The 56,852-nt window shown below is 55.2% G+C and carries 52 protein-coding genes and 1 tRNA gene (1 of these 53 only partly in view); 18 read left to right on the plus strand and 35 right to left on the minus strand.

What is annotated here, in order from left to right:
• Nucleotides 1-342 carry the 5' end (the start) of an NAD-dependent succinate-semialdehyde dehydrogenase gene (locus Thiosp_RS10855; RefSeq protein ID WP_323697049.1) on the minus strand. 1,023 nt of this gene lie to the left of the window's left edge, so only the first 342 of its 1,365 coding nucleotides appear in the window; it begins with the start codon at nucleotides 340-342; its stop codon lies off the left edge, out of view.
• A gap of 64 nt (nucleotides 343-406) precedes the next feature.
• Here Thiosp_RS10855 and Thiosp_RS10860 point away from each other — a divergent pair, with 64 nt between their 5' ends.
• Together Thiosp_RS10860 and Thiosp_RS10865 are read left to right on the plus strand one after the other, a co-directional pair.
• A complete protein-coding gene (locus tag Thiosp_RS10860; protein ID WP_201068669.1) occupies nucleotides 407-736 on the plus strand; it encodes a hypothetical protein in 330 nt (109 codons plus the stop codon).
• A 36-nt stretch (nucleotides 737-772) separates the two neighbouring features.
• Nucleotides 773-1,816 (plus strand): TIGR02452 family protein, encoded by a 1,044-nt coding sequence (locus tag Thiosp_RS10865; protein ID WP_201068670.1) that lies wholly within the window; start codon nucleotides 773-775, stop codon nucleotides 1,814-1,816.
• A 289-nt stretch (nucleotides 1,817-2,105) separates the two neighbouring features.
• Here Thiosp_RS10865 and Thiosp_RS10870 read toward each other — a convergent pair whose 3' ends face one another.
• The 6 genes from Thiosp_RS10870 to Thiosp_RS10895 form a co-directional block, all read right to left on the minus strand.
• Nucleotides 2,106-2,822 (minus strand): SOS response-associated peptidase, encoded by a 717-nt coding sequence (locus Thiosp_RS10870; protein ID WP_201068671.1) that lies wholly within the window; start codon nucleotides 2,820-2,822, stop codon nucleotides 2,106-2,108.
• A 10-nt stretch (nucleotides 2,823-2,832) separates the two neighbouring features.
• Nucleotides 2,833-5,040, minus strand: coding sequence for an SF1B family DNA helicase RecD2 (gene recD2, locus Thiosp_RS10875; protein WP_201068672.1), 2,208 nt, complete (start codon nucleotides 5,038-5,040; stop codon nucleotides 2,833-2,835).
• A gap of 91 nt (nucleotides 5,041-5,131) precedes the next feature.
• Nucleotides 5,132-5,599, minus strand: a complete 468-nt coding sequence (gene lexA / locus Thiosp_RS10880; RefSeq protein ID WP_201068673.1) for a transcriptional repressor LexA — start codon at nucleotides 5,597-5,599, stop codon at nucleotides 5,132-5,134.
• A gap of 132 nt (nucleotides 5,600-5,731) precedes the next feature.
• Nucleotides 5,732-6,193 (minus strand): putative hemolysin, encoded by a 462-nt coding sequence (locus tag Thiosp_RS10885; protein WP_201068674.1) that lies wholly within the window; start codon nucleotides 6,191-6,193, stop codon nucleotides 5,732-5,734.
• A gap of 477 nt (nucleotides 6,194-6,670) precedes the next feature.
• Nucleotides 6,671-6,746, minus strand: a tRNA-Thr gene (locus tag Thiosp_RS10890).
• A gap of 132 nt (nucleotides 6,747-6,878) precedes the next feature.
• Nucleotides 6,879-7,700, minus strand: a complete 822-nt coding sequence (locus Thiosp_RS10895) for a cytochrome C assembly family protein (RefSeq protein ID WP_201068675.1) — start codon at nucleotides 7,698-7,700, stop codon at nucleotides 6,879-6,881.
• Nucleotides 7,701-7,847: 147 nt separating this feature from the next.
• Between Thiosp_RS10895 and ffh the strand changes: the two genes are divergently transcribed.
• Nucleotides 7,848-9,278, plus strand: a complete 1,431-nt coding sequence (gene ffh, locus Thiosp_RS10900) for a signal recognition particle protein (RefSeq protein WP_201068676.1) — start codon at nucleotides 7,848-7,850, stop codon at nucleotides 9,276-9,278.
• Between the two features lie 168 nt (nucleotides 9,279-9,446).
• On the opposite strand, the gene purU is transcribed toward ffh, so the two are convergent.
• Nucleotides 9,447-10,301: a formyltetrahydrofolate deformylase gene (purU, locus tag Thiosp_RS10905; RefSeq protein ID WP_201068677.1), complete on the minus strand. Its 855-nt coding sequence runs from the start codon at nucleotides 10,299-10,301 to the stop codon at nucleotides 9,447-9,449.
• Nucleotides 10,302-10,504: 203 nt separating this feature from the next.
• Here purU and Thiosp_RS10910 point away from each other — a divergent pair, with 203 nt between their 5' ends.
• Nucleotides 10,505-11,212, plus strand: coding sequence for a hypothetical protein (locus Thiosp_RS10910; RefSeq protein ID WP_201068678.1), 708 nt, complete (start codon nucleotides 10,505-10,507; stop codon nucleotides 11,210-11,212).
• A 145-nt stretch (nucleotides 11,213-11,357) separates the two neighbouring features.
• On the opposite strand, the gene Thiosp_RS10915 is transcribed toward Thiosp_RS10910, so the two are convergent.
• On the minus strand, nucleotides 11,358-12,842 hold the full coding sequence (locus Thiosp_RS10915; protein ID WP_201068679.1) for a mannose-1-phosphate guanylyltransferase/mannose-6-phosphate isomerase: 1,485 nt from the start codon (nucleotides 12,840-12,842) through the stop codon (nucleotides 11,358-11,360).
• 196 nt (nucleotides 12,843-13,038) lie between these two features.
• Here Thiosp_RS10915 and Thiosp_RS10920 point away from each other — a divergent pair, with 196 nt between their 5' ends.
• From Thiosp_RS10920 to Thiosp_RS10930, 3 genes are all read left to right on the plus strand, one after another.
• Entirely contained in the window at nucleotides 13,039-13,839 is an 801-nt protein-coding gene (locus tag Thiosp_RS10920) for an MliC family protein (RefSeq protein ID WP_201068680.1), read from the plus strand.
• A gap of 119 nt (nucleotides 13,840-13,958) precedes the next feature.
• Nucleotides 13,959-14,888: a DUF6279 family lipoprotein gene (locus Thiosp_RS10925; protein ID WP_201068681.1), complete on the plus strand. Its 930-nt coding sequence runs from the start codon at nucleotides 13,959-13,961 to the stop codon at nucleotides 14,886-14,888.
• Nucleotides 14,889-14,943: 55 nt separating this feature from the next.
• Nucleotides 14,944-15,420 carry a hypothetical protein gene (locus Thiosp_RS10930; protein WP_201068682.1) on the plus strand — a complete coding sequence of 159 codons (477 nt, stop codon included), beginning with the start codon at nucleotides 14,944-14,946 and terminating at the stop codon, nucleotides 15,418-15,420.
• Between the two features lie 57 nt (nucleotides 15,421-15,477).
• Here Thiosp_RS10930 and Thiosp_RS10935 read toward each other — a convergent pair whose 3' ends face one another.
• From Thiosp_RS10935 to Thiosp_RS10960, 6 genes are all read right to left on the minus strand, one after another.
• Nucleotides 15,478-16,806: an MFS transporter gene (locus Thiosp_RS10935; RefSeq protein WP_201068683.1), complete on the minus strand. Its 1,329-nt coding sequence runs from the start codon at nucleotides 16,804-16,806 to the stop codon at nucleotides 15,478-15,480.
• Nucleotides 16,807-16,923: 117 nt separating this feature from the next.
• Nucleotides 16,924-18,270, minus strand: coding sequence for a Coenzyme F420 hydrogenase/dehydrogenase, beta subunit C-terminal domain (locus tag Thiosp_RS10940; RefSeq protein ID WP_201068684.1), 1,347 nt, complete (start codon nucleotides 18,268-18,270; stop codon nucleotides 16,924-16,926).
• A gap of 12 nt (nucleotides 18,271-18,282) precedes the next feature.
• Nucleotides 18,283-19,848 carry a fumarate hydratase gene (locus Thiosp_RS10945; protein WP_201068685.1) on the minus strand — a complete coding sequence of 522 codons (1,566 nt, stop codon included), beginning with the start codon at nucleotides 19,846-19,848 and terminating at the stop codon, nucleotides 18,283-18,285.
• A gap of 976 nt (nucleotides 19,849-20,824) precedes the next feature.
• Nucleotides 20,825-21,064 carry a hypothetical protein gene (locus Thiosp_RS10950; RefSeq protein WP_242518896.1) on the minus strand — a complete coding sequence of 80 codons (240 nt, stop codon included), beginning with the start codon at nucleotides 21,062-21,064 and terminating at the stop codon, nucleotides 20,825-20,827.
• A complete protein-coding gene (locus Thiosp_RS10955; protein WP_323696488.1) occupies nucleotides 21,057-22,427 on the minus strand; it encodes an IS4 family transposase in 1,371 nt (456 codons plus the stop codon). Before Thiosp_RS10955 ends, Thiosp_RS10950 begins: the two co-directional genes overlap by 8 nt.
• The gene (locus Thiosp_RS10960) at nucleotides 22,424-23,305 is read right to left on the minus strand and encodes a DUF4338 domain-containing protein (protein ID WP_323696489.1); all 882 of its coding nucleotides are present in this window, start codon (nucleotides 23,303-23,305) and stop codon (nucleotides 22,424-22,426) included. Before Thiosp_RS10960 ends, Thiosp_RS10955 begins: the two co-directional genes overlap by 4 nt.
• Before the next feature lie 623 nt (nucleotides 23,306-23,928).
• On the opposite strand from Thiosp_RS10960, the gene Thiosp_RS10965 reads away from it, so the two are divergent.
• A protein-coding gene (locus tag Thiosp_RS10965) for an IS630 family transposase (RefSeq protein ID WP_323696744.1) occupies nucleotides 23,929-25,064 on the plus strand; the annotation gives its coding sequence in 2 pieces (ribosomal slippage) (nucleotides 23,929-24,355 and nucleotides 24,355-25,064; 1,137 coding nt in all).
• 695 nt (nucleotides 25,065-25,759) lie between these two features.
• Here the strand turns inward: Thiosp_RS10965 and Thiosp_RS10970 are convergent.
• Nucleotides 25,760-26,986 (minus strand): 3'-5' exonuclease, encoded by a 1,227-nt coding sequence (locus Thiosp_RS10970; protein WP_323697050.1) that lies wholly within the window; start codon nucleotides 26,984-26,986, stop codon nucleotides 25,760-25,762.
• A 187-nt stretch (nucleotides 26,987-27,173) separates the two neighbouring features.
• On the opposite strand from Thiosp_RS10970, the gene Thiosp_RS10975 reads away from it, so the two are divergent.
• The 4 genes from Thiosp_RS10975 to Thiosp_RS10990 all read left to right on the plus strand — a co-directional run bounded on the left by Thiosp_RS10975 (nucleotide 27,174) and on the right by Thiosp_RS10990 (nucleotide 30,948).
• Nucleotides 27,174-27,740, plus strand: coding sequence for a hypothetical protein (locus tag Thiosp_RS10975; RefSeq protein WP_323696520.1), 567 nt, complete (start codon nucleotides 27,174-27,176; stop codon nucleotides 27,738-27,740).
• A gap of 93 nt (nucleotides 27,741-27,833) precedes the next feature.
• Complete coding sequence (locus tag Thiosp_RS10980; RefSeq protein ID WP_323696457.1) at nucleotides 27,834-29,291, plus strand: DDE-type integrase/transposase/recombinase; 1,458 nt, start codon at nucleotides 27,834-27,836, stop codon at nucleotides 29,289-29,291.
• Nucleotides 29,288-30,139, plus strand: coding sequence for an ExeA family protein (locus Thiosp_RS10985; RefSeq protein ID WP_323696456.1), 852 nt, complete (start codon nucleotides 29,288-29,290; stop codon nucleotides 30,137-30,139). Before Thiosp_RS10980 ends, Thiosp_RS10985 begins: the two co-directional genes overlap by 4 nt.
• Entirely contained in the window at nucleotides 30,139-30,948 is an 810-nt protein-coding gene (locus tag Thiosp_RS10990; RefSeq protein ID WP_323696455.1) for a DNA-primase RepB domain-containing protein, read from the plus strand. The genes Thiosp_RS10985 and Thiosp_RS10990 overlap by 1 nt, the downstream gene beginning before the upstream one ends.
• A 39-nt stretch (nucleotides 30,949-30,987) precedes the next feature.
• Here the strand turns inward: Thiosp_RS10990 and Thiosp_RS10995 are convergent, their stop codons facing one another.
• Nucleotides 30,988-31,635: a UvrD-helicase domain-containing protein gene (locus tag Thiosp_RS10995; protein WP_323697051.1), complete on the minus strand. Its 648-nt coding sequence runs from the start codon at nucleotides 31,633-31,635 to the stop codon at nucleotides 30,988-30,990.
• Between the two features lie 1,029 nt (nucleotides 31,636-32,664).
• Between Thiosp_RS10995 and Thiosp_RS11000 the strand changes: the two genes are divergently transcribed.
• The gene (locus Thiosp_RS11000) at nucleotides 32,665-33,042 is read left to right on the plus strand and encodes a helix-turn-helix domain-containing protein (RefSeq protein WP_323697052.1); all 378 of its coding nucleotides are present in this window, start codon (nucleotides 32,665-32,667) and stop codon (nucleotides 33,040-33,042) included.
• Nucleotides 33,043-33,171: 129 nt separating this feature from the next.
• On the opposite strand, the gene Thiosp_RS11005 is transcribed toward Thiosp_RS11000, so the two are convergent.
• The 9 genes from Thiosp_RS11005 to Thiosp_RS24700 form a co-directional block, all read right to left on the minus strand.
• A complete protein-coding gene (locus Thiosp_RS11005) occupies nucleotides 33,172-33,594 on the minus strand; it encodes a hypothetical protein (protein ID WP_323697053.1) in 423 nt (140 codons plus the stop codon).
• Between the two features lie 80 nt (nucleotides 33,595-33,674).
• Complete coding sequence (locus tag Thiosp_RS11010; protein ID WP_323697054.1) at nucleotides 33,675-34,097, minus strand: IS1096 element passenger TnpR family protein; 423 nt, start codon at nucleotides 34,095-34,097, stop codon at nucleotides 33,675-33,677.
• 70 nt (nucleotides 34,098-34,167) lie between these two features.
• Complete coding sequence (locus Thiosp_RS11015; RefSeq protein WP_323697055.1) at nucleotides 34,168-34,569, minus strand: hypothetical protein; 402 nt, start codon at nucleotides 34,567-34,569, stop codon at nucleotides 34,168-34,170.
• Nucleotides 34,570-35,057: 488 nt separating this feature from the next.
• On the minus strand, nucleotides 35,058-36,251 hold the full coding sequence (locus tag Thiosp_RS11020; protein WP_323697056.1) for a hypothetical protein: 1,194 nt from the start codon (nucleotides 36,249-36,251) through the stop codon (nucleotides 35,058-35,060).
• A 430-nt stretch (nucleotides 36,252-36,681) separates the two neighbouring features.
• A complete protein-coding gene (locus tag Thiosp_RS11025; RefSeq protein ID WP_323697057.1) occupies nucleotides 36,682-37,515 on the minus strand; it encodes a hypothetical protein in 834 nt (277 codons plus the stop codon).
• Between the two features lie 455 nt (nucleotides 37,516-37,970).
• The gene (locus Thiosp_RS11030; RefSeq protein ID WP_323697058.1) at nucleotides 37,971-38,201 is read right to left on the minus strand and encodes a hypothetical protein; all 231 of its coding nucleotides are present in this window, start codon (nucleotides 38,199-38,201) and stop codon (nucleotides 37,971-37,973) included.
• 7 nt (nucleotides 38,202-38,208) lie between these two features.
• Nucleotides 38,209-38,934 (minus strand): lysozyme inhibitor LprI family protein, encoded by a 726-nt coding sequence (locus Thiosp_RS11035; protein WP_323697059.1) that lies wholly within the window; start codon nucleotides 38,932-38,934, stop codon nucleotides 38,209-38,211.
• Between the two features lie 84 nt (nucleotides 38,935-39,018).
• On the minus strand, nucleotides 39,019-39,408 hold the full coding sequence (locus Thiosp_RS11040; RefSeq protein WP_323697060.1) for a hypothetical protein: 390 nt from the start codon (nucleotides 39,406-39,408) through the stop codon (nucleotides 39,019-39,021).
• Nucleotides 39,409-40,035: 627 nt separating this feature from the next.
• Entirely contained in the window at nucleotides 40,036-40,386 is a 351-nt protein-coding gene (locus tag Thiosp_RS24700; protein ID WP_407702781.1) for an SH3 domain-containing protein, read from the minus strand.
• Between the two features lie 603 nt (nucleotides 40,387-40,989).
• Between Thiosp_RS24700 and Thiosp_RS11045 the strand changes: the two genes are divergently transcribed.
• A complete protein-coding gene (locus Thiosp_RS11045) occupies nucleotides 40,990-42,156 on the plus strand; it encodes an IS4 family transposase (RefSeq protein WP_323697061.1) in 1,167 nt (388 codons plus the stop codon).
• A 550-nt stretch (nucleotides 42,157-42,706) separates the two neighbouring features.
• Here the strand turns inward: Thiosp_RS11045 and Thiosp_RS11050 are convergent.
• From Thiosp_RS11050 to Thiosp_RS11060, 4 genes are all read right to left on the minus strand, one after another.
• Nucleotides 42,707-43,825 (minus strand): carboxypeptidase-like regulatory domain-containing protein, encoded by a 1,119-nt coding sequence (locus Thiosp_RS11050; RefSeq protein WP_201068555.1) that lies wholly within the window; start codon nucleotides 43,823-43,825, stop codon nucleotides 42,707-42,709.
• 321 nt (nucleotides 43,826-44,146) lie between these two features.
• Entirely contained in the window at nucleotides 44,147-44,482 is a 336-nt protein-coding gene (locus Thiosp_RS11055) for an SWIM zinc finger family protein (protein WP_201068554.1), read from the minus strand.
• A 406-nt stretch (nucleotides 44,483-44,888) separates the two neighbouring features.
• The gene (locus Thiosp_RS24705) at nucleotides 44,889-45,080 is read right to left on the minus strand and encodes a DUF4124 domain-containing protein (RefSeq protein WP_201068553.1); all 192 of its coding nucleotides are present in this window, start codon (nucleotides 45,078-45,080) and stop codon (nucleotides 44,889-44,891) included.
• Between the two features lie 828 nt (nucleotides 45,081-45,908).
• The gene (locus Thiosp_RS11060; protein WP_201068552.1) at nucleotides 45,909-46,634 is read right to left on the minus strand and encodes a hypothetical protein; all 726 of its coding nucleotides are present in this window, start codon (nucleotides 46,632-46,634) and stop codon (nucleotides 45,909-45,911) included.
• A 598-nt stretch (nucleotides 46,635-47,232) separates the two neighbouring features.
• Here Thiosp_RS11060 and Thiosp_RS24710 point away from each other — a divergent pair.
• A complete protein-coding gene (locus Thiosp_RS24710; protein ID WP_407702782.1) occupies nucleotides 47,233-47,607 on the plus strand; it encodes a helix-turn-helix domain-containing protein in 375 nt (124 codons plus the stop codon).
• Nucleotides 47,535-48,560, plus strand: coding sequence for a site-specific integrase (locus Thiosp_RS11065; RefSeq protein ID WP_407702790.1), 1,026 nt, complete (start codon nucleotides 47,535-47,537; stop codon nucleotides 48,558-48,560). The genes Thiosp_RS24710 and Thiosp_RS11065 overlap by 73 nt, the downstream gene beginning before the upstream one ends.
• Before the next feature lie 4 nt (nucleotides 48,561-48,564).
• Here Thiosp_RS11065 and Thiosp_RS11070 read toward each other — a convergent pair whose 3' ends face one another.
• From Thiosp_RS11070 to Thiosp_RS11090, 5 genes are all read right to left on the minus strand, one after another.
• Nucleotides 48,565-49,794 (minus strand): DUF1015 domain-containing protein, encoded by a 1,230-nt coding sequence (locus Thiosp_RS11070; RefSeq protein ID WP_201068550.1) that lies wholly within the window; start codon nucleotides 49,792-49,794, stop codon nucleotides 48,565-48,567.
• 13 nt (nucleotides 49,795-49,807) lie between these two features.
• The gene (locus tag Thiosp_RS11075; RefSeq protein WP_201068549.1) at nucleotides 49,808-50,833 is read right to left on the minus strand and encodes an amino acid ABC transporter substrate-binding protein; all 1,026 of its coding nucleotides are present in this window, start codon (nucleotides 50,831-50,833) and stop codon (nucleotides 49,808-49,810) included.
• A gap of 156 nt (nucleotides 50,834-50,989) precedes the next feature.
• On the minus strand, nucleotides 50,990-51,445 hold the full coding sequence (locus Thiosp_RS11080; protein WP_323697062.1) for a DUF2782 domain-containing protein: 456 nt from the start codon (nucleotides 51,443-51,445) through the stop codon (nucleotides 50,990-50,992).
• A complete protein-coding gene (locus Thiosp_RS11085; protein ID WP_201068547.1) occupies nucleotides 51,445-53,964 on the minus strand; it encodes an ABC transporter permease in 2,520 nt (839 codons plus the stop codon). The genes Thiosp_RS11080 and Thiosp_RS11085 overlap by 1 nt, the downstream gene beginning before the upstream one ends.
• Entirely contained in the window at nucleotides 53,964-54,671 is a 708-nt protein-coding gene (locus Thiosp_RS11090) for an ABC transporter ATP-binding protein (RefSeq protein WP_201068546.1), read from the minus strand. Before Thiosp_RS11090 ends, Thiosp_RS11085 begins: the two co-directional genes overlap by 1 nt.
• 53 nt (nucleotides 54,672-54,724) lie before the next feature.
• Here Thiosp_RS11090 and Thiosp_RS11095 point away from each other — a divergent pair, with 53 nt between their 5' ends.
• Nucleotides 54,725-55,564, plus strand: a complete 840-nt coding sequence (locus Thiosp_RS11095; RefSeq protein WP_242518879.1) for an arylesterase — start codon at nucleotides 54,725-54,727, stop codon at nucleotides 55,562-55,564.
• On the plus strand, nucleotides 55,548-56,753 hold the full coding sequence (locus tag Thiosp_RS11100) for an exo-beta-N-acetylmuramidase NamZ family protein (protein WP_201068545.1): 1,206 nt from the start codon (nucleotides 55,548-55,550) through the stop codon (nucleotides 56,751-56,753). Before Thiosp_RS11095 ends, Thiosp_RS11100 begins: the two co-directional genes overlap by 17 nt.
• Nucleotides 56,754-56,852: the final 99 nt, after the last annotated feature.

Genomic DNA, 56,852 nt, shown 5'->3' on the forward strand with positions numbered 1-56,852 from the left:
GCTGCGGGTTGCATCGGTGTCGATCAATTCATCGGCCAGCATGCGCTCGGCGTGCTCGGCATAGTAGTCGCAAACCCAGGCGCATTTGTCGATCTCCGCTAATGCCTCGGCGCGCAGCTTGCCCATCTCGGTGGTGATCAGGGTCGCCAGGGTCTCTTGCTGAGTCCGCAGCCGCTCACCCACTGAGACGAGCAGTCGAGTTCGCTCAGCGAGGGGTGTTTCGGCCCAAAGCACGCTCGCTCCCTGCGCGGCGGCCAGAGCCTGCTCAATCCGCCGTGAATCGAAGGCGGAGACCTGCCCGATGCAAGCCTCGGTGGTGGGATTGATGGATGTGAACATCATTGATGGATCGGCTGAAAGATGTGACAGTGAGCCAAAGCCAAGCGCCAGCGAACGTTAAGCCCCAATGGATTATCCCGCATTTCTGAACAGCCTGAACGCGGCGACCTGTCCCATCACCGAGCACCCCTGCCTGGCCGCGCTCTGGTTCGATGCCAAGGGCGATTGGAACCGCGCCCACGAGATCGTCCAATCCCTGCCAGATGGCCCACCTGAAACTGGTGCTGCGCGGATTCACGCCTACCTGCACCGCAAGGAAGGGGATCTGTGGAATTCCCGCTACTGGCATCGGCGGGCCGGCAGTGACTTTCCCGATCACCTCAGCGTGCAAGAGGAATGGGCGCAGCTTGTCAGGGATACTCTGGACCAGTTAACTGGTCGAGGCGACGGATGCTGACGGCTCCAAGCGACTGATCCCGGGAAATGCTCCGACATGCAGCTGAACCATCTACCCTGCTTGGATTCACTCGACCACGCCGAGGCGCGCCGACGCGAGCTGCAAATCCCCCGCGAGCGGGCCGCCGCGCTCGGTCAGTCGGCCGTCGATGCCATCTTGCAGGGGGATTACACCAACGCCCAGGGCCAGCGCGTTGTCTGGCAGCCAGCCATCGTGCAGGCGATGGCCTTGCGACGTTCCATCCCGCCAGATGAACTCTTGCCGACAGCGGATCGCTGCGCTGCTGAATCCACGCGCGTCCAAGTCGTCAACGAGACCACCCTGGCCGCCGCCGAGCGCCTGACCCGTGCCGGTGCTACCTCGGTGCTGGCGCTCAACTTCGCCAATGGGGTTCATCCCGGCGGCGGCTTCCTGCACGGTGCCCGCGCACAGGAAGAAGTCCTGTGTCGTTCCAGTGCGCTCTATGCCACCCTGGAGGGCGATCCGATGTACGCCGCCCATCAGCAACGCCCGTTGCCCGACTCCACCGACTGGGCCATCTACTCCCCGCTGGTGCCGGTGTTCCGCCGCGATGACGGCACGCCCTTGGATGCGCCCTGGCTGTTGTCTTTTCTGACCTGCGCCGCACCCTATGCACCGCGGGTCGGCCAGCCGCGCTCGGGCGATCTGTTGCACCAACGCATCCATCGGGTGCTGGCCATCGCCCATGCCATGGGCCATGACGCCCTGGTGCTCGGTGCCTGGGGCTGCGGTGCGTTCGGTAATGATCCGCGTCGCACCGCTGAGTCCTTCCGCACCCACTTGGAGCAGACATTTCCCCGCGCGTTCGATGACGTCGTTTTCGCCATCACCGACTGGTCGCCTGAACGCGCCACCCTGGGGCCCTTTCGCGAGGTCTTCGGCCAGCCGGCCAGAGGCACGCGCGCGGCCCGGCTCATAGCAGGTGCACCAAGATGGCTCGCCTCACTTCGACGCGGAAACTCAGGTTTTCCCCAGCAACAATCGGCAAGTACCCAAGAGCCTATTGAAAATTCTCCTTATCCACCACGCCTGTGGATAACCTTGTGGGTAAGGCTGTGAGATGGCTTCTAAACCCTTGTCCCGGCGCGCGTCGTTTCCGATTGGTCAGAATTGTTTCAGTCTGTAAGTCACTGTTTTTAATTTCTCTTGCTGCCCATTCCAACAAGGTGCAAGGGGTTGAAGCCCGAAATGGGGCGCAGAGCGTGTGTCATTCTGGCCTGTTCATAAACTCCGGCCCGTTTGTCAAGTCCTCATGTGCCATTCGGGGCGATCGGTTTGCAAAGCTGTGATCTGAGGCCGGGAATATCGGCGCGGGCGGCATGGTGCGAAACGAACCGAATCCCTGGCATCAGCGGATGGAATCGGTCTGTCCAATCGTCGCGGAGATCAGCGGGCCTGTCGGCACCAAACATTCCGGTGCATCGAAGCGCGGCTGGCCAACCGACCGGGTGACGGGATAGCCGATCATCTCCTCCCCTGGAAAGGGTTGCAGCAACCCCGTCAGTTGCGTCTTGCTCTGATTGTCAGGGTTCAACCATTCAGCCCAGTGCGCGCGATCAAGGATGACCGGCATGCGGTCATGGACGGCGGCGATAGTGGCGTTGGCCTGGGTGACAATGATGGTCGCGCTCTCAACGCACTCGCCTGAGCCTGGATCAGTCCACTGCTCCCACAGCCCGGCCAAGGTCATCGGCTGCTCATCCCGGCGCCGAAAGGCAAAGGGCTGCTTGCCGTTGGGCGTGCTCTTCCATTCGTAGAAGGCATCGGCTGGAATCAAACAGCGCCGATGTTTGAATGCCGCACGAAAGGACGGCTTCTCCGCCACCGTCTCGGCACGGGCGTTGAAGGTTTTGTATCCAAGCTTGCGATCCTTGGCCCAGCTCGGCAGCAGACCCCAATGTAAAGAGGCGAGTTCTCGCTGCCCGTCCGCTTGGACGCGACAGGCGAGAATCCGGCTGCCCGGCGCGAGGTTGTAACGCGCCGGCGGTATTTCGGTCGGCGGTTGCGCCTCCAGCCAGTCCGCCGTCGCCTGCACATCGAAACATTGCGCAAAACGTCCGCACATCGGCCTGTCCTCAACGCGCCTCGCTCGCTTCAACCAACCGCTGCCGCAGCCGCGTCAGCCGCTGCCCGCCGGTCTGTCTGACGGCCATGCCCAGCGCCTTTGGTTGGGCGATCAGCACCACCAACCGCTTGCCGCGGGTTACCCCGGTATAGAGCAGATTGCGCTGCAACAGCATGTAATGCTGGGTCGCCAGGGGAATGACCACCGCCGGATACTCCGAGCCCTGCGCCTTATGCACACTGGTGGCATAGGCCAGCGCCAGCTCATCAAGCTCCCCGAACTCATAGACCACCTGGCGTTCATCGAAGGCGATGCGCACCTCGCTTTCCTCGACGTCGATGGCCAGAATCCGGCCGATATCGCCGTTGAAGACCTCCTTGTCATAATTATTGACGTTCTGAATCACCTTATCGCCCGGGGCGAAGGTCCAGCCGAAGCGCTCAATGCGCGGCTTTGCGTCGGGGTTGAGGCGCTGCTGCAGCAGCACATTCAGCGCCCGCGCACCCAGTCCGCCGCGGTTCATGGGGGTAAGCACTTGCACATCGCGAATCGGGTCCAGCCCGAAGCGCGCGGGGATGCGCTCGCAGAGGGTTTTCACCAATCGCTCCTGGATCTGTTCCGGGGTTTCGCTGCGGATCACATACCAGTCGCTGTCACTCGGCGGTGGGTTGGGGACCTGAGGCAGCTGCCCGGCATTGATGCGGTGGGCATTGACGATAATCTGCGAGGTCTGTGCCTGGCGGAAGATCTCTGTCAGGCGCACCGTCGGCATAACCCCGGAGCCAATCGCATCGGCCAGCACCGCGCCCGGTCCGACCGAGGGCAACTGGTCAACATCTCCGACCAAGAGCAATGCGGCCGAGGAGGGCAGGGCACTGAGCAACTTGTGCATCAGGCTGACATCGACCATGGAGGTCTCGTCGCAGACCAGCAGATCGGTGTCCAGCGGATTGTCGGCATTGTGCTTGAAGTCCAGCGTCTTGGGATCGAACTCCAGCACGCGGTGAATCGTTTTGGCCTCCTGGCCGGTGGATTCCGACAGCCGCTTGGCCGCGCGACCGGTCGGCGCGCACAGGGTCGCTTTGACACCCTTGGCGCGCAGAATCCGCAGAATGGAATTGACCACCGTGGTCTTGCCCACGCCGGGACCGCCGGTCAGGAGGGTGCATTTGCCGGTGACAGCCTGGATCACCGCCTGGCGCTGGGACGCGGCCAGATGGAGACCGGTCTGACGTTCCACCCAGGGCAGGGCGCATTCGGTGTCGATCAGCCCCCAGGGCGGCATCCCATCGCGCAGGCGCCATAGGGATTCCGCCACCCCGCATTCACTGCGGTGCAGGGCGGGGAGAAAGACCAGGGTGCGTTCCTCAATGGTTTCAGCGACCAACTGCCCGGCGGCCAGTTCCAGATCAATCGCCGCTTCGATGCCCTCGGGGGCGATCTCCAACAGTTTGGCGGACTGTGCGGACAGGACCTCGCGCCAAGCGGCGCAATGGCCATCGCTGGCGATCTCCTGCAAGACATGGCGCACACCGGCGCGGGCGCGCAGCGGTGAGTCGCGGGGTATCCCCAAGCGCTCAGCCAGCTGATCGGCGGTCTTAAAGCCAATGCCGCGAATATCCAGCGCCAGCCGGTAGGGATTGCCGCGCACCCGCTCGATGGCCGCTTCACCATAGGTCTTGAAGATGCGCACCGCCCGAGCGGTGCCGACGCCATGGGACTGGAGGAACACCATAATCTCCCGGATGACCTTCTGCTCGGCCCAGGCGCGGGTGACCCGTTCCTGGCGCTTCTTGCCAATGCCGGGCAGTTCGCGCAGGCGATCAGGGGATTGTTCGATGATGTCGAAGACGCGTTCGCCAAAGGCATCGACCAGCCGCTTGGCGAAATGCGGCCCGATGCCTTTGACCAGCCCGGAACCAAGATAGCGCTCGATGCCTTCGCGGGTGCCGGGCGGAACGACGCGCAACTCATTGGCCTTGAACTGCCGGCCATGGCGCGCATCAATCGTCCATTGCCCACGCGCGTCGATGTGCTCGCCGGGAGCGACTTGGGCGGCGTTGCCGATGACGGTGACCAACTCGCGCTCGCCACGGACTTTCACGCGCAGGACGCAAAAGCCGCTCTCGGGACTATGGAAGGTGACGCGCTCGACAGGGCCGGCGATGGTCTCGAGCTGGGAGTTGGCGTGGTATGAGGCTGCGGGCGCGTCGGTCATCGGCGCATAGTAGCAAGGGTGACCCGGTGATCGGATGCCCAGCGCTCTATGAAACCGACTCCAGGCGATTAAAGGTCACCGGTCCAGCGAATCAGGCGGCCAGTCGCATCACCCCGGTAACAATGCCAAGAATCTCGATCTCTTCATGACGGATGTAGATCGGGGCCATGTCCGGATGCGCTGGCTGCAGCCGAATCCCGTCGGCTTCGATGTAGAAGCGCTTCAAGGTCACCTGATCGCCGTTGATCTTGGCAACCACGGTTTCACCGTTCTCCGCGCTCTGGCGTTGCTCGACGATGATGATGTCGCCATCTTGGATGTGATCATCGGTCATTGAATGCCCACGCACCCGCAGAGCGTAACTGGCTTTCCGTGCCATGTGCGAGGGGACCTTTACCGTTTCCTGGTCTTCGATGGCTTCGATCGGCAGGCCGGCGGCGATGGTGCCGAGCAGGGGGAGGGTGACGCCGGCTTCGATTTCCAGATCGATTGGTTCGAGATCGGCGCTCCAGGGCGGCGCGGTGCGGCGGCGGGGGATCAGGTAGGCGAGTTGGGCCATGCAGTCACTGCCTCAGTCGATTCGAAGGGGTACGGCGAAAGCGTACCCCTTTCCAGTCGCCGGCGCGAGGCGCTCTCGTTTGAAGTCGCCATGGTCAAGCAATGACGAAGCGGCTTCAGCAACGCGAATCGCTTATGGAGCTGTCGATTTCGGACAGAGGCCGCTGAAATAGGCCGCCAAATCGCAAAGACCACCTTGATGCGTCTTGCAGGTCTTGGCGGTCATGCTCACCTCACCGCCAGTGATGGCGCAATAGATTTCGGCCGCATTGTCATAGCCGGTGACCTTTAACCCGCCGGCAGGACACTCGCCACGCAACAGCGCCCATTCCTCGCACTGGCGATTCTCCTCAAAAACACAGATCCCGTATTCGTCGCCGTTCGGTCGCTGGCGGATGGAGAGTTCACCGCCTTGCTTGTGGCAATTCACCGATGCCGGGTTGGCAAGTTGGGTTGATGCGCTGTTGTCGGCCATCAGGGTGGTGGCCATCAGGGCGAAGACCAGCGTGATCGAACCAGTTAACGCGATAGAATGATGCATCATCTTTCGGAAATCAAAGGGGGTGAGTCGAAGATTACCAGCCAGGTCTCTCACACTCGCAAGGCTTGGCTGCTGTCCAATGCCGAACAGTTGTCTTGAGGATAATCCGTTTTTGCCAAGTGCGCATATCAAACGCGCGGCGCTTGACCTTCATTTTTGTTCCGTTGCGCAAGTGCTGTGAATTCGGCACTACGAAGGAGAGTGCTAGCGAAAGACAACGGGCCAGGGCTTTCCCCGTCCAAACAGCTGCACTGATGAGGTTACGTTGGGCTCCTCGGCAACCTCGGGGCGAAATTCCGCAGGACCGGGGTAACGGAAAATGGGCCTTGGGGTAACAGAAATCGAGGAGAGCTTGGCTGCGGCAGTCGGCGGCGAAGAGGAATATCGTTGGACGAGAGTGAGAGGGAGTTCGCGGCGGCTAACGCATCTTAACGCCGCTGAACGCCTGCAAAATGTTACCCCCAGCGTTACCCAGGGCACCATAAAAACTTGATCAGCTTAGCAGCAACGATGCTAAGCTGCTGTACTAATTGGAGCCGATGAGCGGATTTGAACCGCTGACCTACTGATTACGAATCAGTTGCTCTACCAACTGAGCTACATCGGCTTTAAGGGCACATTATAAACTAGCATGCGGGGTTTTTCAGGTTCTTGAGGCAGAGGTTGCGCGCGGTCCGGACGGGTTGAAGTGGGCTGGGCTCGCTTGGCACTCGGCTAGTGTTGGTGGGCTCTCTGGCCATCAAGCGCCGGCGGTGCGGTTGAGGATGATCTCGAGCACCATTTTGCTGCCAAAGTAGGCGAGCAGCAGGATGATGAAGCCGCTGAGCGTCCAGGTGATGGCTTTGCGGCCGCGCCAGCCCCAGAGTTTGCGTCCGAGCAGCAGGCCGCCGAAGACCATCCAGGCGAAGACCGACAGGACGGTCTTGTGCACCAGGTGCTGGGCGAACATGTTCTCGAGGAAGGCGAAGCCGCTGACCAGTGCCAGTGTCAGCAGGACGAAGCCGACGGTGATCATCTCGAACAGCAAGGCTTCCATGGTCATCAGCGGCGGCAGGGAGCGGATGAAGCCGTTGGGCTGGCGTTTGCGCAGATAGTGATCCTGCACCGCAAGCAGAATGGCCTGCACGCTGGCAATCGTCAGCATGCTGTAGGCGAGCATGGACAGCAGGACATGCAGTTTAAGCACCCAGCTGGCGTTGTCGCCCATGAAGCCGACGTGGGGGTAAACCGCATCCATCAGGACGGTCAGTGCCGCGACTGGCAGGAGCACAATGCCGAGGTTCTCGACCGGTTTGTTGATGCTTGGCACCAGTAGCGAGCCGATCACTGTCCAGGACGCGAGCGAGAGCGCATTGAAAAACGCAAGATTCAAGCCCGCGGGGCTGAAGATGGTTTGGTAAAGTATCGCGGTATGCAGAAGCAGACCCGCGAACGCGGCGCCCAGTGCGAGAGACCTGGGAGGCAGGCTCGCGCGGTCGCGCATGAACAAACGATAGGCAATCAGAGCGGCGGCTGCGAGATACAGGCCAACGCTCAACGAGGCTAGGAGTGGTTGCTTCATCGTCTCATCATCTCACAAAGCCTGCTGACGGGGAACGCGCTCGGGCTGCGATCCGGCTTTTACGCCCCAGTTGCTCTTTCCCGGTCAGCAGATCATTACAAATTGCATTGATGGAGGTTTGCCGCGACCCTCGCGGCACGCGTGCTGATGTTCGACACCCTTCAGGAACGGTTTAGCGATGTCGTCAAAAGCCTGCGCGGTCAAGCGCGGCTGACGGAAGATAATATCAAGGAAAGCCTGCGCGAAGTACGCAAAGCGCTGCTCGAGGCCGATGTGGCACTGCCGGTGGTGCGCAGCTTTGTCGACCAGGTGCGCGAGAAGGCACTTGGCGCCGAGGTGACCAAGAGCCTGACACCGGGGCAGGTGCTGATCAAGATCGTCAACGACGAGCTGGTCAGCCTGATGGGCGAGGCCAATGAGGGGCTCGACCTCACTGCCCAGCCTCCGGCGATTATTCTGATGGCCGGCCTGCAGGGCTCGGGCAAGACCACCAGCACGGCCAAGCTTGCGCGTTTTCTGCAGGAGCGGCACAAGAAGAAGGTCATGCTTGCTAGCTGCGACGTTTACCGTCCGGCGGCCATCGAGCAGTTGCGCACGCTGGCGGATGAAGTTGGGGCGAGCTTCTTCCCAAGCAACGCCAAGGATCAACCGCTCGCCATCGCCAAACAGGCCACCGAGGCTGCGCGCAAGCAATTCCAGGATGTGCTGATCATCGATACCGCCGGTCGCCTCGGCATCGACGAGGCCATGATGACCGAGATCCGCGTTTTGCATGCCGCGCTGCAGCCGGTCGAGACCCTGTTCGTGGTCGACAGTATGACGGGCCAGGATGCCGCGAACACCGCCAAAGCCTTCGACGAGACGCTGCCGCTGACCGGTGTGATCCTGACCAAGGCCGATGGCGACGCGCGCGGCGGCGCGGCCTTGTCCATTCGCCAGATCACCGGCAAGCCGATCAAATTCCTTGGCATCGGTGAGAAAACCGCCGCGCTCGAGCCGTTTCACCCCGAGCGGGTGGCCTCGCGCATCCTCGGCATGGGCGATGTAGTCTCCCTGGTCGAGGAGATGCAGCAGAAGGTCGACCACGAGAAGGCCGAGAAGCTCGCGCGGAAAATCCACAAGGGCAAGGGCTTCGACCTGACCGACTTCCGCGATCAGCTCCAGCAGATGAACAAGCTAGGCGGCATGAGCGGGCTGATGGACAAGCTCCCCGGCATGGGACAGATACCCGACAAGGTCAAGCAGCAGGTCAATGACAAAGAAATGACCAAGCTGATCGCCATTGTCGACTCCATGACCCCGCACGAGCGCGCCTTCCCGCAGGTCATTAAAGGATCACGCCGCCGGCGCATTGCCATGGGCTCAGGCACTCAGGTGCAGGACGTCAATAAACTGCTCAAGCAGTTCACGCAGATGCAGAAGATGATGAAGAAAATGAAAGGCGGCGGCATGGCCAAGATGATGCGCCAGATGCAGGGCCGCATGCCCGGTGGCTTTCCGCCCGGTGGTGGCTTTCCGCCCGGTGGTGGCTTTCCTCCGGGCGGCGGACTCCCGCCCGGCGGAGGCATGCCCTTTTAGGTGATCGTCGAGAATCAGTATCCCGACTGCGCGAGCCTGAATGCCAGCGAGAGTGAATTTGTTCGCTCCCGCAAGCCGATCAATCCTTGGTCCGGGGAAAATGGCCTTGGTGCTTGGTGCTTGTCGTGAACAAAATGTATTTTCTGGCCAAGTGACGGGCCGTTTCACTCATGCAAAAACAATGGTCTTGTTCCCGTGGACTAGCACGCGGTCCTCGAGGTGGTAGCGCAGCCCGCGGGCGAGGACCATTTTTTCCACATCGCGGCCGAGCCGCACCATGTCCTCGACCGTGTTGTGATGGTTCACCCGCATCACGTCCTGCTCGATGATGGGGCCGGCATCGAGTTCGCTGGTCACGTAGTGGCAGGTTGCGCCGATCAACTTCACGCCGCGGTCCGAAGCTTGATGATAGGGCCTGGCGCCGACGAATGACGGCAGGAAGCTGTGATGGATATTGAGAATGCGCGCGGGATAGAGCGCGCATAACTCCGCGGGCAATATCTGCATGTAGCGCGCGAGCACGATCACATCCGCGCGCGCTTCGGCGATGCGCTCGTTCACCGCGGCGAAATGCACGGCCTTGTTGGATGGATCGACCGGCAGATGGTGGTAGGCAATGCCGTGCCATTCGACATAGCTGCGCAGGTCGTCATGATTGGACAGCACTGCCGGGATCTCGCATTCAAGCTCGCGACTGCGCCAGCGGTAGAGCAGGTCCGACAGACAATGTGCCTGCTTGCTCGCAAGCAGCACCACCCGCGGCTTGATGCCGCTGTCGTTGATGAACCAGTGCATGCGAAAGGCTGCCGCCGTCGGTGAAAAGCGCGCGCGAAATTCCTCGACCTCAAACGGGATGGAATCGGCCCGCACGACATAGCGCATGAAAAACCACTGGCTGCCGGGATCGGTATAATGGTGAGCTTCAGTGATCCAGCCTCCGAGTTTGGCGATAAAGTCGCTGACAGCGGCGACGATGCCGACCTGGTCGGGGCAGGAAATGACCAGTCGATAGGTTCTTTCCATGGGGGTTTCCTGGGGAATTTTTTCCTGACGGATTTTTTCTGGGGGAATTCTGGACTGGAGATTCTGTCTTGGAGATTCGGGCCTGCCCGGGCCTGCAAATAATACTTGAGGGTCGGCGCTTGCCGCGGTGCGGCCCGCTGCCGTCACATTAGACCATAACCCCATGTTGGAGCGGATGCGCGGGCATCCCGGAAGCGTACAGGATGGATTTACCCTTTACTGATCGCCCTGGCCGTCGCGAGCGCCAGCTCAAGCGCCGGCATAACAATCCGGTGTTTGCCTGGCCCCCTTGGACTGCTGAGCCCGAGGAACTGCTCGCGGCCCAGCGCGCCGATCATGCCGAGCTTGAGGCGTTTCGCACGTCCCTCCGCGCGCTGATGCAGCGTGCGATCGACCTGCCCGCGGACGCCGGCAGCGAACTGGTGCTGGGCCTGAAAGAAGAGCTCGAGCGCCACTACGAGCAAGCCTGCGGACTACCGGAAGATCAGGTTCAGAATAAGACGGCAATCAACAAGCTGATCGATGTCATCATGCGCGTGTTGCGCCGCCACAGTGATCAGGACCCGGTCGCGCGCCAGGAGTTGAGCGACGAGTCTCAGGCACGGGCGATTCACTTTCGGCTGCTCGAGAGCCCGTTAGTGGCCGATCTCCTTGATCCTGAAGGCCCGGTCTCCGCGCACGAGCTGCTGCCGACATTGCTTTCTTCGCCCGCGGATGAAGTCGCCGCGGCGGTGGAAATCTTCGACGCCGAACAGCTCGCGGTGCTGGTCAATCAGGGCGAGGATCTGCTCACCCAACTGCGCGGCCATGGGCTGCGGGCAACCACGGCCCAGCAGCGCCTGGGGCTGATTCGCGAACGGCTCGAGCAGTTCGAGCCGCGCAGCGTCTGGCCGGATGAGAGCCCGACCTAAGGCTCATGGTGCGTCACCATCCCGGAGGACGGAGCTGCCGTTTCACAGTAAGACCCATGATTCCGAACCACATCGGGTGATGAGTTCCTGTGATTGAAGGCGAGAGGATGCGCTAGGCCATCGCTTCGGCATCGCTCCGGAAGGGTCAGGACTCCTCGGTGCGCTGATACACGTCCTCGAAGCGCACGATATCATCCTCGCCGAGATAGCTGCCGGACTGGACCTCGATGATCTCGAGCGGGATGGTTCCCGGGTTCTCGAGCCGATGGCGGGCACCCACCGGGATGTAGGTCGATTGGTTCTCCGTCAGCAACTGGACCTGATCATCGCAGGTTACCTTTGCGGTGCCGGATACCACAATCCAGTGCTCGGCGCGGTGATGGTGCATCTGCAGCGATAGCGCATGACCGGGCTTGACCGTCAGGCGCTTGACTTGATAGCGCGCGCCCTTGTCGATGCCGCTGAAGGCTCCCCAAGGCCGATGCACACGCTGATGATCGCGATGCTCGTTGCGCTTGGCATTGCTCAGGAACTGGGTCACCGCTTTGACATCCTGCGCGTGGTCCTTGTGCGCCACCAGCACCGCATCCGCGGTTTCGACCACGATCAGGTCTTCCACCCCCACGGCTGCCAGCATACGGTGCTTCGCTAACAGCAGATTGTTGCGCGAATTGTGCGCGAAGGCATCGCCATCAAGGACATTGCCCTGATCGTCGCGTTCGCGCACCTCCCACAGCGCTGACCAGGCCCCGACATCCGACCAGCCGACATCCAGCGGTAACAGCAGCAAAGGTGGATCATCGGCGGAGTTGCTGGCGCTCAGTGGCTCCATCACAGCATAGTCGATGGAATCGCTCGGGCAGGCGGCGAAAGCCTCGGCCGCGACAAGGATGAAATTCTCGGTGCCGTGGCGCTCTCCCATCGCGGCCTTGACGGCGGCGGCCATGTCGGCGCGAAACCGCTCGATCAACTCAAGCCACAGCGATGCCCGGAGCATGAAGATGCCGCTATTCCACAAATACTCGCCGGAGGCTAGATAGGTCTGCGCTTGCTCGGCATTGGGCTTCTCGACAAAGGCTTCGAGCTGAAAGGCGCGCCCGTTCAAATCAGGCTGCTGCGCGGGCGGTCCCTGGCGCAGATAGCCGTAGCCGGTTTCTGCTTTGCTGGGCACAATGCCGAAGGTGATCACCGCGCCCTCGGCCGCGAGTCGCAGGCCGTCGGCCACCGCGGCGCGGAATCCCTGGTCATTGGCGATGACATGATCCGCCGGCATGACCAGGAGCACCGGATCGGCGCCGTCGGCAGTCGCCGCAAGTGCCGCCAGTGTGAGTGCCGGCGCGGTATTGCGCCCGACCGGCTCCAGCACGATCGCCGCCAGCTCGCGCTCCATCAACCGGAACTGCTCGGCCACCAGAAAGCGATGCGCCTGATTACAGACGACGATGGGCGCGCGCGATTCCAGCTCCAGCTGCGGTTGCTCCGCCCCCAGGGCATCGACCCGACGCACGGTCTCCTGCAGCATGGTGTGCTCGCTGGTCAGCGGCAAGAATTGTTTCGGATAAGCCTCTCTCGACAAGGGCCACAGTCTGGAACCCGAACCACCTGACAAAATCACCGGCTGTAGTAACATGCGAGCATCCAACCTAATATATCGAGTGAACTGAAATCGCGCCCGTTTGCGCAGGGCCGTGCCGCTCCCTATTGTGCGTGGGAATTAGACCAACAGCCGTCGGCGCGGTCAAACCGCATCAATGCCGCGCCCACGTCTTGCCGGCCCGCCTGGGGGCGGGGCTGGCCGCCGATCCAGATTCAGAGGATTCTTTTGCATGTCCGCCAAATGTTCTAACACCGCTCTTCTTGGTTTGATTCCAGTCGCGATGCTGCTCATCGCCACCCCAGTGTCCGCCGATCAGTCCGCCGGCGAGTCCGCTGACAAATCCGAGGCAGGCACTGCTTCGCACGGCAACACGCGCATCAAATGGCAATGCACCGAGCAATCTGCCACCCGCGTGGTGGTCAATGCGCAAGGCACGCTCGCAAGCGAGACACAGCCGGCGAAAACCACTCAGCCGATTCAAATTCATGCCATTAAGCTCGACCCCACCGCTAGCGGCCCGCGGATTCCCGCTCGGCTGATCAGCACCGACAGCGATCTCGCCGCCCCCTCCGCCACCTGGTCCCCCGGCAATTCCGTTACGGCCAGCGACGGCCGCTTGCGTCTGGACCTGACCGACAACAAGGTCTTCCTCGCCAGCGCGCAGTTCGGTAATCAGGCCGTATTCCGTCGCTTCGACTGCGATACTGCCGGTAAGAATGCGCCAATTCACTATCAGTGCGGTCCGGAGTTCGACCTTTGGGTGGATTTTGTCAAAGCCCCCGACAACGCATCCGACACTGCCGATTCCGCGTCTGATAGCGCCGCGGAGTCCTCCAGTAAAAGCAAATCAGATTCTGCTCAGGTGCGCGCCGTCATTCACTATCGTGGCGGAAAAATGACGCTGTCCCAGTCCCGCTCCGGATCAGGTGCGCGTTATGCCGACGGCGACAGCAGCCTCTTGATCAAGGGCGACTCGGCGACATTTACCCCTGATGGAGATGAGGCGCATTCTTGCCAGGTCGATGACTAGCGGAACAAGCAAGCTGAGCCAGCCAGCTGAGCCAGCCAGCCGAGCCAGCAAGCCAAGCAGGAACAGAGCATTCGCGCCATTTCTGTATACTGACACACCAAATGGATCAGGATATTCCCGTGCCGATATCTGCTGCGCGTAAGTTGTTCGCCCACGCCCCCTGTCATCTGAGGCAAGGTCGGTTTTTGCCAATTGTTCTGCCCGTCATGCTGCTGATGACCCTGATCATCGGTGGCTGCTCTCGGGTTCAGATCGCTTATAACACCGCTGACTTTGCCATCGAGCTTTACGCGAGTCGTTACCTCGCGCTTGATGACCGCCAGGTTGCTGTGTGGCGGCCAATTTTGGCCGAGGCGCTGGATCGCCACCGTGACGAAGCCCTGCCTGTTATCAGCGCCTTGCTCGCCCAGGCCGCAGAAGACGTCGATGCGGGACTCACCGACGCCAATGTCACCGCATGGATGGATCGGATCGAGCCCCTGTACCAACGCCATGCACGTCTGTTCGCCACTGCCGCTGCGCCGCTGCTGGTTACGCTCAGCCCGGAACAGATCGACGCATTGGAGAAAAAGTTCCAGGAGCAGGCGCGCGAAGACGCTACCGACAACAGCCCGGCGAGTCTTGCCAAGCGTCAGCGAAAGCGCACTGAGCGTTACATCGAGAACATCGAGTGGGTTACCGGAGAGCTGACCCATGCCCAGCGTGAGTTGGTCAGCAAAGAGGTGGCAAAGTTGCCGGATACCACCTCCAGCTGGTATGCCTATCGCGACCGCGAACGCGAAGCGCTGATCGCGCGGCTGAAACGCGGCGCCGACAGCGAGCAAATACGTGTTTTTCTAACGCGCTGGTTGGCTGATTTTCAGGACATGCCTGTCGATTTGGTTCAGGCGCGCGAGCAAATTCGCTCCGGTCTCATCCGTCTCATGGTCGCGCTCGACGGTACTTTTTCAGAGGAACAACGCCAGCATTTCAAACAACGCCTGCGTCTCCTGAGCGAAGATTTCCAATCCCTGCAGCGTCGTCAGCCGACAGAGGCACCGGGCGTTTAAGTTTTGTCAGGCCTTTCCCTGTTCTGGGCCAGCAGAGAGAGCTAGCGGAAAGCCAGTGGAAAGCCAGTGGAGAGCAGGCGGAAAGCCAGTGGTGGTGGGCCAGTGGTGGTGGGCCAGTCAGCGCGCCGCAATCGCTCGAACCGGGGCTCGCGATCGCCCCAAAGCCGCACATGACGTTATGATCACCAAAGGAGTTCTGAGGATGCACAACACAAGTATTCATCATCTCATTGTCAATCTGGTTTCGGCGGCACTCATTGGGATCAGCGGCGCTGCGGTGGCTGACTCTTATGGTGACCCGATCAATGTGCAGATCTCGAACCAAACAGAAACCGATCGGCCGGTCACAGTCATCGATAATGTCTGCAATGAGCGCGTGCTCGACGAGCGCATCGAAGCAGGCAGCTGGGTCGCGGTTCAACTTTGCACCATCTCCATGCAGGGCGGAGATGCCACGGTCCGCGACAATCTCAGCGGCAACGAAAAACGCTATCAGTCGGTCGGCGACAGTGATGAGTTAGTTGTTCCATAAAGACGCTGTTTTCCCAACATTTTTCCGCAAACCCAATTCTGCGGGGCTGCTGCCATGTTAGGCAGTAGCAGGCTCCGAGACCTCCTTCAAGCCCGCAGCCAGCGCGGCAGCGATCAAGGCACCCACGCCTAGGACCAGCACAACTAAGGCCGGGCCATATCGGTCGCCGAGCAGACCGACCGGCCCGGCTACCAGCATGGCCAGGCCGATGACCGAATTGCTCACGGCCACCATGGCGGCGCGCTGGTCGGCGCTTGCCATGTCAACCAGATACACCTTGCGGCCGATACGCACCCCGGCATGGGCGATGCCCAGCAGCAGGAAAATCCCCGCGAATGCAAAAGGATTGCCCAGCCAAGCCACTGCCGCGCTCTGAGCCAACAGCCAGGTGAACAGCCCCAGCGCTCCCGCCATGGCCGCTGCCAGCATCATGACCCAGCGTGAGGAACGGTCACTGAGCCCGCCCCACAAGGGGGCGCTGATGCTGCTGGCAAGACCGCTGGCGATGATTAACAGCCCAAGGCCGGCCAGATTGCCCTCGCTCTGCTGCTGCGCGAGCAGCACATAAAAAGGCGCGGTTAGGGCGACGCTCAAAAGCGCGATGCGAACGAGTACAAAGCGCAGAAAAAGCGGATCGGTCTTCAGCAGGCTAATACTCTCCAGGGCTGTCTCGAGCGCGTTGCCGCCGCCGCTGGTGGCACCCGGTTGCTCGAGAATGCCCTGAAACGCCAGGGCTCCGAGCACGAACAAGGCAGCCGCGACCGCCAGCAAGAGCACGAAGATGCCGATCCCAGCATCAGCCGGCGCAAGAAACTCCAGATAAAGACCGACCACCAACGTCAAAGTACCGGCGATCCCGGCCGAAAGGCCCATCAAGCGCCCGCGCCGCGACTTTGACACCGTCTTGCCCAGCACGTCCTTGGCTGATACTGAGCACAGCCCGCGGGCCAGGCTAAAGAGCACCAGCAGCGCGAGGATGGTCCAGCCCGCTTCGGCTCCACGCAACACCGCTGCGCTGGCGGCCATTAGTGCCAAGGCGAGTGCTGACAGGAGCGCGCCCAGAATCCACACCGGCTTGCGCAGCGGACGCTGGCGAATCACCGCCGCCACCGCCAGTTGCGGCAGCAGCACGCCGGCCTCGCGAATGGGCACCAGAAAGCCCACCAGCAACGCTGGTGCCCCCAGCGCACCGAACAGCCAGGGCAACAATAGCTTGGCGCTGGCCAGCTCATCGGCGACTTTCGTCAGCAGATTGGCCAGCAGATAAGCGAAGAAATTGCGCGGCTGGTCGTTGCAGGAGGCGGCGGGAATATCCTTACAAACCCGCGCGTCTTCATCGCCGGTCACCAGATCATAGAGGGAGTCGAGCGCATTGGCGTGGCGCATAACAGGAAGGCTTGATACCAAAACGACATGAAATTTCGGTTAGGGACGCCACTTCCAGAGCACTGTTCCACAGGCGGCACTGGGCGAGCCATTGTCCCGGCATGGCCGCTAGAGCCGCTATTTTCCCGGCTCGAGTGGGCGACTGAAGGTTTCGGCGTAGTCCTCGGCATAAGGGGCGAGCGTTTGGTACACCGCCGGATGCACCACCCGCGGCTCGAAGCGGGGGAAATGGGAGCGCAGATAGGTCAGATTGCGCAGCAGTTTCATTTCGATCACTGCGCGCGCGAACTCCAGCCCGCGCGGTCCGCGATGGCGCTGCAGGAAGGCGATCAGCCGCCTGACAAGCTTTGGCGGCTTGCCGGGCGGCTCGGCCAGCATGCGAATATAGCGCGGCATGCCGCGGCTGCGGTCGCCGGCGCTGTCGAGCTCGCGAAACTCGAGCTGCGGGCGGATCAGTTCGAGTAGCGCCTCGCCGCGCTCGGTGCGCACCAGCACCCACTGCCAGCCAAGGCGCGCGCCCATGTAACCGATGGTAATGTCGGCCAGCGTGTTGGGGTAGTCGAAGCAAGATAAGCATGCTGCGGGGAAGACGCCGTCGAGCTTGTCCATCGGGAAGTCGATGAAGTTCACCCGCTCGATATCGCCGTCGTCGTGGCGCATCCACAGGCGATAGTCCTGCATGAATTCATAATGGACGATGGTCTCGGGCGAGCGCGAGACTTGTTTGAGAAAATACTGCAAATCCGGGTAGGTGACATTGTCGCTGCAGGGAATGCCGATCACATCCAGGTGCTCGAGGCCCATCTCTGCGCGCAGTTGTGGCTCGGCCGCGCGCAGCATCTGCACCTGACAGCCGGTGCCGATGAACGCTAGGCGCTTCATGCCGGCCTCGCGCACCTGATCGAGCAGCGCCAGATTGGGCGACAGACAGGGCTTGTTGCCGGCGCTCGCGCGCACCGCATCGGGCGTGCGCGCCAGCACCGGTCTGGGTGCGAAGCGGGTGCCGGGCGCCGCAGCGGCGGTGATCACGCCCTCGACCTGACCGCTTTCCAGCAGAGCAGCGCCCAGGCTGGTCACCATGCCCGACCACTGCGCTCCGGGCGACGGCTGGCGCATGCGCGCGCTATGCATGGCGCGAAAGATGCCGAAGCGCAGCTCGTCGCCGGCGCGACGCGTGCGCCCGTGCAGACGCTGCTCGATCTCCGGGATGTGGTGGCGCACAAAGGTGCAGCTCGAGGCCATCAGCGTCTTGAACTGGCTGTCGCACAGACCGCAGTCGCTGCACAGCTTGGGCCGTCCGCGCAGGCGCTCGTCCTTGCTGAGCAGGGTTGGTTCGCGCAGTCCCTTAGCCGGGCCGAGGTCCTCGGGCGCCAGACCAGTCAGCGGGTCCATCGCGGAATCATCCACTAAGGGAGTATCCGCGAATGCTCCGCCGGCAGCGGCAAAACTGGAATCGGTTGCCATGCATCAAGCCTCCTATTGCACGATCACCGGCACGCCGGCGATGCGTGCCTGCCATTCGCGCGGGCCGCTGGTGTGAATTGACTCGCCACGACTGTCGACGGCGACAATCACCGGCATGTCGTCAAGCTCGAATTCGCGTATCGCTTCCATCCCCAAGTCCTCGAATGCGACCAGCTGCGAGCGGCGAATCGCCTTGGCAACCAGATAAGCCGCGCCGCCCACAGCCATTAGATACACAGCGCCGTGCGCTTTGATCGCCTCAATCGTCGCTGGGCCGCGCTCGGCCTTGCCAATCATGCCGATCAGTCCGGTACCGGCAAGCAGTTGCGGTGTGAACTTATCCATGCGTGTGGATGTGGTCGGGCCGGCCGGGCCGACGACTTCGTCGCGCACCGCATCAACCGGGCCAACGTAATATATGAAGCGATCCGTCAGATCAACACCATCTGGCAGCGGCGCGCCGCGCTCGAGCAGTTCCAGCAGGCGCTTGTGCGCGGCATCGCGCCCCGTCAGCACCCGTCCAGACAGCAACAGGCGCTCACCTTTGCGCCAGCTTTGGACCTGGTCGCGGCTGATCTGGTCGAGGTTCACTCGGCGCGCATCAGCGACTGGGTCCCAATCGATGGTCGGCCAATCCTCAAGCATTGGCTTTGGCAGCTCGGCGGGGCCCGAGCCATCAAGTGTGAAATGGATATGGCGTGTCGCTGCGCAGTTGGGAATGAGGGCGACCGGCAGGGAGGCGGCATGAGTCGGGAAGGTGCGGATTTTAACGTCCAGAACCGTGGTCAGACCGCCCAACCCCTGGGCGCCAATGCCGAGTGCGTTTATTTTCTCAAACAGCTCCAAGCGCAGCTGGTCGATTTCAGTTATGGGCTCACTTGGGGTCTCACTCGACGGGCCGCGTGCGCGTGAATCGTGCATATCAATGTCTTCGAGCAGCGCCTCTTTGGCCAGCAGCATGGCTTTCTCCGCCGAGCCGCCGATGCCGATGCCGAGCATCCCCGGAGGGCACCAGCCGGCGCCCAGCTTGGGCACCGTCTCCAGCACCCAATCGACTAGACTGTCGGTTGGATTGAGAATCGTGAAACGTGCTTTGTTCTCCGATCCGCCACCCTTAGCGGCGAGCCGAACCTCCACCCTGTCACCGGGTACCATCTCGACATGGACCACAGCCGGGGTGTTGTCTCCGGTATTCACCCGCTTGCCGATCGGCGGCGACACCATGGACGCGCGCAGCGGGTTGTCCGGATGGGTGTAGGCGCGACGAACCCCTTCGTCGACCAACGCCTGCAATCCGACATCACGATCCCAGCGCACCCGCATACCGACCTTGACGAAGACCACCACCATCCCAGTGTCCTGACAAATCGGCCGCTGCCCGAGCGCGCACATGCGCGAATTCACCAGGATTTGCGCCATTGCATCCTTGGCCGCGGGCGAATCTTCGCGCAGATAGGCCGCGTGCAGGGCAGCGAGGAAATCCGGCGGATGAAAATACGAAATATACTGCAGCGCATCAGCCACGCTGGTGGTGAAATCTTCAGTGCGGATCAGAGTGCCGGCTTCAACTTGGGGCATGGTTTGTTACGCAGTAATGCATCGTCGGCAATTTCACGAGCCTTGCCTCACTGGATTGATTGGGACAATAGCCCATCGGCCAGCTTAGGCTCGAACCAGACATCCTGTAAATAAACCTTTTAACATCAACAGCTTACGCATCGCCGATTCCACATCAGATGCCCATAAATGACTGATCCAGCCCGAACGTGACTACTCTAAGTCACGTTTTAGTCACGTTAGACCCGGCACCTTGCCAGAGCCGAGATTACCAGACTTCCAGAGATGAAGAAAACGAACGCCCATAGGACCAATATAGGCACGACTATTGCTTCCGTATCGCAAAGGCGTCTCCCGCTTCTGATAGGGAGTCCTCAAAGTCTGTGAGATTGACTTGCATGAAATGGAGGTGAAACCACCCGATTCCTGAAACGGCATAAGCGGCGGGGCAGGGGAGCAGAAGGCGTGCCTGTATGGCATGGTTTATGCTTTGTTAATGTGGACTGTCAAGATTCAGACACACGGAAGTCGGCAAAGCCTCCGATCACTTCTTGATCAGGCTGCAAGTCGCGGGGAACCGCCTTCAGAGCACGGATTGTATTCAATACTACTTTTTAGATAAATTTTTTTTCTTAACAATTACCCGTGGATGGTAAAAATCTTCAGTAACCTGAACACTACATGAAAAAACATGTTGCACGTCAGAACAAAATTGATGAAACTCCTTTTTCAATTTGACCGTCACTTCAATCTTCATTCTAGGTCTTCCCGATCCATCTGTACTCAAATCTAAAAGAGTCCAGTAGTAATTCCAAGCTATTCTCCCTTGCATAAATAACATTTCCTCGATAATGTCAGGTAAGTACGGGAGTTGCAGCGATACTTTCTGCTTTATAATGTATTTAATGATGTCGAGGTCCTTCGAAGGAACATCGGAAATGTTATTCTGCCCTTTCATGAAATAATTTCGCCATCAAAAGTGACTCTGTGAACTGAATCAGAAATTTACAGTAACAAAATACGTGGCATATGAATAATCAGTAATTAAGACAAGGATGCCTTCTTCTTTTGGCTCATACTGATCGATCATTCCGCCAAGTTTCTCTTTACTTTCAACGGCATCGAATAATTCTAATAGCTCCTGACGTGTCCTGTAATTGTGCTTATTGGGAGGTTTTTTACTTAAAGCGCTTTTTGCATAAACTAACATCGCCCCTCGACCCATACCATTACCCATAACTATCCCTGACGCTGCGGTAAGCCTCCAGCGCCATGACAAAATCGGGGATGCGCTGCAACCCAATCCAGAGCGTCTTCGGTCCCGGGAACCCATCGGATTTGCGGTTGAGAAAGCCGCCCAGGGAGGCGACCATGCGCACCATGGTATCGAGCGAGGGCGGCTGCTCGGGTGGCGCTTGTTTCTGGGTGACCAGATAGACCGCCTTCCATTCCTCCTCGGCAAAGACCGCATCGCAAGGCAACTCCGGGCACTCGCGCCCGAGCATGGTCAGGTACAGCACCCGCCACGCGATGATCATGTACAAAGCGAGCGCCGGCTCCAGGCGCTCGCGCGTCTCGAGCTGCAGCTCCTCGATGCGGCAGCCACTTTTTAAGATCCGGAAAAAAATTTCCACTTGCCACCTGCAAAGATACCAGGAGAGCGTCTCGATGGCCTCTTGGGCGCTCTGCACCGCCAGATTGGTCAGCAACAGCCAGTTGAGTGGCTCCTCGCCGGCGGGCGGATTGACCTCGGTGGCCAGCAAAGCCGTGACCGTGACATCGGGCAAGGTGCGATCCGGGCGCCAGGGTGCCTTCAGGGTCACGCGCACCACCTTGATCTCCTGCGTGACCTGGCGTGCTTTGGCCCCCTTGGTGGCGGGACGCTCGAAGGTGATCTCGGTGAGCACCGGGGCGGCGTCCAGGGCCTCATTGAGCTTTCTGCCATCGGCCAAGCAGCGGTCGCGATGCTGCACCCGTACCAGCCAATCGGCGCTGTTCTCGGGGATGGGCGCTTCAACAAACAGGTCGTAGATGTCGCCCTCGCGATCGGCAACATAGGTCAAGCGCGTGTCGCTCAGTTCCTCGGCCAGCGCATTGACGCGCGCGTAGCCATCGACCCAGCGCACGCTTTCTTTCTCCTCCAGTGGGCGGCGCGAGTCTTTGTCCTGGCCCAGGCTACCGGGCTCGCGCACAAAAGTGTGCAAATCCAGCAGCCCCAGCGCGAGGCGCTCGGGCGTGACCGCCAAGGTGGGATGGATGTACATCCCATAGCGGCTCTCAAAGTTCAGTGGCCCAAGACCGACAATGCCTTTTTTGGTTGTATAGTCCAGCTCGCTGGTATCTTGGATACACAGCACCCGCGGATGCTCGCGCAGACGTTCTTCGGTACAAGCAAAATGGGGTGCGAGGATCTGCTCGGCGGTGACCGTGGGATGATCGAAAAAGCGATAGGCGGCCCGGGTCTCATACCAACCGTTGCAAGCCCCGGGAATACTTTGTGTCGGCTTGGCGCCGAGGGTTTCAAGCACCTGTTGGGCGCGATGATTCAGGCGCTTGTCGCCCAGAGAGATGTCCTGCAGTTCAGAGGCCAGCGCGATCATGCCACCACCCCCAGGGCGGCGCGGAAGTCCGCCGCCAGCGGGTAGACATAGATCGCCTTGCGCGGCAGCGCGGCCCGATGGGTGCGGTCGCACTTGCCGCGCCCGGTGGTTTCGCCCAAGTCGTGCCAGTTGGCGGCACGGTAACAGGTCCCGGCAAAGCGTGGGGTCTCGACAAAGGTCTCCAGCAGCACCAGACGCTCGCCATAGCGGGCGGGAAAGTCGACACTGACTTGCCGCGCGGCCAAGGACAGCACCTTGGAGGCGAGGTGTTTGACCTGCACCCAGGGCAGGATGAGGAAGCGGGCGTTGTTGAGCACCCGTCCCAGGTGTGCTTGGCGCTGCGCGGGCGTCCAGCCAATCCAGCGGTCGCGGGCAGCGACTTTCCAGGCCGCCGCGCCAAAGCCGATGGCGCCGAGCAGACCGCCATCCCACTGGATCAGGTAGCGCAGCTGCGCACCAGGCAGGGGACTGTAGCCGAGGTAGTGGTAGCGCTCGATCAGGCCGTTCCATAATTGCGAGGCCCTTCGATCATCAACGCGCGCCAGGCGCAAGCCGCTGAGCGCGCGCAGCGGGACGGACACTGGGATCGGTTCGGGCCGGGACTCGGGGCGCGGGACGAAGCGCCGCCCATTGCCATTGCCGCAGGTCGGTGGCGGCAGCACAATGAGCCCGGCACGATGCAACCGCAGCAGTCCCACCCGGGCACTCATGAGCTTGGGGCGGCCTTGGATATCGGTCCACTCCAGCGCGCGGCACACCCGCCGAGCGATCTCCGCGCGCAGCGGCGGCTGCGCCAGCGCGATCTCCTGGCGAATGCGCGCTAAGTCGGTCTCGTTGAAAGGGCGCCCACATAAACGGCTTGGAATCGCTTGGTCCATGGTCTCCCGTCCCCTTGCTGAAGATGAAAGGGCATCTCAGCAGAACTCGGGAGCTGTGTCCAGCCCCGGACGACGCTGGGGCGGGGAGATATGGGTAATGGTATGAAGCATAGTGCGCTAAAAAAGGCTTATGCCCCAACTTTTTATTGAAGGTACGTAAACAACTCCGCCGATCTAGCCCAACAGTTTGGCCGGTTTTGTTTCGAAGTAATTTCCCTGCTACTTGTCGATTAACTTGAAAGAATTTAAGGTGCTCATGGTACCAAATAAAATAATCAAAATCTATCAAGTCGACTAGACAGGTAATGCCCTGACGGCTTAGATTCTCGAGCTTTTCAAAACGGAATTCAGTGTGAAGAGCGATCTGGCCATGTTTATCATTTCCACTCGGCACAAAATACATTTTAAACATCTGAGTTGGAAAATTGCCGTAAGCGACATTAGTAACTCTCCTTGGCAAACCTTTAATCAGTTTTTTCTTCGTTGTTGGGTCATTGGAAAGTTCGGGTATTACAATGATAGAAGAAAGATAGTCAAGTAAATCTAGTACCTTATTTCGGCTTATGTTGCGAAAACAAGCCGCTAGTGGTATCTCTTAGAGCATTGCAGAAGGAGATACCGCTATGACAAAGAAATATGTAGTCCGTCTCAGCGATGAAGAGCGTGGTTTGTTGGAAGACCTGGTGAGCAAAGGGCAAGCGGCGGCGCAGAAGATCAAACATGCGAATGTATTGCTCAAGGTCGATGCCGAAGGGGCGAATTGGAGCGATGCACAAGCCGCTGAGGCGTTCGGTTGCGCGCCGCGCACTGTCTTCAGCATTCGCGAGCGGTTCGTCGAACAAGGATTTGAAGCGGCGCTTTCACGCAAGCAACGTGAGCACCCGAGCTGCGAGCCCCTGCTCGATGGGGAAAAGCAGGCGCGGTTGGTGCAAATTGCCTGTAGCGAGCCGCCTCCCGGATACGCGCGCTGGACGTTGAATTTACTCGCGGGGAAGTTGGTGGAACTGGATGTCGTTGAGAGCATCTCGGCACCCACGGTGATGCGCGCACTAAAAAAAACGCACTCCAACCGCATCGGCGCAAGTGCTGGGTGATTCCCCCCGGGGAAGACGCCGCCTTTGTGGCGCAAATGGAAGATGTCCTGGAGGTCTACCGCCGCCCCTACGACCCCAAGAAGCCAGTTGTCTGCATTGATGAACAACCGACCCAGTTGATTGCCGAGACACGCCAGCCCCTGCCGATGCAACCGGGCCAACCCGAACGCTACGATTATGAATATGAGCGCGCCGGTACGGCGGTGAACTTCATGATCACAGAACCCTTGGGGCAATGGCGCAAAGTCAGTGTGCGCGAAACCAAAACCGCGATCGATTTAGCCCAAGAAATCAAGACATTGCTGGACGTGGACTATCCCGAAGCCGAGAAAGTCGTTATCGTCTGGGACAACCTCAATACGCATACGCCCGCCTCTCTGTACAAAGCCTTCCCACCTGAGGAAGCGCGGCGGTTGATCGAGCGCTTGGAAATCCACTACACCCCAAAGCACGGCAGCTGGTTGGACATTGCCGAAATCGAACTCAGTGTCATGACCAAGCAGTGCCTAGACCGCCGCATCGGCGATATCGAAACGCTTCGCCGCGAAACCGCCGCCTGGGCAGAACAACGCAACGAGGCCCAAATCGGCGTCGACTGGCAATTCACCAACGACAAAGCGCGTGTGAAGTTGAAGCACTTATATCCGCAAGTTAAGCTGAAATGAGGTACTAGTGCGCAATATTCTTTCAGGGTTACAAAATCAACAGCAACATCTAGCTCATTAATTGTGATGTCCCCTCTAACTAAAATTTTATTGAGTTCTTTTAATAGCTTATTACTTGGTCGTCTCAATCTTAGATTAAATCCATAAACCTTACTCGTGCTACCGGCACCTTTATTTTCCGGAAATGGAATCGAAGTATATCTAAAGAATGGGTCCGTTTGCTTTTCTAAAATATCGTCGCATGCCTGTTTGAGGGCAAGGTTGTTCACTCTAATATTTAATACATCGAAATAGCATAAAACATCTTGTATAAGCTCAGAAAAGATTTGCTGGAATTTTTCTTTACCTAAATAACTGGCCACTGTAGTTCCTCTTTTATATTTATTCAGCTTATTATGATGTAGAATATTGTAAGTATAAGTATACCCCCCCTCACTAAAACTGGCGTAAATGACTTTTAATATCATACATGAAGTTAAACAGTCATTACAACTTGCCTTAAGTCTATTCCTTGAAACCTGCACCTATAAAATTGGGACATCCTAACCTTGGTGTTGGATACCGATTATAAATTTATAAGCAATAGAAGCTCTAGTATCATATTTAAAACAAACGCTGCGCCGCAATAGCGGCGGCGCAGCGTTTTATTCATTAAATACTCTTGGTTCTTAAACAAAATAACATGATCATAAGTCTTAATGTTTAAGTATTCTCACGTCACAATGCTTAAATAGAATGTTCTTTTCAGGTAGAAATCGGATAAGTTTTTTGTTAAAAGTTTTATGATCGTTCTCTTGATGGATCTTCTCTTGAGGTTGTCCTTCCATGAAAGGTTCTTTATTAAAAAACATTAAATAAAGTCTTTCTTTCGATCTTGTAATAGCAACATGAAAAACATTTGATTCTAAAGTCTCATTCCAACGGTACTTCTTTGAAGCACGGTTTCCATCAAAAATATCAATCAGAAAGACATGTTCCCAGGTCTCTCCCTTGGCCCCATGTTGAGTGCCGACGTAGACTCCATATCTTGAGGGGTTCTCTAATAAGGATCTTAATCTGCGAACCAGTTCCCTAACTGTTATATTTTCCCCAAAAAGAAGTCCATAACGGTCCAAAACATTTGCAACAGCCATGTTGTATTTTGAGTTAAGGTTCCCTTGAAGGTGTTCCTTAAAAGCCCTCGTCAATTTTTGAACGCAAAAGTTTCCCTTAACATCAAGAAAAGCGTTTAAAACTCTTCTAGCTTTTTTTCTTATATTTATTTCAATTTCAAGCCTTTTTCCCGGAATACGGCCTCGAAGGTTTGCCGCTACCTCAGATGCTTGGTTTTCAGTTAACCCAAGGTGAACTTGTAAATAGTGACAAAGCGCCTGGTTACCCGAATCCAACACTGCTTCTGAAAAGTCTAAAAACTTCTTAAGGACCTTGAGGTCATCTTTATTTATTTCAGAGAATCCAATCGGAATGCTTAAGTTGAAAAGAAAAGAGCTCATCTGGTGAAAATCCTTCCGGTACCTCGTGATAACGGCAATCTGATCTAGTCTAACTCCCTTTGTGATTAGCTCCTCGATAAGTCTTGAAGTTTCTTCTAGAGCATCTTTCCTAGTATTACATTCAACGAAAAGAGGTTTGAGGCCACTCCTGGAGGAAACAATTGTTGGGAAGTTTTTTGGGTTCGAACAGCTGTTAACTAGAGCTGCATGCTCTTTGTTCAGGCGCCGCGAATGATTAAAAGTTAGATATTTCCAGTCAGGACGATGTTTAGCAAGCTTCGACAGAGTATTACTTGATGAACCTCGAAAAGAATAAATTTCTTGACGATCATCCCCAGTAATAACCGTTGTGTCAGCTAGATCAGCAAGAGCAACAACAAAGATTCTTTCAGCTGGGCTGAAGTCTTGGTACTCATCAACACAAAACAATTTTGGAGGAACAAAGAAAACATTTTCGTTTTTCGTGAAGGTGAGCCTGAGCAGACTATTTGCGGGAATCGGCCGCGATTCTGAGCAAATTCAGTGAGGGAAAACAAAAAACCCCCTCAAACAACTTGACGCAAGTTGTCCGAGAGGGCTGTCTCCGAATTTCGCCAAAAACCAGGAGACAGTCCCAGTGTGTCACGCCTTTCTTGCCGACACGAACTTTTACCAACTGCTCACCCGGATCGACGAGTCGATTGCCGAGGAAGTCCGCGCGGGCGGCTGTGACTGCGGTGGTGCGTTGCACAGCGCCCGTTATCCGCGTAAGCCCCGAGGTGTGCGTGGCGTCTTGGATGAGAGCTACCAGAGCCGTCTGAGTTTCTGCTGCGCCGCGGACGGGTGCCGGCGGCGCAGCACCCCGCCTTCCGTTCGGTTTCTGGGCCGCAAGGTCTATCTCGGGGTCATCGTCGTGCTGATTTCGGCCCTGCATGACGGACTGAGCGCATCGCGTCGCCGGCGCTTGATCAAGACGCTCGGTGTCACCGTCCAAACCCTGCGGCGGTGGCAGCACTGGTGGCGTGAGCAGTTTGTGCAAACCCGCTGCTTTCGATCCTTGGCTGGTCTGTTGATGCCGCCGATCGCCACCGAGCACCTGCCAGGATCCCTGCTGGAAAAATTGAGCGCAAAAGCGTTGTCCGAGCGCGTCGTGCAACTGCTGATATTGATCGCCCCGAGCACGACAGCGACAGGCTTGCTGTAGGGCAACGCCAACCCGCAGAAGACCTCATCGCGCCGCTGGGCGGCGCCTTCTAGACTCCCGGTGATGTGTGAAACAACTGGGAGGTGAAGACGAATGTCCGATGACAACGGCCTCGGTGATCCCGATGGTTGGGCGCGGTTGCGCTTTGCCATTATTGGTCCTTTATTGGCTGATCCTGCGCCGGCGAACGCGCTGGGCGCGCGGCTGAAGGCGCTGGCGGCCAAGTCATGGCGTCATCCGGTGACTGGGCGGGCGGTCAGTTTTAGCTTTGGGACCTTGGAGCGCTGGTATTACCTCGCACGCGATGCCCAAGACCCGGTGACCGCACTGCGCCCGCGCCGGCGCAGCGATGCCGGGGAGCAGCGCGCGCTGAGCCCGCGCCTGATGGAGGCCGTACAGGCGCAATACCGCGACTACCCCGGTTGGACGGTGCAGCTGCATTACGACAACCTCGCCGCCTTGTGCGCGGGCGATGAAACCCTGGGGCCGCTGCCCTCCTATGCCACCGTGCGCCGCTTCATGAAGCGCGCGGGCCTGCACCGCCGGCGTGTCCCGGCGCGCAAGACACCCGGGGCCGAGCAGGCCGCGCGGCGCCTGGAGGCCTGCGAGGTGCGCAGCTATGAAGCCCAGTATGTCCATGCCTTGTGGCATCTGGACTTTCATCATGGCTCGCGCAACGTCCTCACCCGGGGTGGCGTCTGGGTCAAGCCCCTGCTGCTGGCGGTCATCGACGATCACTCGCGCCTGATCTGCCATCTGCAGTGGTACCTCGATGAGACCACCGAGACCTTGGTGCATGGTCTGGGACAGGCGTTGCACAAGCGCGGGCTGCCGCGCGCCCTGATGAGCGATAACGGCGCGGCAATGCAGGCCGAGGAATTCACCGCCGGATTGCATGCGCTGGGCATCCTCCACGAGCCGACCCTGCCGTACAGCCCGTATCAGAACGCCAAGCAGGAGCGCTTCTGGGCCACGCTGGAAGGCCGCCTGATGGCGATGCTTAAGGGGCTGGAGGAGCTGAGCCTGCAGCGGCTCAACACCCTCACTCAGGCGTGGGTGGAGCAGGAGTACCACCGCAAGGTCCACAGTGAGACCGCCGCCACGCCGCTTGCGCGTCTTCTCGATGCGCCCAACGTGGGGCGCCCCTGTCCGGACAGCGAGCAGGTCCGCGCCGCTTTTCGTTGTCGCGTCCAACGCCGTCAGCGCCGCAGCGATGGGACGCTCAGCCTGGCGGGCAAGCGCTTCGAGGTGCCGGCGCGCTTGCGTCACCTTGAGCAACTGCATATCGCTTATGCCCGCTGGGATCTGAGTGCTGTGGACGTGGTTGATCCCCACTCGGGCGCCATCCTCTGCCGCCTCTATCCCCTCGATAAAGCCGCCAATGCCTCCGGGCAGCGTCGGCGCCTTGAGCCCGCCGGCGCACCGCCACCGCCATCACAACGCGCCACGACGCTGCCACCGTTGCTGCGCGACTTGCTCGCCGAGTATGCCGCCACCGGTCTGCCGCCGGCCTATCTGCCAAAACACGATGACCTGGAATCCAGTCGATGAACAAGACCCTGCTGGCCCTCTATGGACTGAAGTTCAATCCGTTCTCCCCGGAGCTGCCGACGGCGGCACTGCATCGCAGCGCGCCGGTGGAGCAGTTTTGCTGGCGCATCGAGCAGAGCCTGATCCGCGAAGGCGGTTTTGCGCTCATTCAAGGTGATCCGGGTACCGGCAAGAGTGCGGTACTGCGCCTGCTCGATGAGCGTCTGCGCCAGCTGCCCGATATCAGCGTTGGGGCGCTCACGCATCCCAGCTCGAAGGTGGCGGACTTCTACCGCGAGATGGGCGATCTGTTCGCCGTTGACCTCAAGCCCCATAACCGCTGGGGTGGCTTCAAGATCCTGCGCGAGCGCTGGCTGGCGCATCTGGAGACGACGCTGTTGCGCCCGGTGTTGCTCATCGACGAGGCGCAGGAGATGCATCCGACGGTGCTCAATGAGCTGCGTCTGCTGACCTCCATGCAGTTCGATTCGCGCACGTTGTTGAGCGTGATCCTGGCCGGCGATGGCCGCCTGGCGACCAAGCTGCGCCGTGAGGAGTTGCTGCCGCTGGGCAGTCGTATCCGTACGCGCCTGAGTATGGAGTATGCCAGTCGCGAGGCGCTGGTCGCCTGCCTGGAGCATTTACAACACAGTGCCGGCAATGCGAGTCTGATGAGCGCAGGGCTGATGAAGACGCTCGCTGAGCATGCGTTGGGCAATTATCGCGTGCTTACGACCATGGCGGCAGAATTGCTGGCGCAGGCTGCTCGGCTCGAACGCGCGCAGCTCGATGAACAACTCTACCTTGAGGTGTTTGGTTCAGCGGCGGGCAACGCCCGCCAACGCCCGAGTGCCAGGGCGGGCGCCTGATGAGCCGCTTGAGCGCTGAGCGCCCGCACCAGGCCATGACAGCGGCAAGACACACCGCCGTGATGCTTGAGGCATGGCACGACGCTGGCATCGTGCGTGCCGATTTGGCGGTGCGCACCGCCAAGGCGACGATGCTGTGGTTCCATGATCGCTCTTTGGATCAGCTTCCGTTGGGGCTGGCCAGAGCGCGCAATGTCCAACAGGCCGATATTTATATCCGTCCAGCCCGCGGCTATCCCTGGCCAATGGTGTTTCTCGATGATGTCGCACGGCCGATGGCGCAGCGCATCGCTCGGCACTATGCGGCCCTGGTGGTGCAGACTTCGACGCTCGGGGGCTGCCACCTGTGGCTACGGCTGACCCGCGCGCTCGATGAGGCGCAGCGCTGTGATGTGCAGCGTTGGCTGATCCCGCGCGTTGGCGCCGATCCGGGCTCGGTCTCCGGTGAGCACCTCGGTCGGCTCGCCGGGATGAAGAATGCCAAGCGTGGCGGGGAGTGGGTCAATGTCCTTCGGCGACCAAGCCCGCAGGAGCGCGTCTGGGATCCAACTCCGGCCTTGCCAACGATGGCTCCGGCTCCGCCGCCGGTCGTCAACTGCGCTCCACGGGCGCGCTTATCCACCGGTGATCCGTCCGAATCTGCCCGCGAATGGGGCTGGGTCTGCGGCGCTCTTGAGGCCGGCCTTGCACCGACCACGGTCTACCAACGCTTGCTCGAGCGCGCGTCCCCGCGTCGCGGAGCCGATGCCGAGCGCTATGCCCGCTACACCCTCGCTCGCGCCATTCGCCAGAGCGCTAGAGGCAACTGAACCCGCTGCGTCTCTCCCCCCTCAGGGGGGAAGCGTGGTTCACGATTCCGGCTTCCCGCTGTCGGCCAGTAACGGCCCCCGTGATCCCACACGCATTCCATGTCCTTCAAATGGCTTGGAAATGGGTCCCGCAATTATCGTGATTACGCTCATGAAGGCCCGGACAACTTTGATGCTAAGACGAAACATATCCCCAAAAGTAATAATGTTTCGTCTCTGTTTTTCCTTAGCGTAACTCTCGAGAATCGTTTTAGCAGTCTGGTTGTCGACGTTTAAGGCCCGGCAAACGCTTTTTACTAAAGAACCTTTCTCTTCAAAAAGCGTAAAGAATTTATTAGCCTTAGTCTTTGCTAGCTTGTTTTCAACAGACTGTTCAAAACATTCTTTCAGGATCGCTGGGTTTTTTTCTACTTGAGGAATTTGGGAGTAGCCTAAAAAGCTGGTATTTCTTCCAATGATTTGTCGGCCAAAGGCGTGAAGTGTTGAAGCATGGCCGTCTTCCTGCAACTCAATGTTTAGTTCCTTAGCCAATGCTCTGGAAAATGTTGCAACAAGAATCTGCTCTTGGGTGATTTCCCAGTTACTTCTAGCTTTTTTAACGAGCTTCTTTAGTCTGTAAGTCTTTCCGCTACCTGCTACCGCCTGAATAATTGTTACTTGGTTTTGAAGTTCTGAAAAGTTTTTCATCGCATCGATCTCCGTTTAGCGTGTTCCTTTGTTTTACGCTTAACGGAAATAGAAAAGAGATTTGTGTATCTTTCAGAAATTTATCATTTATGGCTGTGAAGTGTTTTCGGCGGAGTTTCCCAGTGTTAATCTTAAAAAGAAAACGAAAGATATTTAAGATAAAAAAGCCGACACGGTAATGCTAAAACCGTGTCGGCTGGGTCTGTCTAACTTGAAAACAGGGTGGCTACTTCGAAATCTAATTATGATTTTTTCGTTTTTAGGGATGTTTAGAATTGATGTTTAACTACTTATTCTTCTTTGGTACCGTCTAGGGATGCTGGCTGGTATCTGGGTTTTACGCTTTCTCAGAATAGTGGGAATTCTAAAAAACGACGCACTAGCAGGTTCTTAACAAAATCGCTAACAATGATGCTTTCAGTGGATGTTTAGAATTTATGATTGTTTAGTTGTGGCTTGAGTATTTTCGGGACCGGTATTTTCAACCGAAAAGGGGTTCCTAAGATCAGAGTCTCTCTCGGGAAGTTAAGTAACTTGGAAGGCTGACGTTTTTATATTGGGAAAACAAAAATCTCAAACACATATGACCTCCTACGTAAAAAGTATTCTCAGATCTTCTGAAGCCCTGAGTTGTGTTGTTTAGGGTTTGAAACACTTTTGACTTTAAAAACATGAAGGATTAGTGCTTAGGGTTATTGTCATTATAAATAGTCAAAAAAATGATCTTAAGCCAAAGATTTTTAGACAAATTTAAGGTTTTATATTTCCCCTAGAGCAAGTGTTTACTAATTATGGAGTCGCGAAACTGACTTACAGTATTTGAGCGAAGAATTTTAGATAACAAAAGCCTTCAGGCTAAGGGAGTCAAGCCTGGGCAAGGCAGGGCAGGGCGGTGAGGTGAATTATCTAGCTGTTCAGTTTGGTAACTGGTAGGTCAAAATTGTGTGAAAGCCAAAAGCGTAAATACAAGAGTGAGGCCGAAATACCTTCGGCTGGAACTTGTCTTGAACACTTACGTGAGGCCAACTCATGACTGGAAAACTTCTTTATCGCTACGCTGAGGCGGCAGAACTTCTTGGAATTAGTGATCGCACCCTACGGCGTCTCGTAGATAGTGAGAAAATTCTTTCTGTTCATCCTTGTGAGCGTACTCCTCGAATTCCAAAACAAGCACTTAATTCGTATGTTAAGGGTTTGCTTGATGATGCTTACAGGGAAAAGGAGGAAAAAGCAAACAAAGAAAGATTAAAGACTGAATCAGAGGTGAAAAACGAAGAACAAACGTCTGAATCTGACAGTTTGAGCGGGCGCCAAACTCGAAAGCTGCCTCAGAAAAATAAGGCGGAAAGTATTCGTGAAACAAAGTTAGCGCGGAAAACTGGCACGAGAAAGCGCGCTAGGATTTAAGTTTCACAAGGGCAAAGGACTGCCCATGATAAATGTTTGGAAAAAATAGCTGGGATTCAGAGATTAAAAAAGAAGAGGTGTAACAGTTTTGACGGTTGTAGCTGCTTTTTTCCGCCATGAAAGAAAATCCTAGCTAGCCAAAATTTCAATCTTGTGTGCCTTGCACCATTCTTTGAGGGCTCTTTGCTGGGTCTCGTTTTCAAAATCAAACCAATTTTCTAGCAGACCTTGTTCTTCGAGAAGCGCCTTATACCGTGAGTAGGCGCCTTTGTGACTGAAAATACGTTCGATGTCGCCGATTTGGTCGGGCAAATACTTATCGGCAAACTCAAATACCAAATCTTTTCCTAGGCCAAGATCATTCTTGTGAGGAATCTCGATGTAGTCATCAGTGAAAACATCATCGGGCAGTTCCTTTTCTTCTTCGTCAATATAAGCTGACTGCCAGAATATTTTACCAGACTCTTTATGTAAAAAAGCCTGGTGCTCATACATCTGGCCGAAGCTGACAAAGTCAAAAGCCTCAAGAAGTTCTGAAAACTTGGTGGTCATAACCGAGGAGAAAAGCACTCAGGTTAAAAAGTAGGGCAGGGCATCTATGCTGCGTCTTTTTTCTTATTACCCATAACCGGCTAAAAGTTTGCTGGATACTGTACTGGATTCTTACCTACCGCCTCCACTACGTGCGGATAAGATGTTCCGGGTTCTTCTGTCTTAACCTTTCTTCTTGTTTTGGAGATTCTGAAGTACCAACTGTCTCCATAATCAAACAAGTAAAATAGCTTTTTATGTTTACCCAGTGGGAACAATTGGCCTACAGGGACATCCCAAAGCCCCGTGTTTTCATTATCAAATCTTGTCTTTTCGCGACTTCTAGTATTGTTAGCGATAAAAAATTCATACATGTGATCATTGTCGAAATCTATCGCCTTTTGGATGCAAAGATGTAAGGCTTCAAGGTTCGAGTTAGTTGGAATTTCGATCAACCGATACCAGTCTTTAGAAGCTGGGTCAAAACTCCCGTAGGCGCCTTCAATTTTCAGTGTAATGATCATGCTAAAAATTTAGAGCGGAAAAAATTGAAAGGTAGTAAATTTGGGCTAAAAACTGCAATCAGATAGTTTGTTAGTGAAGCGTAGATATAGAATATGTTTCATGGTCCGGGCCATTGAGGTTGTTATTATAAAGGGGTCTTGAGGCCACCCGGATAGCATAGCCATCATTTTTATGTTTTATTTCACTGTACTCAATATAAGAAAAAGTCTCTGGAAACATACGGACTTTTTCATCAATTAACAGTTGAATATCTCTTAGAATATTGGCAATGTTTTCGTCAGTGTCATTTGGGTTTTTTATTTTGTAGTTGGCCGAGAATTCATCCAGCGCTTCTTTCCTTAAGGACTTGGGTAGAATGGCAATATTCCAGGCCACACAGAGAACATTTAGATAATTCTGCTTTTCTTCCAGTGTGCTGCCAAGATCAATATAGTCAGCAGCAAGATCAATGATCATTTGAGAAATATTCATAAAATAAATCTATGCGATTCAGCAATCAGATTCGGAAGATATCGTGGCTATTTCGATTGTATTTTAAGCAAGAACCTCATCAAGCTAAAAAAGAATCAGATATTTTTATGTCGCCATTTATTTCTATAAAATTCAGAAAACATTTATCGACCGCAATACTGTTCAAGCAGGACTCACAAAACTGGAATTCAACACAACACTCGCCGTCAAGTGAATAATCACAATCAGCCTTGTTGCAGTTATAAGACTTTTTCACGCTTACTTTGCAAACGCTAAAATCCCATTCTTTAGCGTTGATCGTCTTAAGTTCATGATCGAATAGTTGTTGGCAACCGTCGCATACTGATATCATTTTAATTCTCCTTTTCCGCAGTTTGAGATTTGCCTAAAAATAAATAGAACCTGGACTCTTTAATTTTTTTACTTTTCTTGATTGCGCGAAAATAATATTCGCCCCAAAAATTAAAATCCGGTGTAATAAACCAAAACTATATTCTAAAACTTGATAAGTCCTCGTAGTGTTGTTTTTCTTCAATATTTGTTCTGAGAAAAAACTGATTATCTTTCTGATAGATAACGATGTGCGTATACAACCTTTCTTCTTTATTTGTTTTCCACATATTTTCAAGCCTTGGAAACAAGAACTCTGATGGAAGCATGAAAACTGATTTTGCGCTTCCGCAGCCATAACAGATATAGCGGGCTTTATATTTAGATAGGAATGTATCTTGATGAGGGTGGAACGCGAACCAATATCGGGCATCAAATTGGCTATTAAAAGATTTATGTTTTTTTGATATAGAAACAATTAACCCTACAGATTCATCCGTTGAAGCATATGAGGATCTCGATTTTTTAATGAAGTTTAATTTCAACTCTTCCTTGGCCTTCTGAAATACAGGGCCATGGAAACTTACAGGTTTTGTCTTTTCTTTCTTCTGATTTTCAATATTGTTGACATCTGACTCTTCGTCATCTATAAAATCATCAGCGCTTTCTTCAATTTCAATATCCTTTATAGCCAGGAATAATAACTCGATAAGCTTATCAACGCGGGTATATTCATATGGCCTCAAAGCCATGGATATTTTTTTTGCAGTAGACTCATCACTTAATGATTCTTTCACCTTCAGTAATCTGATCAAAGAATCTACACTAATAATTCTGATATCCCAGGCATGTCTCGAACCTCTAATCTGCGCTTCGAGCTCACCAGTATCGTTTCGACCAACAACGATAAGAATAGAACTATTGTCCTTGGTGATACCTTGGCTTTTAATAAGTCTATTACGATATTCGGCTATCGTATCTAATGAAATTCGGTAGGCATCTGTTGTTTTAACCTCAACAACAATTACCCAATCATCTTGCTCCTTCCATATGCCATCGAAACCAATTTCTGATTGCTTTCCTCGATAAAGTCCATTCGTAATATTGAAACCAAGTCTTTTACCAATTTCGTTAACAATATCTTGCAGAGCAAGACCTGAGTCGTTAAATCCTTTTTCTAGACGTTCTTCTGCATACTTAATCAACAACTCATTCTGAATCTTTTCAAGAAAAAACCTAAAACTCGAATCGCAATCTGTCAACTTTCCTTCACCAAGAAAGCTTATAATTTGAGACAATTTTTTGTTCTCAAGTGTTGCTTGTTCAGTTAATATTTTCTCTATCTCATTCATGATTTATTTCAAATACTCGCGAGAGTCCTTTGTTTGACGGCTTACCTACACAGTTATTGTTCTAGCAGCTCAGCCGGCTGGGCAAGAGCGTAATCGGATTTTGCGGGGCTACATCGTTCGGCGAGTGAGACAGTTGACTTAAAATGCTGGGAATTTAAATTGACCTTGGCCTCCTTTCTCGCTTTTTTGCCATAGCACTTTTTCCTGTGGGCACTAACGCCAGCCTTAGCCCCCGCGAGCGAAGCGAGCGGTCGGACTGGAGGCCGTCATTAAGCGGTTGATTGCGCGTTGATTCTTCGTCTGGAAAACAATTCGACCCAGGCCCCTTTAATTTTCCTTTAATTTTAATTTCAGGCCCCTTTAATTTAATTGAAATCGCCGCAATCAAATCTAGCTATAAAAACGCGGTAGCTGTTTCATTACAAGACTGCTAGTCAATGTCCATTGATGGAGCTAACTTCTTGAGGCATGTTGGATTATTAAGAAGTTTCTCATCAATACTACTCTCATTTGCGTCTATGGCCATGTCAAGCCCAGTGTTTTTTCCATATCCAACGACCGGTATCTCGATGATTTTTGTTAGCCGAAGAATTTGTTTATACTCGTCCCAATATATCATCGGCTGGTTTATATCCCAATTGCCTCGAGATATTGCGTGAAGTGCTTCGTTCCTGGTCAAAATATTTGGATACTTTTCCTTCAATGCCGAGAAAAGCTGTTCCTTTTGGGGAGCGTCCATCTTCTTGAATTGCCGCTCTATGCCTACTACCTCAAATTTTCCTGTCTCACCAGAGGGGAAAATCAAAACGAGATCAAGGTTTCCTTGCTTAGTTTGTTTGAACCCTTGCAATTTCTTTCCTTTACAGGCGACGGCGTTATTTAAAAGGGAAAGTGCTTCCTGATCGAAGAACATGGCAATAAAGTAAGGACTTAACGTGATCATTTGATCTTCAGAAAGGCCGATTACATATTTCTCAAGAAAGCTTTCAATACGGTCTACGGCAATTCGCGTTATAGGGTTCGTTGTGGTATCAGCATTAGCGTGAATACCCATTGCACTACGAGCCATTTTGAAGCGTTGAACCGCACCCAATGTTGGTAGCTCAGATTCATCATGTATGCTCATTTCTGTCCGGGCTATCCATTTGTCTTCAGCAATTTTTTCTGGGTTGTCACCCAGGCAGACGCCACCGAGACAAGAAGAACTCTCTGCAAGCAATGGGCTTGAAACGACAAGAAGAATAGAAAATAAAGCGTAGTACATTTTTATCACGGATTAACCTCTGTTTTAGATTTTTAGTCTTGAGCTAAATCGAAGTATGCTTCTTTGTTGCCTTCACAAAATGCCTCTTCACCCATGACCTGATAACGTTCTCTTGTATCAACCAAAACTTCCTCAGATAGGTGTGAAATTTCATCTCCATTAATGATACTTGGGCAACCGGCTTTTGCATATACCTCTTTAAGTTTTTCTTTGACGCCACCATTGAAATCACAAAGAGTCTCGAGAATTCCGTTATAAATGCCGGCGCCGAGAATCCCGAAACAAGATTCTCGCTTATCGTTTGCGCCAGTATTGAATGCTGGGGCATTATTGCTTAGTGGAGTGCCGTTACAAAGTGCCTCTCGATCCGATCCAATAATCTCATAGCAAGTTAAGGCATCTTTATCAAAAAATCGCCCAGGTTGCCCGTTGACTTTCGTCTTACCATTTTGAACTTAAACATCAACCTTGTTTCCGTTGCTCCAAGTCCAAACTTCTGATCCGCCGCTTATATTTGCGCATTGAACCACCTCACATGCAGAATCACTGATAAGTTTATTACCTTCAAAATAGTAGCAGTGTTTCTGCTCCTCTTGGCATGCAGCATGTGTTGCGCCAGAAAAGATAGAAAACGTAAGCAGGATAAGAGACGCTTTCTTTAATAGACTGACTTTAAATTCTTGCATAATATTATCATTTTGCTTCAAAAAATAGGGTGACCGACCGTTCGGCTGAAACCGCACATGTTGCGCAAGAACTCATTCGATATGTTGTGACCACCCGATAGTCACCGGTTTGAGGTAACGTCCAAATTGTCCCGCCAGGCGCACAATAGTTTCCGCCGTTACAGCCAAGCTCTCTTCCATTTGGGGCAATGATAGACCAGGTATAAACATCGTTTCCCATGACGGAAAATGATTGCCCCTCTCCCAGGTTTAGAAAGAAATCCTGTCGACCGTCCCGAATGGGGCCGTTCCAACTCGCCCCAGTCGATCCACGTGAAAAATTGATTCGGACTGGTGCAAATTGGCCGCTCTGTTGTTGCGGAACAATTTCGGAAACCGTTGTGCAGACTGGATGGACACCGGTAATCACCGGGTAGTCGCACACCTCATCCACGCGAGACATGTATGCGTTCAGGATACAGGTTTTGGTTTGACAGCTATTGCGGTTCTTTAGCCACTGTCGTTGGGTTGACACCAAATGACTGCGTGCGCGATCTCCAATATCCGAAGCCTTCATGTAACGGTAATTCTTTCCGAGGGCATCGTCGAGGCGACTGAGGACAGGATCGTCACAAATTGCTGTCTCAACAAAGGTCGCGGCTTTTCGGCAGTCGAAGGAGGCCGCGTCAACGAAGGAAGGTAGTAAGGGCGCGACGAAACTGATGCTAATCAAAGCACACAGGCGAAAAATCATAATCGTCGAACAGTCAGGCCGATGCATACTGGTTTTCTCTCAAAGTGATCGTCTTACCGAATTGGAGCCAGGTACAATTTAGCATTAAGGAGAAACCTTTTTAAGTTGGCCAAAAAAAGCACAGCCTGGCCCGTGAAAATATGAACAATTGGATTCAGACATTTCCCCTATATCGCCACTATCATTGAAATGGATTGTTACCGTGCATAGTTCGCTGTCATTAACCCCTGTGTAGTTTGTGAAGTCTGACCTGTTTTCGTTAAAGTTACCGACTCCAGAGACAGTGCCACTACAAGCATTTGGTATGCCAGTGAAAGCGCTCACAGCAACAACACCTTTTTCATTTTCAAGAACAATGGTGCGCAGTGAAAGTTCTCCTTCACCAGACCCGGAATAATCACCTTCTATCTGGTAAGCCGATAGAACGTTAGTTGAAAACAAAGCAAGAAAAGAGAAAGCTATTATTTTTTTCATACCAACCTCTCGTGATTTAAGTTGTCAGGGAAAGGAATTTACTAATCTGCGTACTGCTCTAGCGAACGCTTAAACTTTAGATAGCTGCTTTTGTAATTATTGTAAGCCGCCTGGCTACTGTGATTAATACAAACAACAGCAGTTTCGGTTCCATATCTTAAGGATGTTATATAGATAGGAACGTGCATAGGGGCCGTCGTTTGCGTCAATGGTGACCCAGGCTGTTTGGCCATCCCGTGCTGGTTTAATTTTTTTTGGCTCGTAAAGTTTCTTGTACCGGATCAAGGGCGATATCTCTTGCGTCACCATTCCACTGTGGTGAAAAGATATAGAACTCGACCTGGCCATTCGGGGAGCGGAAGAATGCACTGTCGACACCATCCCTAGAAGTGCTCGAAGGTATTGAGGGTACCACCCGAAAACTATCTGGATACCAGACTTTGTACCAAGCGCCTCTATAACTTGCGGCGACCGTTAAGCTAGAAAATGTTCAAAAGAGGGGGGGCGGTTAGAAGAAGAATTGGTGAAAGTTTGCGTATCTGAATCTCAAAAAAAGCTCGGCATTTAGAGTGCGCAGTTCTGAATAAAATTCAGAACCACCTTGAAAGGACTGTTGCCGAATGTCCATTAATCATTAACACAAGCGATTTGGCTGACATAACGGCTGTTTATCCAGCCCTTTTGGTCGGGTGCGTTTCCTCTAAGGCGGTCTACGCTTTGAACAAAGACCCATTTCCCAGATTCGTCGCAGAGGAGTGTCCCGAAATCATCCCTACATTGGCCGGTGTCAATCCTCAATAGATCTCCGTTATGGACTTGGCCAGTTATGCGATGATTCGCACCTGGACCAGATCGGAGATTAACAAATCCATCGCTGGTTTTTATCGGTGTACCACACCAATCCCCAGTGGCGTAGGCGTGAGAAAATTCTGCAAGCAAGATACCGGCAGCTAGAAGTCGAAGGGCGTCTTTGTTCATGTCAATAATTTACTTAAGTCAGGTATCACCGTGAAAAACAGAATTCATGACTTGAGGTCAAATAGTGACTCGTCTATTAAGCAATCGCTCGCTTAGTTTGAGAGATTTTAAGTTATTCGGCAAACTATAAATGTGTTGGTTGTCGACTTCCTGTGCCAGTCTTTTTACTGCCCGCAGAAGCATTTCCAGCTTCACTTTTGCGAAATCTTGTTATATGCCGCTAGAAATATGGTCGTTTGTGCGATTCCATGTGACTATATATTCCCACGGGAGCGTTGACTCAAGATGGGTTATTCGTAAGTCTGGTATTTGAACGTGAGTGTCGGCGGGCGTTGGAAGGGCTGCGTACTTGGCCCGAAATGTTTTTTCATACTTTTCCGGCAAGAATATCCATGGGCTGACTAGCCAATCACCTGGGACGCCGGAATCGCGCCGAACGGCATTAGCTATTTCGGACCACTAGTGTCCCAACGTTTCGTACACGGGCCACGTAAGTACTTATATTTAAGATACATTTAGGATTTTTCGAGAAAATCGACTTGAACGCGTCGGCTCATTTCGCCCAGCCTCCGTCCGGAATCTTTGACTGGAGGCTAATTGCGAATGTATACCGGCAAACTCGTTTTCTCACAGTTAACCGAGCATCTTCCGTTGCCGGCTTTTCGGCAGTGCGTGACGCGTTATCGTGGCAACCATAAGATCAAATCATTCTCGTGTCTCGATCAGTTCCTAAGCATGATGTTCGCGCAACTGACCTATCGGGAAAGCCTTCGAGATATTGAAACGACTCTGCGCGCGCATTCGAGCAAGCTTTACCACATGGGTATTCGTGGAGGGATATCGCGGAATACCCTTGCTAGCGCCAACCAGGTCCGTGACTGGCGGATTTATGCCGACTTCACTAGCACGCTAATTCAAATCGCCCGTGACCTCTATAGCAACGAAAAACTCGCGCTTGACCTTGAGCAGACAGTTTACGCCTTTGACTCATCCACAATCGATCTTTGTCTTTCTGTTTTTCCATGGGCGCCTTTTCGGCGCACGAAAGCGGGCATAAAACTCCATACATTACTGGACCTACGCGGTAACATACCGAGTTTTATCGCAATTTCCGACGCAAAACTGAATGACGTCAAGGCGCTAGATTTGCTGACTATTGAGCCGGGCGCTTTCTATATCATGGATCGTGCGTATCTAGATTTTGAGCGTCTTTATCGCTTTCAGCTCGCCGGGGCCTTTTTTGTTATACGCGCCAAATCGAATACAAAGATGCGAAGATTGCACTCTCGCCCGGTCGACAAGACAACCGGATTAAGATGCGACCAAACTGTCTCTCTAACAGTTGTCAATACGGCCTTGCGTTATCCGCAGCATCTTCGCCGCATTAAGTTCATCGATCCAGCAACGAATAAAGAACTGGTTTTCTTAACAAACAACTTTGCTTTGTCCGCATTCACGATCACAGAGCTTTATCGGAATCGCTGGTACGTAGAACTGTTTTTTAAATGGATCAAGCAACACCTGCGCATAAAAGCTTTCTTTGGCACGACTGAAAATGCAGTCAAATCGCAAATTTGGATAGCGATCTCGACATATGTATTAGTAGCAATTGTAAAGAAACGATTGAATATCAATGAAAGTCTGTATAGTTTGCTACAGGTTCTGAGCCTGACGTTGTTCGAGCGTGTGCATATAAATCAACTACTTAACCATGTTCCCGACAAATACACAGATCCGGAAAACGCTAAGCAATTGAATTTATTCGATTAAACGTTGGGACACTAGTGATTTCGGACCAGAAATTTCTCCAATTCTGTAGGCGGGAAAGTAGTGAGTGAGCAGTAGCAGAATAGGTTATTTCGCAAAGGAAGATACTGCTCTGGTGGAAGTCCACTGCCATCGCGTCACAATACCAATGTCTGTTCTTATGTAGTTTCTCACCTTTATCAAGGGAGATGAGGCATTCGGTATTAACAAAGACGGATCGCTTTGCTCTGAGGAAATCGGTTACCACCCCTTGAAAGTAATCCATAATTTTCCCTGGTAGAAGGCGAAGTTGCTCTCGGCGATTAGCAAATAAAAAAAGGGCTTTAAGAGATCGGTATTCGCAAAATGAGTAAAAGCATATTGGTGTTAGACGCATGCTAGCTCATGGCGAAATCTTTGGTGCAAAGGCAGGGGCGAAACAATCCTTACCGCCATTCTTGCTTAGATGAAGACCTGAAAACCCTTAAGAGTTGCGAAGTAGAAGACGTTCCTGCTATTTATCGGTTACAAGAAAACCGAACGCGGCCCCTTTAATTGGCTTAAGACAGAAATTTCATTCTGGCTTTGCTAGCCTTAGTCCATTTAGTGATAAGAAGCTTTGCCATTGCAAAAGACCTTCCCTAATCCAGCCTAAGTTGTTAACAAATTCGCCTAACTCTATTGTTGTGGAGTAGAATATTTCACTTTCGCTACAATCCCATTCCCAATTATCGGCAAAGTATTCGGGATCGTCTATTGTGTAATATGACTCCTTCAATTTGCTAAATTTGTTTTTTCGTGGATGCAGATTCAGCAGGCCAATATATATGTCTACGTCCTCACTATCATCCTCATCGATTTCTAAATATAGATATATAAATGATTCATGAAAATTGGTGCCCCAAAACAAATAACCGTCATCCTTAAAAGAAAAATACTTATCCCAATCGCTCATCTCGGTTTTTAATAGATCCTGAAACTCACTAATCGTACCTTCCGATGTTTCACTATCATTGGACATCTGGGCGTCATCTTTTCCAGACGGTGAAGAACTTAAACCCATACTTTCCATAGTCTGTTGTTCCAGTATTTTAGCTCTTTCTAGGCTTAATCCTAGTTGCCCCGCCTTACGCCGCAATTTAATTCTTTCCTCAGCAGTAATTACAGTATCTTCTAAAACATCCTCTAAAATAGAAATATATTTAATATCATTATCTGATCTTTCTTCATAACCTGCGGAATCGACATCAGCTATTGTCTCTACACCAGCACCCAATAAAGCAGCCTCATCAGCTTGGAGAGCTTCGTTAACTTTATTAATAGCTTGAGAATCCCCAGATATCAATGCGTCTGGAGCTATTAATGTTAGCGTAGTTCTGACTCCTTGTTTTATATTTAATTGGTCAACTTCATGAATGATCTGGCCTTTGTACTCAAGGGATATATATTGATGACCACAATCTGGGTTTTGAATTAAAAACCTCCCATTAATGGTAGTTTTGTTTTGCTGATTTCCGATATGAACGACTACATCATATATGACATGGCCACTCGAATCTTTCACAAAACCTTCGACCTCTGTAGGGGGAGTAATAAGACCCTTCATGACCACTCGGCCAATTTTCGCTGCAACCTTTCCATAAGGAAGCAACGCAACAATTTCAGCCAGTGGGGATTGAGATTCTTCAGGCATTGGTTTTCTCTCTCGACATTGGGGATGATTTCATATCTAGCAATACTATCTTAGCTATTATCACGACTTTACCAGGAATTCAAAGACAACACTTACTAGCAGCTTAAAATCAACTGTTTTAGAAGCTAAATTATTCTCCTAATTAAATCAAGAAACCACACCAAATTCTCTAACCCCTTGCCGCGTATAAATACCTGAACAAGTCTGTACCTGGCTTAAAGTGATTTCACTTTTGCCTCAGGTTGTTGATTTCCTTGTAATCTTGTTTTCACTTGGCACTTCTTAATTCTTGTAATTATTCTTTACCTCGCTCACGTTGCGTTAGTCACGCATGGCCTTTGAAACATCTTTTTTTGCGGTAGATAATTCTTTCTTTATTCTTGCTGCTTCTATCTCTAGCTTACGCATCTTACTTAATGCTTCTTCAAGATCAGTTCCAACCAGCCAAGACTGGACGATCTTGACATCATCTAAGTTATTGCTCACTATTCCTTTTCTTATCCCATCTAGGATATTAAATCGATGTTTGCAATATTGACCATTTTCTCCAGCAGGGCAAGAACAATAGGCGGACAAGTTAGAGTCTGTTCGTTTTACGAAGTTAACATCATAAGGTTCGGATGCTGACCCTTGGACTTCAAATAATATTTTAGGCATCTCTATGATATTCCTTTTTTGACACAAAATTACATCCTTATCAAAGCCGGTTGACCTAGATCGAGACCGACTTGCCTTCCAGTTCGTTTTACGGCTATTAATGAGTGATTAATATTTCCGCAGACCGATTTTCCAGTTTGCGAAAATTATATAAATTACCGTAATTGCTGATATCCGTTTTCGTCATTTCGCATGCAAGCTGCACGTAGCGACCATGATTCGTGCTTTCCGAAGCAGCGTCTTCTGGCTTCATCCATCGGCTCTGGCGCCATGTTGTAGCCTTGAAAAAATTCCCGAAGACCGGCTTCTTCATTCCTAACGCATGCCGCTCCCAAGCTATAACTTTCGTGCTTTTTATTGCACCGTTTAATCGCGTCAGTGCGTTCTACCGACCATACGCCATCAATTATTTTCTCTGCCTTTGCTGAGGAGTCATGGCATCATCATCTGAAACTTTTTGGTCAATACGTTCCGCGTTCTCAGAGCATGGTGTCTGAGAATAGATCGTCTTGCCAACCGGATCTTCGCATTTGTACATGTCAGAAAACGCTGGTTGTGATGCCGCAACCAGAACCACGGCAGTAATAATTATTCTCATGGTCTAGGCTCTTTTCCCTATTGTTGACCCCGCTAATCAGACTTTCATCAGGAACAAGTGGTCAAGAAAGATACCTTGGCGTCATGGAAACTTATTGTTGGCTTCAGAAACAATCAAGCCAGCCAACACTTTTCTGCAAAAACTAAATTTCGCAAAATGCCTAAGAACCCGTATCCAGCGAATTTTCTCTACGCTGCCGCCAGCACAAAAGCCCCGTCTTTGTATCTTCCAAACGGGGAATGCTCCCTGATCAGACCGGTAAAGGCGGGGGCTGACAACTTTACCCCCTCGTCATGCTCCTCAGTGTATCGCCCCTTGCTGTTTTTCTCGAAGACGCAGAAGGCAGATATCCACAGTCTAAAATTTCCGATGTTGAACTGCAAACAGTTTAGCGCCTTACCATGCCACCAGCTCATGCTTTCGCGTGCTCGTTTCATGGGCGCTACCGTTACAAGCAGGCCGAGCCGGTAACGTAAGTCCTTCTAGAACTGTTTCCAGTTTCCGGTAATGCAGGCCCTGTCACCCTCCGACAGTTATAACCCTTCGCACGTCCGGGCTTAGGTGATGCTGTCGGAAGGGTGCCGGGTAGGACGTAAGTTTTGAACTGTTGAAGACCTAAAGACCTAAGGCGGGGAACGAGACCCACATTGAAGCGACTGGGCGGGTGTTCTTTTACGCTATTAGCGTTATCAGGGATAGGATTTGTCAGCATGGCGTCTTAGCGTCATGGAAATTATTTTTTGGCCTCAGAAACGATGCGGAAAACATTTTTCCGCTATATCTGATTTACGCAAAGTTCCACAGAAACAGTCTCCAGGAACATTTTCCCTACGCTGCTGCCAGCTCAAAAGCCCCGTTTTTGTATTTTCCGAACTCTGCATGTTCCCAAACTAGGCCGGTCAGGGCAGGTGCTGACAACTCAACGCCCTCATCCTGGTCTTCGGTGTAGCACCCCTTGCTGTTTTCCTCAAAGACACAGAAGGCGGAAATCCAGAGTCTAAAGTTACCGATGGTGAACTGCAAACAGTTTAGCCCCTTTCCGTCCCACCAGCTCATGCTTTCCCGTGCTCGCTGCATCGGAGCGACTGTTACCACCAAGCCTAGCCGATAACGCAGGTTTTTCCAGAAAGACTTCCAGTGGCGGTCAAGGTTGGCTCTGTCACCCTCTGACAAATAGAACCCTTGGCACTTCCGTGCTTCGGTGATGTTCCGGTAGGGGTGCGAGTGGAAGTCGCCAAGGTAGTCCAGATGCGGCCAGAACGCGCCAAGGGCGGCCCGTTTCAGGGAAATCGCCTCTTCACTATATTGAACCGAGCATGTTGTTTGCCGAGCCGTCGTATCTGTCTGAGCCATCTCCAGGCGGAACAATGTTCGACCGTCCGCAAGTGTTGTGTGCTGGCCGTAAATGCTCCCGTAAGTCTCCAGTTCCTTCTTGTTTTTTCCTCGAGCTCCACGTTTTTCCACCGCGTAGGCTTCCAGTGAAGACAAGACTAGGGAGATCAGGGCGTTCTCTGACAGGAGCACTAAGTAACCGTTTTCGTTTTTCTGGTACATCGCGACCTCAAGTAATTGAAAAAATAGGAACGCTTTTCCTTGTTAAGTTTGAGATCGCAAAGGACGCGTTTGTCAAGACATGGGCCAATATTCTACACACCGTGAACATTAAGGGTCAGAATCCTCAAGTTCCAGCGGTTAAAGTTTTGAATCCTCAAGGTCTACCCAGTGAAGTATTCGGTCATCAAGAGTTAGTCAGGTAACATTCGGATTATCAAGTTCTAAGGCTTCATGTTTGGGAGTCGTCTTGTTGGAAGTGTTTGAGTTTGTGACAAGAAATGGCCAAGATAATGGTCCCAAAATATGTGTTTAAAGAACGAGCAAGTTAATAGGGATTAATTTTCTCTTGTCAAAAATATAGATCTAAAAATTGGAAGTCAGTTCTAATAAATAATATCTTGATAATAATGACTTCTTTTTTTGCGAAACCTTGCACGTTGTTGGAAGACATAATGATCTGAAAATACTGACCTTTTTTACTTTAGAAATATTTTTAAAAATTCTTTGTTCGTGGGTATTTGGCAAAAGCGTAAAGAACAAACAAGGCAGAAAAGCAACTGCTGACACTTGTTCATAAATAATGCGTCAGGCCGATCCCATGAAAACAAAGTTACTCCTTACCTACAGCGAAGCAGCTGAACTCTTGAGCCTAAGCGTAAGATCAATAGAACGGCTTGTTGAAAAAGAAGAGTTGAAGCGCGTTTACCCTACTAAGCGTTCCGCTCGTATCATAACGGCTTCAATAGAGGAGTATGTTGCTAGACTTCATGGAAAGGAGTATAATGAAGGAGTGGGATCGGCTATGCGTAATCCGAATGCAGGAGAAACGACATGGCCAAACGTAACGACAAAGACGGTCTCTACCAAAGGGCGGACTCGCCTTTCTGGTGGGGGAGTTTTATCGACTCAAGGGGAAAAAGAATTAGATGCTCTACTGGCACCAAGGAACGCAAGGAAGCCGAGGCTCTGTTGAGTCAGTGGAAGACTCAAACATACCAAGAGCGAGAGTGGGGTAGGGAGCCCGTCCGGACGTTCGAGGATACGATGGTGCATTATCTGCGACATGTGTCAGACCGGCGTTCCTTGCCGTCGATCCAGTGCTTTGTGTCAGCACTGCGAGTGGCTTTCGCTGGCAAAGATATGACTCACCTTGAAGGTTCAGAAATTATGGAGTATGTCGGTCGACGCAAGGATGCAGGCTTGGCAAATAGCAGTATCAACCGCGAACTAGAAGTTCTCTCTGCGGCTATCAATTACGTTCGTCACTATCTTGAGTGGAAGATTCCAAACCCAGTCGAAGGCCGGATGCTCAAGGAACCGCAAGGCCGCGTTAGATGGCTACGACACGAAGAAGCCGATAAGCTCGTTGAAGCAGCGAGAAGTTCGCGTTCACCTTACCTGGCAGACCTCATCATCCTCGCACTAAACACCGGCATGCGACGAAATGAGATGTTAGGTCTTAGGTGGACTCAGGTTGACCTGAAGTCGAGCACCATTCATCTCGAGGCTGTTGAGACCAAGAGCGGAAAATACCGGAGTGTTCCGCTTAACCAGACTGCTCGGAAGGCACTGCTGGCACGTGCAAGGTGGCGGGCAGAGAACCTTCCTGACTGTCCGCTGGTGTTCGTCAAAAAAGATGGAAAGCGCGTCTATGATGCCCGCAAGGGTTTTCTCGCCGCATGTGCGAAGGTTGGAATTGAAGACTTCCGCTTTCACGACCTGCGACACACATGCGCCGCTTGGCTGGTAACAGCGGGAGTGCCCCTGACTGAAGTCAGAGATCTGCTCGGCCACTCATCTGTCACCATGACAGAGCGCTATGCGCACCTGGCACCGGACCGTATCCGCTATGCTGTAACGGTTCTGGATGAGTCACGATCGCGTCACGCTGAGCCTGATGATATTCGATGTGCCGCTGTAAGCTAATGTTTTAGCTTAGTAAATGGCACAACAGCCCATCGGCCAGCTTGGGCTCGAACCAGGTGGACTTTGGTGGCATCAGGACCTTGGCGTCGGCGACGGCTATGAGCTGTTGTGCGCTGGTGGGGTGCAGTGCGAGTGCCAGGCACATGCGGCCTTGGTCGACAGGGTCGGTCAGGCCTGCGATGCCGCGGCTGCCGCCGACGAAGTCGATGCGCTCGTCGGTTCTGGGGTTGTCGATGCCGAGGATGGGCTGGATCAGGAAGTCCTGCAACAGGCTGGCGTCGAGCTGGCTGGCGGGGTCGCGGGAGCTGATCTGCCGTTGCAGGCCGGGCTTAAGTGACAGGCGATACCACTGGCGCTCCAGATAGAGGCCAAAGACGCCTGCGCGCTCAGGCGTGACGGGAGCGTCTTGGATGATGAGCTCGAACTCCTCCGACACGCGGCTGAGAAATTCGCTGACGCTCAGACCGTTCGTGTCCCGAATCAGGCGATTGTAGGCAAGAATTCGGGTCTCGTCGTCGGGGAAGATGACTGACAGAAAGCCGCCAGCATCCGGCGAGTTGGGGCGCGCATCGGCGACGCGTGCTGCGGCGGCGCAGCGGTGGTGGCCGTCGGCGATGTAGAGCGCGCCTAGGGCGTCGTAGGCGCTGCGTAGCGACTCAATGGCGTCGCTGTCCTGAATGGGCCAGATCTGGTGGGTAACGCCATCGTCGGCGCGGACATCGATCGCGGGGGTTCTGCTGCTATGCTCGGCAAGCTGTTGCGCAATAGTCGCCTCCGTGCGGTGAATCAGAAAAACTGGTCCGGTTTGGGCGTCGAGCGCCTCGATATGACGGACGCGGTCGTCTTCCTTGGCGGGGCGGGTCAGCTCATGCTTTTTGATGCGGCCGTCGCGATAGGCGGCAACTGAGGCGATGGCCGCGAGGCCGGTCTGGCGGTGCGCGCCCTGGGTCATCCGGTAGACGTAAAAACCAGGCGTAGCGTCGCGCAGCAATAGGCCCTGCTGCTGCAAGGCGAGAAACTTCTCCCGCGCCTTGGCGTAGGCGGCGGGGGCGCTCGGGTCGCTGCCTTCGGGGAGGTCGATTTCCGGGCGCGAGACGTGCAGAAAGCTGTATGGCCTGCCTTGGGCCATGGTGCGCGCCTCGGCGGCGTTCATCACGTCGTAGGGTGGCGCGATGATGTCGCCGGCGCGTCCATCGGCGGGTCGAAGCCCGCGAAAGGGACTGATCAATGTCATGGCCGTGGACCAATCATCGTGGCGGCGGGGCGTAGAGCAGTCCGCCATGATCCCAGAGTGAATTGAGCCCGCGATTGATGTCGAGACCCGAGGCGGCTCCGAGGTTGCGCTCGAACATCTCGCCATAATTGCCGACCGCGGCGATGATGCGCGCGCCCCAGCCCTCCTTGAGCCCAAGGCGGGCGTTGATCGCGCTGTCGTAGCCGAGCAGCGTGCGGACTTCATCGCTGCTGGCGCGCTCGCGGGCACCGGCGACATTGCTGGCGTCGATGCCGAAGACCTCGGCATTGATCAGGGTGAACAGCGTCCAGCGGACCAGCTCGAACCACTTGGCGTCGGCTTCGCGGACCGCCGGACTCAGCGGCTCGCGCGAGATGATCTCGGGCAGAATGCGGTGCTCATTCGGCTGCGGAAAGATTGTGCGTGCCGCATAGAGCTGCGACTGATCGGCCGACAGGGTATTGCAGCGGCCTTCCAGATAGGCATTGGTCGCGGCGGGCAAATCGTCGAAAGGAATGATTTCCATCGGCATGCGGTTGCGAGTGAAGTAGCGCTTGGCATTGTCGATATTGGTGGTGTCGGCGATGGCACAGATTTTCGCGTCGGCCAACTCGAGTGTGCTGCGCTTGCCGCTCGCGCGCGGCACCATGAAGCCCTGACCATCGTAATAGAGCACCCCGACAAAACGGATGTCTTCGGTCAACTCGCGTGCCTGCGTCCAGCTGGTGTTGCGCGCGAGCACATCGGCGCGGCCCGCGCTCAGCGCCTCGAAACGCTTGGCCGCCGTGGTGGAAATGAATTCAACCTTGTCCGCATCGCCCAGCACGGCGGCGGCGAGTGCGCGGCAGAAGTCGACATCCATGCCGCTCCAGCTATCGTCCGCAGCTTTCATCGACAGGCCGGGCACCTCACCATTGACCGCGCATTTCACAGTGCCGCGGGATTTGATCTTACCCAGAGTATCGGCGCTTGCCAGGCTGGCGGTGGCAAGCAGTGCAACGGCCAGCAGCCAGCGCGGCCACGTATCGCGGATTTTCATGCAGCGGGCCTCATGTGTTGGAAAAACAGTCATGCCGAAACCCTTCGCTTGGGTATTCCGGCCAAAAACCGAACAGGCGCACCCGACCACAGTAAATCGGGTCCGCGTCCTCGCGAAGGGCAGAGTATCTGGCGAATGGTCTGCTTGCGGAACATCTTACCAGCGCATCAGCGCCCACTGCGGTACCTGCAGGTTGGGTCCAGGACCACGGTTCCACGACATATCCCCAGAGCCGTCCTGATCCACCAGATAGTAAGGCGCCCCCGCAGCCGGCGTGATCTTGAGCATGTAGACGTTATTGTTGACGCTGTACTCCTCGACCCGACGGTTGTCGAACTGCTTCAGCGTGACTGATGGCTGAATGTCTGCATCGGTTACGCGCAGATCGAGGTCCACGACATCGACGGCAAGGCTCGTGGCCATGGGCAAGGCCAGCGCCAAGAGTGAAAACAGCAATACAACGGCAGGCAGGCGTGGCTTGGGTTTGGCGGTCATGATGGCGGCAGGACGGCGAAATGTGCGCGAATCATAGCAGGGTTTTTGTCTAGGCTTAAGCCGCCATGAGACGACGCCGGTAACGGTCGTTGCAACGGGAGCGGCGCTGAACGGCATCAGCCACTCGCCCGCAAGGCGCTGAGCGGCGGGCGTACCAGTGGTCTCCAGCTCGCCAGGGTGCCGGCCACTCCGATCAGCAACGCGCTGCCGGGCACGCCGATCAGCCACAGCCAGGGATCGAGGGTGTAGGGCAGGTCGAACACCTGGGTTGCCAGCAGCCAGCCGATCAGGGCGGCGAAGGCGCTGGCCAGCAAGCCGGCGAGCAGGCCCAGGGTGGTGAACTCAATGGCCAGGGCGCGCAGCAGGGGCGGGCGGGCGGCGCCGAGGGTGCGCAGCACGGCGTGCTCGGCACGACGGCTGCTCAGGCTTGCCTGAATGCCGGCGATCATCACCAGCAGCCCGGCAAGCAGGGTGAAGATGAAGACATATTCCACCGCGCGAATGCCCTGGTCGATTACCGTGCGCACTTCGGTCAGCAGGGCGTCGGTGTCGATCAGCGTCAGACTGGGGAACTGGCCGAGCAGTTTTGGAATCCAGTCCTCGCGGCCGGGCGGCAGATAGAAGCTGGTGATGTAGGTGGCCGGCTGCTTGGCCAACGCGCCCGGCGGGGCGATGACAAAAAAGTTGACGTTAAAGCTGTCCCACTGCACCTCGCGCAGGCTGGTGACTGGACCGCTGACCTCCTGACCAGCGACCCAAAAGCTCAGGGTGTCGCCCAGGGCGATATTCAGGGTGTCGGCGATGCCTTCCTCGACTGAAAACTGCGCCGGTGCATCATCTCCGCTCCACCAGGTGCCGGCAAGGATGCGGTTATCGTCCTGCAGCGCGCTGGCATGGCTCAGGTTGAACTCGCGCCTGGCCAGGCGCTCGGCACGCGGGTTGTCGAAGGTCTCGGTCTCGATGTCGCGCGTGCCGATGGCTCTTAGGCGCCCGCGAATCATCGGGTAGATGCCGGAGGTCTCGATACCGGCCTCAACGAAAGCTGCGCGCAGCGCATCGACCTCGGTCGGCTGGATGTTGATCAAAAACCGATTGGGCGCGCCTTCCGGCAGACTGGCCTGCCAGTCGCGTAGCAAATCAACTCGCACCACGGCCAGCAGCAGCAGCGCTAGTAGGCCGATGCCGAAACCGCTCAGTTGCAGGATGGATTGCGCCGGGCGCCGGCCGATGCCCGCCAGACCCAGACGCCAGATGCCGCGCGCGTGCCGGGCGGCGATGCGTGCGCCCCACACCAGCAAAGCACCGAATCCCGCTAATGCTGCCACGGCGCCGATCACCCCGCCGAGAACGCGCAGGGCAAGACCATTGTCTTCTGCCAGCCAGAACAACAGCACCGCCAGCGCTGCGACGGCCGCGGCGACGGCCAGCGCGAGCGATGCCGGTGGGGCGCCCAGATCGCGCCTGAGCACCCGCAGCGGCGGCACCCGTGAGAGCTGCACCAGCGGCGGCAGGGCAAAGCCGGCCAGCGCGATCAGGCCGGTGCCAAAACCCAGCACCAGCGGGCGCGGCGAGGCCGACGGCAGGCTGGTGCCGAACCAGTCCCCCAGAATCCACAGGAGCCCCTGCTGGGCCAGGTAGCCGAGCCCGGAGCCGAGGGTGCTGGCGATCAAGCCGAGCCCAAGCAGGCGCCAGAGAAAAAGACGCGTCAGCAACCCGCGCGGCGCACCCAAACAGCGCATCACGGCAACCGCATCGGTTTGCTGATCGACAAAACGACGGCTGGCCAGCGCCACTGCGGCGCCGGCGACCAGCACAGTGGTCAGGGCTGCAAGATGCAGAAAGCGAGCCGCGCGGTCGGTGGCGGAGGCGAGCTCGGGGCGCGCGTCCTGGGCATTTTGCATCTCGGCATCGGGCGAGAGGCGCTCGCGCGCCCAGTCGGCGAAATCGCGCACAGCGGCAGGCGCGCCGGCGAACAGCAGGCGATAATCCACCCGGCTGGCCGGAGTGATGAGCCCGGTGGCAGGAAGGTCGGCAGCGGCGATCATCACCCTTGGTGCGATGTTGAAGAACCCGCCGGCGCGATCGGGCTCGTAGGCGATGATGGCGTCGATGGTGAAATCCTGCTCACCGAGCCGCAGCTTGTCGCCAAGCTGCAGGTCTAGGGTGTAAAGCAGTCTGGCCTCGACCCAGGCGCTGCCGGTTGGCGGACCGCTGTCGATTGCTTCGCTCGGGCCGTTTAGCTTGTTTTGAATGCGCAGGGTGCCGCGCAAGGGATATTCCGGGCTGACGGCCTTAGCCTGGACCAGCTGGGTCTTGTTGCCGGCCAGTACCACGCTGCGGAAGGTCGCGGTCTCGGCGGTTTTAATGTCTGCATCGCGTGCCTGAGTGCTGAAGGACGCCGCCACCGGACTGCTTGAGGCGATGACCAGATCCGCGGCCAGCAACTCGCCGCCCTGGCGCTCGATGGCACCGGCGATGCGGTCGGTAAAGAACCCCACCGCGGTGACCGCCGCCACCGTCAGCACCAGGGCTGCCACGAGTAGCCCAAGCTCGCCGCTGCGCCAGTCGCGCCCGAGCAGACGCAGCGCCAGGCGCCAGGTGTCGCGGCGAGGGGACTGGTGTGACAGCGAAGGCATCAGGCCAGCTCCTGCAGGCGTCCGTCCTGCATCCGCAAGCGGCGGTCGCAGCGCTCGGCGAGCGCCGGATCATGGGTGACCAGCACCAGCGCGGCACCGGCATCAGCGCGCAGTTTGAGCAGCAGATCGATGATGCGCTCGCCGGTCTCGGCATCGAGATTGCCGGTGGGCTCGTCGGCGAACAGAATGCGCGGTGCCGGCGCGAAGGCACGCGCGATCGCCACCCGCTGCTGCTCACCGCCGGAGAGCTGGCGCGGATAATGGCCGGCGCGCTCGCGCAAGCCCACGGCGGCAAGCGCCTCATCCGCGCGCCCGGTGGCATCCGGGTAATGCTCAGCGGCCAGCTCCAGCGGCAGCAGCACGTTTTCCCGCGCTGTCAGTGTTAGCAGCAGTTGAAAGCTCTGGAAAACAAAGCCCACCTGACCTTCGCGCAGGGCGGCGCGGCCGTCCTCGTCGAGCTGGGCGACAGGCTGACCGCAGAGCCAGATCTCACCGGCGCTGGGGCTGTCGAGGCCCGCAAGCAACCCGAGCAAGGTTGATTTACCCGACCCCGAGGCGCCAAGAATGGCTACTGCTTCGCGAGGCGCGACATCCAGGTCCAAAGCGCGCAAAATGTTGAGTGCTCCTTGCGGGCCTTGCAGGTTTTTTTCGACCGCGAGCGCGCGGCAAAGCGGCGGCGCTTGCGTGAGAGTGTCAGATTCCGTCATGCTTGTTTTAGTCAGGGTTTGTTGGCGAGATGAAGATTCACAGCAATTGCCGAATGAGCGTGAATGGCAAAAAGTTACTGTCCACGGCAGCCGAAACTGGGGCTGTCAGGGGGCTTGGCCTATCGAATACCCCGACCTGGGCATTCGGGGTGTTGTTGTTCGTCTTTCTCATGGCAGTCAGTGTTGCTCGCCCGTGTCCTGCGGCCGAGCCGCTCAACCTGCTGATCCTCGGCGACAGCCTGAGCGCGGCTTACGGGCTGCATGTTGATGACGGTTGGGTCGCCTTGCTTGGGCAGCGACTGCGCGAGCAACAGGATCGCGCTCTGGGTGCCGCGCCTGCTGTGGTGATAACCAATGCCAGCATTTCAGGCGAAACCACCGCGGGTGGGCTCGAGCGCCTGCCCGACCTGCTTGCTGAGCATCAGCCGAATGCGGTGATGATCGCGCTTGGCGCCAATGATGGTTTGCGCGGCTTTCCGCTTCAGGATATCGAGGACCGGCTGGTGCGGCTGGTTGAGACGGCGCGCGCTGCCGACGCCGAGGTGCTGCTGCTGGGTGTTCGCCTGCCACCCAACTACGGTGCGGCCTACAGCGAGGGCTTTCAACGGCTCTTTGCCGCAGTGGCCGAGCGGACGGGGGTCGCGCTGGTGCCGCGCATGCTTGAGGGCGTTTCCGAGCGCTGGGATCTGATGCAGTCTGATGGCCTGCATCCCACCGCAGCGGCACAGCCGCTGATTCTGGATCATCTCTGGCCGTCCGTGCAGGCACTGCTGGGCGCAGCGTCGGGCGAGTCCGCCATTGGCCTTCCGCGACATTTTAAGAGTACCGCGCTGGCTGATCCCCAAGCGGGTTCTAGCCGATATGAGGGAATTTCCCATGCGCCTTGGAATTGACCAACTGCTCAGCACCCCCGAGTTACGTGCCGAGCTGCGCGAGCGGCGGGTGGCACTGCTTGGGCACTCCGCTTCGGTCAACCACGTCGGGCGTCATACGCTCGATGCGCTGATCACAGTTGGCGCGGTTGATGTGGTCGCTGCCTTCGGCCCGCAGCACGGCATGCGCGGGGATAAGCAGGACAACATGATCGAGTCCGATGATTACGTCGATCCGGTCTATGGCATCCCGGTTTTCAGCCTCTACGGGCAGGTGCGCTACCCAACCGAGGAGATGCTGGCCAGCTTCGACCTGCTACTGGTCGATCTGCAGGACATTGGCACCCGGATCTATACCTATGTAACCACGCTCGCCAACATGCTGAGTGCTTGTGCCGGAAAGGGTAAGAGCGTCTGGGTGCTGGATCGGCCCAATCCAGCTGGCCGCCCGATTGAGGGCGCGCTGCTGCAGCCTGGCTGGGAGAGCTTCGTCGGTGCCGGGCGCCTGCCGATGCGCCATGGTCTCACCTTCGGTGAGCTGGCGCGTTGGTTCGTCGCTGAGCGTGACCTGGACCTTGATCTGCGCGTGATCCCCATGGATGGCTACGACCCGCAGGCCGCGCCCGGCTGCGGCTGGCCGCGCGACGAGATCCCCTGGGTCAACCCCAGCCCCAATGCCTCTTCGCTCAACATGGCGCGCGTTTTCCCGGGCACCGTGCTGATTGAAGGCACCCATCTGTCGGAAGGGCGGGGCACCACCATTCCGCTTGAAGTGGTAGGCGCGCCTGGCCTCAATGTCTGCGCGCTTCTCAAGCGCATGGAGAGCTTGGCCGCGTCCTGGATGGACGGCTGCCTGGTGCGCTGCTGCACTTTTGCGCCCATGTTCCAGAAGCACGCCGGCACCCTCTGCCAAGGCATTCAAATTCACACCGACAGCGCCCATTATGGGCATGAGCGGTTTCGCCCCTATCGGCTGGTGGCCCTGTTCCTGAAAGCCCTGCGTCTTGAGCGACCGGACGAGCCGATCTGGCGCGATTTCCCCTACGAATACGAGGCGGAGCGCCTCGCCATCGATCTGATCGACGGCGGCACCGGCCTGCGCACCTGGGTTGATGATCCCGAGGCCGAGCCGGGCGATCTCGACTCCCGTCTGCAGGCGGACGAGGCCCAGTGGCGCGAGGCACGGCAGCCTTTTCTGCTTTATCCTTAAGGATTCGCCCAACTATCGAACCAGTTTCTCGACCTGATACCCAACCTAATTACCGAACATTACTGCCCAAGCAACGATCCGCGTGAATGGCTATTGCGT

The sequence above is a fragment of the Thiorhodovibrio litoralis genome, from assembly GCF_033954455.1.
Taxonomy (GTDB): domain Bacteria; phylum Pseudomonadota; class Gammaproteobacteria; order Chromatiales; family Chromatiaceae; genus Thiorhodovibrio; species Thiorhodovibrio litoralis.

Excerpts from the sequence above, each read along its gene's own strand:
- Thiosp_RS10860 (WP_201068669.1), top strand. The coding sequence starts at position 407 with ATGGATTATCCCGCATTTCTGAACAGCCTGAACGCGGCGACCTGTCCC.
- Thiosp_RS10865 (WP_201068670.1), top strand. The coding sequence starts at position 773 with ATGCAGCTGAACCATCTACCCTGCTTGGATTCACTCGACCACGCCGAG.
- Thiosp_RS10870 (WP_201068671.1), bottom strand. The coding sequence starts at position 2,822 with ATGTGCGGACGTTTTGCGCAATGTTTCGATGTGCAGGCGACGGCGGAC.
- recD2 (WP_201068672.1), bottom strand. The coding sequence starts at position 5,040 with ATGACCGACGCGCCCGCAGCCTCATACCACGCCAACTCCCAGCTCGAG.
- lexA (WP_201068673.1), bottom strand. The coding sequence starts at position 5,599 with ATGGCCCAACTCGCCTACCTGATCCCCCGCCGCCGCACCGCGCCGCCC.
- Thiosp_RS10895 (WP_201068675.1), bottom strand. The coding sequence starts at position 7,700 with ATGAAGCAACCACTCCTAGCCTCGTTGAGCGTTGGCCTGTATCTCGCA.
- ffh (WP_201068676.1), top strand. The coding sequence starts at position 7,848 with ATGTTCGACACCCTTCAGGAACGGTTTAGCGATGTCGTCAAAAGCCTG.
- purU (WP_201068677.1), bottom strand. The coding sequence starts at position 10,301 with ATGGAAAGAACCTATCGACTGGTCATTTCCTGCCCCGACCAGGTCGGC.
- Thiosp_RS10910 (WP_201068678.1), top strand. The coding sequence starts at position 10,505 with ATGGATTTACCCTTTACTGATCGCCCTGGCCGTCGCGAGCGCCAGCTC.
- Thiosp_RS10915 (WP_201068679.1), bottom strand. The coding sequence starts at position 12,842 with ATGTTACTACAGCCGGTGATTTTGTCAGGTGGTTCGGGTTCCAGACTG.
- Thiosp_RS10920 (WP_201068680.1), top strand. The coding sequence starts at position 13,039 with ATGTCCGCCAAATGTTCTAACACCGCTCTTCTTGGTTTGATTCCAGTC.
- Thiosp_RS10935 (WP_201068683.1), bottom strand. The coding sequence starts at position 16,806 with ATGCGCCACGCCAATGCGCTCGACTCCCTCTATGATCTGGTGACCGGC.
- Thiosp_RS10940 (WP_201068684.1), bottom strand. The coding sequence starts at position 18,270 with ATGGCAACCGATTCCAGTTTTGCCGCTGCCGGCGGAGCATTCGCGGAT.
- Thiosp_RS10945 (WP_201068685.1), bottom strand. The coding sequence starts at position 19,848 with ATGCCCCAAGTTGAAGCCGGCACTCTGATCCGCACTGAAGATTTCACC.
- Thiosp_RS10950 (WP_242518896.1), bottom strand. The coding sequence starts at position 21,064 with ATGGGTAATGGTATGGGTCGAGGGGCGATGTTAGTTTATGCAAAAAGC.
- Thiosp_RS10955 (WP_323696488.1), bottom strand. The coding sequence starts at position 22,427 with ATGATCGCGCTGGCCTCTGAACTGCAGGACATCTCTCTGGGCGACAAG.
- Thiosp_RS10960 (WP_323696489.1), bottom strand. The coding sequence starts at position 23,305 with ATGGACCAAGCGATTCCAAGCCGTTTATGTGGGCGCCCTTTCAACGAG.
- Thiosp_RS10980 (WP_323696457.1), top strand. The coding sequence starts at position 27,834 with ATGTCCGATGACAACGGCCTCGGTGATCCCGATGGTTGGGCGCGGTTG.
- Thiosp_RS10985 (WP_323696456.1), top strand. The coding sequence starts at position 29,288 with ATGAACAAGACCCTGCTGGCCCTCTATGGACTGAAGTTCAATCCGTTC.
- Thiosp_RS10990 (WP_323696455.1), top strand. The coding sequence starts at position 30,139 with ATGAGCCGCTTGAGCGCTGAGCGCCCGCACCAGGCCATGACAGCGGCA.
- Thiosp_RS10995 (WP_323697051.1), bottom strand. The coding sequence starts at position 31,635 with ATGAAAAACTTTTCAGAACTTCAAAACCAAGTAACAATTATTCAGGCG.
- Thiosp_RS11000 (WP_323697052.1), top strand. The coding sequence starts at position 32,665 with ATGACTGGAAAACTTCTTTATCGCTACGCTGAGGCGGCAGAACTTCTT.
- Thiosp_RS11005 (WP_323697053.1), bottom strand. The coding sequence starts at position 33,594 with ATGACCACCAAGTTTTCAGAACTTCTTGAGGCTTTTGACTTTGTCAGC.
- Thiosp_RS11010 (WP_323697054.1), bottom strand. The coding sequence starts at position 34,097 with ATGATCATTACACTGAAAATTGAAGGCGCCTACGGGAGTTTTGACCCA.
- Thiosp_RS11015 (WP_323697055.1), bottom strand. The coding sequence starts at position 34,569 with ATGAATATTTCTCAAATGATCATTGATCTTGCTGCTGACTATATTGAT.
- Thiosp_RS11020 (WP_323697056.1), bottom strand. The coding sequence starts at position 36,251 with ATGAATGAGATAGAGAAAATATTAACTGAACAAGCAACACTTGAGAAC.
- Thiosp_RS11025 (WP_323697057.1), bottom strand. The coding sequence starts at position 37,515 with ATGTACTACGCTTTATTTTCTATTCTTCTTGTCGTTTCAAGCCCATTG.
- Thiosp_RS11030 (WP_323697058.1), bottom strand. The coding sequence starts at position 38,201 with ATGCAAGAATTTAAAGTCAGTCTATTAAAGAAAGCGTCTCTTATCCTG.
- Thiosp_RS11035 (WP_323697059.1), bottom strand. The coding sequence starts at position 38,934 with ATGATTTTTCGCCTGTGTGCTTTGATTAGCATCAGTTTCGTCGCGCCC.
- Thiosp_RS11040 (WP_323697060.1), bottom strand. The coding sequence starts at position 39,408 with ATGAAAAAAATAATAGCTTTCTCTTTTCTTGCTTTGTTTTCAACTAAC.
- Thiosp_RS24700 (WP_407702781.1), bottom strand. The coding sequence starts at position 40,386 with ATGAACAAAGACGCCCTTCGACTTCTAGCTGCCGGTATCTTGCTTGCA.
- Thiosp_RS11045 (WP_323697061.1), top strand. The coding sequence starts at position 40,990 with ATGTATACCGGCAAACTCGTTTTCTCACAGTTAACCGAGCATCTTCCG.
- Thiosp_RS11050 (WP_201068555.1), bottom strand. The coding sequence starts at position 43,825 with ATGCCTGAAGAATCTCAATCCCCACTGGCTGAAATTGTTGCGTTGCTT.
- Thiosp_RS11055 (WP_201068554.1), bottom strand. The coding sequence starts at position 44,482 with ATGCCTAAAATATTATTTGAAGTCCAAGGGTCAGCATCCGAACCTTAT.
- Thiosp_RS24705 (WP_201068553.1), bottom strand. The coding sequence starts at position 45,080 with ATGAGAATAATTATTACTGCCGTGGTTCTGGTTGCGGCATCACAACCA.
- Thiosp_RS11060 (WP_201068552.1), bottom strand. The coding sequence starts at position 46,634 with ATGTACCAGAAAAACGAAAACGGTTACTTAGTGCTCCTGTCAGAGAAC.
- Thiosp_RS24710 (WP_407702782.1), top strand. The coding sequence starts at position 47,233 with ATGAAAACAAAGTTACTCCTTACCTACAGCGAAGCAGCTGAACTCTTG.
- Thiosp_RS11070 (WP_201068550.1), bottom strand. The coding sequence starts at position 49,794 with ATGACATTGATCAGTCCCTTTCGCGGGCTTCGACCCGCCGATGGACGC.
- Thiosp_RS11075 (WP_201068549.1), bottom strand. The coding sequence starts at position 50,833 with ATGAAAATCCGCGATACGTGGCCGCGCTGGCTGCTGGCCGTTGCACTG.
- Thiosp_RS11080 (WP_323697062.1), bottom strand. The coding sequence starts at position 51,445 with ATGCCGTTCAGCGCCGCTCCCGTTGCAACGACCGTTACCGGCGTCGTC.
- Thiosp_RS11085 (WP_201068547.1), bottom strand. The coding sequence starts at position 53,964 with ATGCCTTCGCTGTCACACCAGTCCCCTCGCCGCGACACCTGGCGCCTG.
- Thiosp_RS11090 (WP_201068546.1), bottom strand. The coding sequence starts at position 54,671 with ATGACGGAATCTGACACTCTCACGCAAGCGCCGCCGCTTTGCCGCGCG.
- Thiosp_RS11095 (WP_242518879.1), top strand. The coding sequence starts at position 54,725 with ATGAGCGTGAATGGCAAAAAGTTACTGTCCACGGCAGCCGAAACTGGG.
- Thiosp_RS11100 (WP_201068545.1), top strand. The coding sequence starts at position 55,548 with ATGCGCCTTGGAATTGACCAACTGCTCAGCACCCCCGAGTTACGTGCC.